The sequence below is a fragment of the Thalassovita mediterranea genome (genome assembly GCF_001458435.1).
GTDB lineage: Bacteria > Pseudomonadota > Alphaproteobacteria > Rhodobacterales > Rhodobacteraceae > Thalassobius > Thalassobius mediterraneus.
In genome coordinates, this window is record NZ_CYSF01000002.1 from 112,641 (window position 1) to 168,185 (window position 55,545).

A 55,545-nucleotide genomic window follows, 5' to 3' on the forward strand; every position below is an offset into this window, starting at 1 on the left:
GCTGACCCCCGGCACCTATCAGCCGCTGCGCTTTACCTTCCTGATCTGGCTGATGGTCATTGTTGGCGGGTCCGGCAATAACTTCGGTGCGGTTCTGGGCGGCTTCCTGATCTACTTCCTATGGATTCAGGTGGAACCAATGGGCGCGTGGCTGATCGATGTTCTGACCTCGGGTCTGGCCGATGGCAATCCGGTGAAGGAACACCTGAAAGACGGTGTCGCCTATATGCGCCTGATGACCATGGGGATTGTTCTGCTCTTGGTGCTGCGGTTCAGCCCACGGGGTCTGATCCCGGAAAAATAAACCCAAGGCCGCCCTTAACGGGGCGGCCTTTTTCGTTGCTGCATGCGCCTGCGATTTAGCCTGCGATATAAACCAGTGCCAAGGCACCCAGCGTGACAAACACCGTCGCAAAAGCGCCCAGCAGCAAGGGCCGCAACCCTTCACGCCGCAGCGCCCCAATATCGGTGCTAAGCCCCATTGCCCCCAGCGCCATGGTCAGCAGGAAGGATGACGAATGCGCCGCCCCTGTCAGCACAGCATCAGGCAAACTCACGGTGGATCCCAGCACCATCATCGCCGCAAATCCCGCCACGAACAGTGGCAAAGGTGCGGGCGCTTTGCCCCCTGCCGTTGGTACCGCCGCACCTGCTGATCGGATCAGCACCACAATCAGCGGCGCCAGCAACAGAACACGGCTGAGTTTCGCCATCATCCCCCAGTGCTGCGCCTCCACGCTGTAGCTGTTGGTTGCGCCAACCACCTGCCCAACCTCATGGATCGCGGCACCGGCCCACAGGCCATAGCCCGCACCATCCAGACCCAGCGCCATTGCTGCCACAGGCAGCGCCAGCATCGACAGGGTGCCAAAGAGAGTCACACAGGCAATCGCATAGGCCAGATCGCTGCTGCGCGCAGGTCGCGCGCCCTGCACCGCCATGATCGCCGATGCCCCACACACCGCCGTGCCCGCGCCGATCAACCGCGACAGTCCCGCAGGCACGCCCAAGGCGCGGCCGACGAATTGCGTGCTGTAGTAGGTGGCGAACAACAGAACCGCGATGCCGATAAAAACCAGTGCCCCAGCCTGACAGATCTGCCCAAGGCTCAGCTGCAACCCTAACAGAACAATTCCCATCCGCATCAATGGACGCTGCGCCAGTGCAATACCACCCTCGGCCCAATCCATGCCGCCCAGCGTATTTCGCAAAGCGACGCCCATCAGCATCGCCAGAACCATCGGCCCCAGCAAGGGCACCGCCAGAATTGATTTCAACGCAATCGCAGCACCTGCCACGCTGGCAACAAACACCAATCCCGGCAGGGCCGAGGTGATTTGTTTTGCAATATGCGCATCGCTTGGGAAATTGTTCTGAACTGCCATAAGTAAACTGTGGCGCTGTTTAAGTGATCTTTCCAACGGAATGATCTTGTCAGAACAATCGAATTTAGTGATGAATGTTTTATGACCTTAGACCAGATCCGCATTTTCCTCGCTGTTGCTGAACGTGGCCACGTCACCCGCGCGGCAGAGGCGCTGAACATGACGCAATCCGCCGTCTCTGCCGCGATTGCGACGTTAGAGGCGACGTATGACGTGCGCCTGTTTGATCGCGTGGGGCGCGGTATTGCATTGACGCAGGCCGGACATGATTTCACGCCACAAGCCCGCGCATTGCTGCAAGAGGCGGCGATGACGAAACAGGCGCTGGCCGATCTGTCACAGGAAATTCGCGGACGCCTGCGGATTCAGGCCAGTCAGACGGTGGCCAGCTACTGGTTGCCGCCACGCTTGATGCGCCTGCACAGCCTGCATCCGGGGGTGCAGATTGATCTGGCCGTCGGCAACACCGCACAGGCGGCCGAGGCGGTCAGCGCAGGCACCGCTGATCTGGGGTTCGTCGAAGGCGCCCTGCCCGACAGCGACCTGCACCGCCGTGTGGTGGCGCGTGATGAATTGGTGCTGGTCATGGCACGGGATCATCCGATGGCACGCGCCGCACGGTTTGAGGCGCAGGATTACGTACAGATGCAATGGATCTTGCGTGAGTCGGGCAGTGGCACCCGCAGTGAGACGGAACTGCATCTGGCCGAAATGGGCCTGTCCGCCGCCAATCTGGATGTGGCATTAGAACTGCCCTCGAACGAGGCGGTGCTGGCTGCGGTCGCCGCAGGGCCGCAGGTGACGATGTTGTCGGCCCGTGCGGTGGGTGCTGCCAAGGGGCGCGGTTTGGCGATGCGGCGCGTTACCTGGGCGCCGCATCCGGCGCGGGTCTTTGCGGTGTTGACGCACCCCAAACGCTATCAATCCCGCGCAGTGCGGGCGCTGCTGGATCTGCTGTGAGGGCTTAGCGTCCCTTGAACAATCCACCCAGGATGCCGCGCACCAGACGGCGGCCTGTGGTGCCGCGCAACTCCTTGACCAATGCTTTGCCAAGGGCGCTGCCGATGGTGTCACCCTGCGCGCGGCTGCGTGTCACCCGGGATGAGGATCGGCCAACCCGTGACCCGCTAAAGCGTCGTGCAGATCGGTATTCCCGTTCCGCCACCTCGGCCTGTTCTTCGCGCTCTTCGGCTTTCTCGGCCTCGGCCTGTTCGGCGCGTTTGGCCAGCAGTTCATAGGCGCTTTCACGGTCCTGTGTCGTGTCATATTTCCCCGCCAACGAAGACGTAGCCATCACCTCTGCCCGTTCCGACGCCGTAATCGGCCCCAATTGCGACGATGGTGGGCGGATCAACGTACGTTCGACCACACCGGGCACGCCCTTCTTGGCCAGAACGGATGTCACCGCCTCACCCACGCCAACCTCTCGGATCGCCTCTTCGGTATCGAAGCGCGGATTGTCGCGATAGGTTTCCGCCGCCATGCGCAGCGCCTTGCGGTCGCGCGCGGTAAAGGCGCGCAGCGCGTGTTGTACGCGGTTGCCCAACTGGCCCAGAATATCCTCTGGCACGTCGTCGGGGTTCTGGGTGACAAAATACACGCCCACGCCCTTGGACCGGATCAGCCGTGCCACCTGTTCCACCTTATCGATCAGCGCCTTTGGGGCGTCTTCAAACAGCAGATGTGCCTCATCAAAGAAGAAGACCAGTTTGGGCTTATCCGGATCGCCCACCTCTGGCAGGGTTTCAAACAGTTCAGAAAGCAGCCACAGCAGGAAGGTCGCATAGAGGCGCGGTGATCCCATCAGTTGATCGGCGGCCAGAATGTTGATCTGGCCCCGCCCATCTGCGTCACAGCGCATCAGATCGCTAAGGTCCAGCGCCGGTTCCCCGAAAAGCTGCGTCGCGCCCTGATTTTCCAGCACCAACAGCCGCCGCTGGATCGCGCCGATGGAGGCGGTGGAGATGTTGCCGTAGCGCAGCGCCACGTCGGCGCGGTTTTCTCCTAGCCAGACCAGCATCGCTTGCAGATCCTTCAGATCCAGCAGCGCCAGCCCCTGTTCATCGGCAATGCGAAAGGCGATGTTCAGCACGCCCTCCTGCGCCTCGCTCAACTCCAGCAGGCGGGACAGCAACAGCGGCCCCATATCGGCGACCGTGGTGCGCACTGGATGGCCCTGCTCGCCAAACATATCCCAGAAGGTGACAGGAAAACCGGCGTAGGTGTAATCATCAAACCCGATTTTTGCCGCGCGATCCGTGAACGCCTGATGCAGTTTGAAATCCGCACGTCCGGCCTTGGCAAGGCCCGCCAGATCGCCCTTCACATCGGCCATGAACACAGGCACGCCAGCGGCGGAAAACCCTTCGGCCATGATCTGCAAGGTGACTGTTTTGCCGGTGCCGGTCGCGCCCGCGATCAGCCCGTGACGGTTTGCGTATTTCAACGACAGGAATTGCTGTTCGCCATAGTCCGCGCCGCCGCCACCGATAAAGAGTTTCTGGTCCACCTGAGGCCCCTGTCATTTTCGCATCGCGCCTGCGCGCGCTGCATAAGGAATTCATTAAGAGTGTCGCGCTATAGTGACCTTATCCAGCCGCCATGTCCATCGCGGGTGGATGACTTCCTCCCTGTCAGACTGGCCGCCCTGTGAACCGCAGGGCGGCTTTTTTTGTAAAAATTATAACACGGACTGTTGACGCCTAAAGCCAAACGTCCTAGCGTCCCCTTAATGACTAAGTCGGCCAGTCCGACGGGGAGCAAAAAACAGAATTAGGGGCCTGTCTGGCCCCTTTTTCTATGGGCTTTTTCAATTTCTTGCGATCCATTCCTGATCTTTTGCATCAATTCGTTGAAAGGCACGCGGCGGGTTTTCGCTGTTGCGGGCGGTGGCAGTGATAATCCACCCTTACTGTGGCGCTCTGGACGTGATAAATCAGGCCAGTACGCTTTAAGAACGGGTTGATATCCAAATGACTAAGTTGTCGAAATCCCTTACACTGATTGCCGCTCTGACCTGTGGTGCAGCTGCGATCGCACAGGAAGCCACGAACGTCGCGCCGGCAGATGCCGGCGCTGGGGAAACGCAACCCACCACCTCCGCTGCAGCCGGGACTGACCTGAGCCTGGGCACCCCAACCGCGCCGCAGCCGTATATCCGCGAAGAAAGTGGCGCATGGAAGCTGGAATGCTACCGTACCGGTCAGGAACAGGAGCCCTGCCAGTTGCTGCAGCCGCTATTCGGAGCCGAGGGCAACCAGGTCGCCAATGTACGGATCTTCCGCCTGCCAGAAGGTGAGCAAGCGGTGGCTGGTGCCGTGATCGCTGTGCCGCTGGAAACTATGCTGGGCGCTGGCTTGACCATTCTGGTCGATGCAAACGTGCCGCAGCGCTATCCGTTTTCCGTTTGTGACAAAGATGGCTGCTATGCCCGCATCGGCCTGACCCAACAGGACATTGATGCCTACAAACGTGGCGCCAATGCAATCGTATCGCTGGTGCCTTTCGTGGCGCCCGACCGTCGTGTTGACCTGAAAATGTCGCTGAGCGGCTTTACCGCCGGCTTTGACAAGGTCACGGCGACCCTGCAGCGCTAAGGCCTGTATTTGCAAAAGAAAGGCCGCGTCGGGATGTCCCGCGCGGCCTTTTTGTTTGTAGCGGTGCGCTCTGATCAGGCGCGTTTCAGCGCCAGAACCGCGTTCAACCCACCAAAGGCAAAGGCGTTGGACAGCACATAGTCCACCTTTGCCTCTCGTGCTTCGTTGGGAACCACGTCCAGCGCGCATTCGGGATCGGCCTCTTCATAACCGATCGTCGGCGCAATCACCCCGTCACGCAGCGCCATAATGCAAGCCAACAGCTCAACCGCACCGGTGCCGCCGATGAGGTGGCCGTGCATTGCCTTGGTCGAGGATATCATCAACTGATCCGCATGCGCCCCGAACACATCCGCCACCGCAGCGCATTCGGTTTTGTCATTTGCCGCCGTGCCGGTGCCATGGGCGTTGATATAGCCGACCTGATCGGCGTTGATGCCCGCATCCCGCAAGGCGCCGGAAATCGCCCGCGCCGCGCCCTGTTTCGATGGCATGACAATATCGCTGGCGTCAGAGGACATGGCAAACCCCGCCACCTCTGCCAGAATGTCGGCGCCGCGCGCTTTGGCGTGCTCGTAGTCCTCAAACACAAAGATCGCCGCGCCTTCGCCCTGCACCATGCCGTTGCGGTTGGCGCTGAAGGGGCGGCAGGCGTCCTTGGACATCACGCGCAACCCTTCCCAGGCTTTGACGCCGCCGAAGCACAGCATGGATTCAGATCCGCCGGTCACCATCGCCTTGGACATGCCAGAGCGTACCATGTTGAACGCCTGCGCCATCGCATGATTGGAACTGGCGCACGCTGTCGCGACGGTGAAGCTGGGCCCCTTGAGGTTAAACTCCATCGACACATGGCTGGCGGCGGCGTTGTTCATCAATTTGGGCACCACAAACGGATGCACCCGGTTTTTGCCGTCCTCATAGACCGTGCGGTAGTTGGCATCCAGTGTGGTCATCCCGCCGCCTGAATTGCCAAGGATCACGCCAGAGGTGGCGGCCAGATCGCCGGAAAACACCAGACCCGACTGTGCCAGTGCTTCGCGCGCGGCGATCAGGGTAAACTGGGTGAACCGGTCATAAAGCGCCAGCTGTTGACGGTTGAACCGTGTTTCAGCGTCGTAGCCTTTGACCTGCCCGCCGATCTTGATCGCCAGACGATCTACATCCTGAAATTCCAATTCGCCAATGCCGCAACGACCTTCGCGCATCGCTTCCAGCGTGGCGGGCACAGAGGCGCCAAGCGCGTTGATCGTGCCGGCGCCAGTGATCACAACACGGTTCATTGCGCGGGTCATTTCTTCTGCTCGGCCACCAGCTGCTCGATCCCTTTGATGATCGAGGCGACGGAGGAGATGTCAAAATCGCTCTGCTCTGGTTCGTTCGCGTTGAACGGCACCGAGATGTCAAAGGCCTCTTCAATCGCAAAGATGCTCTCAACCAGGCCAAGGCTGTCGATGCCCAGATCTTCTAGCGTGCTGTCCTCGGATACGTCGGACGGTTCCAGAACGGCTTGTTCTGCGATGATGGTGATTACCTGTTCCTTGATGCTCATGCCCAAGTTCCCTTCCCTCTCACTGAGGATGATTTAGTCATTCCCGTCCGCATTTAAAACCGCTTTCTTCAAAGCGGCCACGTCGCGGAACAGGCGGGGCAAGCGGCGTAGGCCTTTGTAGGCCTCTACGTGGCTCTCCATTTTCATCGCTGGATAGCCCAGCATAACGCGGCCTGCGGGCACATTGGCCAGCACTTTGGTGGCACCGCCGGTGATCACATGGTCGCCGATAAAGATGTTGTCGCTGACCCCAGTTTGACCACCTAGCACCACATTATGACCGATACGTGTCGATCCGGCGATACCGACCTGCGCGCAGATCAGCGTGTCATTGCCGACCTCGACGTTGTGGCCGATCTGGGCGAGGTTGTCGATTTTCACCCCGTTGCCAATGCGCGTGTCGCGCACGGTGCCGCAGTCGATACAGGCGTTGGCGCCCATTTCCACGTCATTGCCAACGCTGACAGAACCGAGGGAGTGGATGCGCGCATAGCTTTGTGCCTTGGCCTCACCCGCTTCGCCCAAAGAGTCGCGGACCTTTTCGACATTGGATTCCTCGGGCGTCACAAAGGAAAAACCATCACCGCCCACTGTGGCGCCGGGTTGTGCAATGAAGCGATCCCCGATGGTGACGCGGGCGCCGATTTTCACGCCTTCGCGCAGGAAACAGCCTTGCCCCAGCGTGGCGTCCATACCGATGAAACACTGCGGGCCGATGACAGATCCATCGCCAATTACGGCACCGGCAGCGATCACGGCCAGCGGGCCAACGGTGACATCCGCGCCCAGTTTCGCACTGGCATCAACAATGGCAGAGGGGTGAACGCCAGCGGCATATCCCTGCCCTGCATCCATCATCGCTGACAGGCCAGCCATCGCAAAGCGCGGGCGCGGTGCAACAATCGCCGCCTTCAACCCCAGCGCTTGCCAATCGGCACCGGCCCACAACATCGCCGCCTGTGCCTGACCCTCGGGCAGACCTTTGGCAAAGGCAGGCTTCATCGCCAGCGCCAGATCAGACGCTCCGGCCATCGCAGGTTCCGCTACACCGGTGATGGAAATAGAAACATCGCCAAAGGCCTCTGCCCCCAGCGATGCTGCAATATCTTTAACTGTAAAGCTCATGTCCTGCCCTCGGTAATCCTTGGGCAAGAGACTTAGCTTTGAATGGCGCCCAGTTCCACCCCTGCTGATTGCAAAGCTTTCCAGATTTGCTGATCACGGCCATAGGTGTCACGACGATAGTTGGCGCGGCCTTTGGCGGGCATAACGGCGGTGCGATAAACGATATGCACCGGAACGTGCTGTTCAAGATCAACCTGGCTCTCGCGGCCGGTGTCCAGATAGCGGTGGAACACCTTCTTTGGCTGGCTGGTCTGCTTGGCCAGCAGCGCGTAGCCAAATTCAAACGGTTGCGCCAGACGGATGCAGCCGTGGCTATAGGCACGGGTTTCGCGGGCGAACAGCGCCTTTTGTGGCGTGTCGTGCAGGTAAATGTTGTGGCGGTTCGGGAACATGAACTTTACCAGACCCAGCGCATTGCGGCGCGACGGCGGCTGTTTGATATCAAACGGAAAGTTCTTGGCCGTAAACTGGGTGAAATCCGCCCCTTCGCGGCTGACCACACGACCAGAGCCGTCGATGAGTTTCAGGTGGCCAACGGCGTTCGGGTTCTTCTTCAGCTGCGGCAGGTATTCCTTGACCGCGATCGAGCGGGGCACGTTCCAGGTGGGGTTGATCACCATATGCTCCATCTCGTCGCTGAATTCTGGGCTACGGCGATCTGAATCGCGTGCGCCTACGACAGAACGGGTTTCGAAGGTCACCTTGCCATCATCCATGATCTTGGCGGTGTAATCCGTGAGGTTCACCCAAACATGACGTTCCCCACGTTCAAAGTTGGTCCAGCGTTCCCGTTCCATCGCAACCAATACAGATTGCAGGCGTTTTTCAGGGGCGACGTTCAGCTCTTGCAGGGTGGTGGCGCCTGCAACGCCATCCTCTGCCAAGCCATGGTCCGCCTGAAACTGCTGCACCGCCGCCTGAATGCGGCTGTCGTAGCGGCGGCTGGAAGAACGATCCAGATACCCCAGCGCAATCAGGCGGTTGCGCAGCTTGACGATCGCATCGCCTTTGTCGCCCGGCTCCAGCTTCTTGCCGGGCACGGTTTCGCCCCAGCCGCCTGCTTCGATGACGGCCTGCAGGCGCAGCATCTCTTTGCGCAGACGGGGGTATTCAGGGGTGCTTGGCGGCAGTGTTTTCATCACCTGAGCCGGTTTGCCGTCGATCAGGCGGGTGAGATATTCAACACCGTCGCGGCTTTGAGATTTACGTGCAATCTCTTTGTTAACCTTGCGCGGCTCCAGCAGGCCGTATTCAACATCGCGGGCGTACTGCAGGTATGCCTTGGACAGCGCCACATCCACCTGCCCCAAATCGCGCGGTGTTTTTGCATTCCGCATCTGAGCCATCAGCCCATCCACATCATAGCGCGCGGTCGGCAGACCATGGCTGGCGGCATTGGCCAGTGCGCTCAGCAAGGCCTGACGACGCGCCAGATGGCTGTCATCTTCGCCGGTCCAGATCGCGGAGAACCCGTTTTCACGATAAAACCGCGCCAGTTCGCGGTCGTCAGAGGCGTGTTCTGCAATCGCCTGTTTGAACGCTGTCACCTGCGCCTGCGCCTGGCCTGGGACATGCGCCAAGACCACACATGCAGCCAGAGCTGCGAGGGTCATACGGGGTTTCATCAATCCAGACAGGTTCATCATCGAAAGTTTCAAATTGGAAAAGCCAGAACGAGGTACCGACAGCATGCGCGCACGTCTCTTTCTTTAAAGTGTTAATATCTCTGTTCGTCCTTGGCGTTTTTTCGACCGACTGTCCATTCACAAATAGGGTTTAGTGCCGTTCTGTGGTGTTTCTACGGATCACTGTTGCGCCTTGGCCAGCCGGAGAATGTGCCAAAAAACCGTTTGGATTCAGCATAACCCAGTTTGCTGTCAAAAGCAGATAACAAAAAGTTGCGCAAAAAACCGCCTAAATAGCACTTGTCAAAAAAAACGCGCCAGTTCCGCCTTGGTGGAATGGAACTTGTATGTATTATAGCGCCTGCATCTGGGGATGAGATGGCAGGTCTCGCGTAACATCGCGGGCAACACAGGTAAGCGACAGGACGGGCGCTAACATGACGAAGATGACTTTGACGCGGCGGGCGATCCTCGGCGCGTTTGCGGCAACAACCGTGACCGCAGCACCAACATTCTCCAAGGCCGCAGGGTTCCTGCGTGGCTCTGGCGACATTCGCCGCATCAAAATGTATTCTGGCCGCACTGGCGAAAGCCTGGACATGATCTACTGGATCGAAGGCGAATACATCAAAGACGCGCTGAAAGAAGTGAACTACTTCATGCGCGATTGGCGGACCAACGGCGTGATCAACATCGACCGCCGCAACATCGACATCATGGCTGCAGCGCATAACCTGATGGACGTCAGTGAACCTTATATGCTGCTCTCTGGCTACCGTTCACCCAACACCAATGCCATGCTGCGGTCGAAATCGCGCGGCGTTGCCAAGAACTCTCTTCATATGAAAGGTCAAGCTGCGGACCTGCGTTTGCAATCGCGTTCCGTTTCGCAAATGGCCGAGGCCGCATCGATCTGCCGCGCAGGTGGTGTCGGGCGCTATTCGCGGTCAAACTTTGTCCATATGGATTGTGGTCCTGTGCGGACCTGGGGCCGGTAACTCGGCCCGCCGACCCTGCCATGCGCATTTAAAAACCCGCCAAATGGCGGGTTTTCTTTTGTCTGCCGATTTACCAAGTGACCTGCTGGGCGACTAGACGGGCTGATATGGCAGCGTATCAAGTTCTGCCAACGCCGCCTCGGGTACGTTCAACAGGATTGCGCAATCTTGGCGTAGGTGCGAGGTCGCGGAAATGAAATCTGGATGCAGATTCCAACGACCCGTGCAAATCCGCCCGACTTGTTGCGCCGGGGCGGTTGGAGCAAAATAGGCCATCATCAGCGGTGACGGCCCCTGCTGACGCCGTGCGCTGGCGCAGACGGTCAGGCGCCGCTGCAAGTGTCGCAGGTCATCTGGGCAGAGTGCTGACGATGTAACGCCCGACAGATCGACAAAAAACTTGGAATACGGCGCCTCGGAGAGTGTGCCCTCCAACGCATCATAGATCCGATCCGCATCCTGAGCGGTGTGGTGGCCCTCGTATCGGATAAACACCAATTCTAGTGGATGAGCGAAATGGATTAATGCGGCCATGGTGGTCTCGATCCGGCGTGCGACGATGGGTGGTGCGGCAAAGCGGTCCAGTTTTTGTCTAGGGTGAACAGCATGATGCTAGGCTGCGTTTGAATTGATAATGCTCCGATATTTTCGACGGATCAATATGGCCATCTGGCTGTATACCCTGCGCATTCTGCAACATTGGTGCCAGCCGAGAGCGACGTTTGACGAATAAAAGAGGTTTTTTGGGAAAGTGGCGCACCCATCAGGATTCGAACCTGAGGCCTCTGCCTTCGGAGGGCAGCGCTCTATCCAGCTGAGCTATGGGTGCCTGAGGTCTGATTACCGCATGGCAAAACGGGGTGCAATCGGTAACGCGGTCCGGTGACAGGTTTTTTTGTCACCGGACCACAGATGTTTAAGTGGCTTAGCCGAACAGATCGTTGGCCAGTTCCAGCGCGTCGACCAAGGTGTCGACCTCTTCGCGGGTGTTGTACATCGCAAAGGAGGCGCGGCAGGTGGCCGAAACGCCCAGATGCTCCATCAGTGGACCGGCGCAGTGGTGGCCTGCGCGCACGGCAACGCCCTTTTTGTCGAGGATGGTGGAGATGTCATGCGCATGCGCCGCCCCCGCCATGGTGAAGGAGAAGATCGCCGCCTTGCCAGCCGCCCTGCCCTGCAGGTGCAGCCAGTTCAGACCGCTGAGGCGTTCACTGGCATAAGACGCCAGATCCGCCTCATGGGCGGCAATCGCCTCCATCCCCACATCCATCATGTAGTTAAGCGCAACGCCCAGACCGATGGTTTGCACGATGCCGGGGGTTCCGGCCTCAAACTTCATCGGCGGATCGTTGTAGATCACCGCCTCTTTGCTGACCTCTTTGATCATGTCGCCACCGCCAAGGAAGGGGCGCATTTCGGCCATGCGTTCCTTCTTCACGTAGATCGCGCCGGACCCTGAGGGGCCGTAAAGCTTGTGACCGGTGATGGCGTAGAAATCACAACCGATGTCCTCGACGTTTACCGGCATATGCACCGCACCTTGCGATCCGTCGACCAGCACCGGCACGCCCTTGGCGCGCGCACCGTCGCAGATCGCTTTCACATCAACCACGGTGCCCAACACGTTGGAACACTGCGTGACGGCGATCAGTTTGGTTTTCGGCGTGATCGCATCCAGCACCTTTTGCGGGTCCAGATTACCAGAGGCATCGGTGTCCACCCATTTGATCACCACACCCTGACGTTCGCGCAGGAAATGCCACGGCACGATGTTGGCGTGGTGTTCCATGACGGACAGGATGATTTCATCGCCTGCCTGCATACGTGGCATGGCCCAGCCGTAGGCGACCATATTGATGCCTTCGGTGGTGCCGGAGTTGAGGACGATTTCGTCCTCATCGCTCACCCCCAGAAAACGGGCGATGATGCCGCGCACGCCTTCGTACTTCTCTGTTGCCAGATTAGAAAGATAGTGCAAGCCACGGTGAACATTGGCATATTCTTCGGCATAAGCCTTGGTGATTGCGTCAATCACCACCTGCGGTTTCTGCGCCGAAGCGCCGTTGTCCAGATAGGTCAGCGGTTTGCCGTTCACCTCACGCGACAGGATCGGGAAGTCGGCACGGATTTTTGTGACGTCGTACATCAGACAGGTCCTACAGGGGAAACGCCGGCTAGTACCAGCAAGAAAGACAGCGCCAAGACAGCGCCGATATGGCCGAACACCATCAACAGGAAGCTCTGACCGAGGGAGTTAAGCTGGTGTGCTTCTTTCAGGAAACACATCAACATCCAGAAGAAATAGACCGAAAAGCCAAGGCTCAGCATCGAGGCGAGCCCACCCAGAACCAGCCCCAGCAGGCTCAGCACGGTCAACACCACCAGCTGCACTGCATGCAGCCAGCTAACAATGGCAAGGGTATCACGCAGCGTGCCCTTGCCGCCCATCCAGCCACCGATCCAGTGAAACATCATCACCAATGCGACAAACATGCCGCCGGTGGCCAAGGCGTAGCCAAAGGGGTTGTTCGTCACCAACGGCAGCACTCCGATCGGAGCCTGAAACGACAGAAACACGCCGTAAATCACCGCGTTCAACGCCACAACGATGGCCAAAATCAGCCACCACACCTGTGCCGACAGCGGGATCGCCAACACCTTGGCTGCCGCACCACGCGGATCGCGCAGGGTGTCAATCAATAACTGCTTCAGTACGTCAGTCACCTTGCCGACCCCAATGAATCTTTGCCAGACCGCCCAGCCAGAACCATGCAAATAGCCCCAACCAGATCGCACCGACAATGTCCAAGATCACAGACGGGCCGATAAACCCCGCCACCATGCCGTGAAATAGCACCAACGGGCTTGACGCCAAGAGCGCCCAGAACAGCGCCAGACGCGACCCAAAGCCGCTGGCCTTACCCCGGGCAGCACGCGCCACCAGATGTACGATCCACGCCATCACGTAAAGAAACAGCGGCATCATGAACACCCACGCCAACAGCGTGGAGCCGAGGAGCATGTTCAGCTCATCCCCGTTCAGGTGCGCCTCACGGGCCAGACGCGGCCACTGGGCCACAAAAACGATGAAGCACCCCGCCATCACAATGGCTAGGGCGCGGTCTTCGCGTTCCCCCATCGCCAGACGCCGGGCCAATACACGGCCCGGCCCCCGGTAGGTGGCCACGATATCGCGGGTCACAGACATTAGGCGCGACGACGCTCCAGCCAGCCTTGCAGGCGTGCGGTGATTTCATCACGCAGCTCTTCGGCTTCGATCTCTTCCACCGCTTCCGCGAGGAAGGCCAGAACCAACAGATCCGTTGCCTGATCGGTCGGCACACCGCGCGATTTCAGATAAAACAGCGCAGTTTCATCAATCGCACCGGTGGTGGAGCCATGCGAACAGGCCACGTCGTCGGCGTAAATCTCCAGCTCGGGCTTGGCGAGGAACTGACTGTCATCGTCCAAGAGCATCGACTGGCTGATCTGATAACCGTCGGTTTTCTGCGCGCCTTCCTTCACCAGAATCTTGCCCTGGAACACGCCGGTTGCACCGTTGCGCAGCACCTTTTTGAACACCTGTCGGCTTTCGCAGCGCAGGGCGTCATGGGTGATGAACACGGTGTCGTCGTGGTGGAAATCCTTGCCGTCACCCATGCAGGCGCCTGCAACGTGTGCAATGGCGTCGTCACCGGTCAGCTCGATCACGCATTCGTTGCGGGTCATCACACCGTTTGCGGTCAGGGTGAAGGATTTGAACGCGCTTTCGGTGCCCAGACGGGTAAAGATATGCGTTGCCGCACGGCGTTCATGGTCACGGCCCTGCGCACGGACGTGGTTAAAGCTGGCGTTATCGGCCACCTCAACCTCCATCACCTTGTTGAAACGGGCCGCAGCGGGACCGTTTTCAAGCAGGGTCAGGGCGGCGCCCTCTTCCAGCTTTACAACATGGTGCAGGATCGCGTCCGAGGTTTCATTGCGATGCACGTAGCTGAGGTTTACCGGACGCGACACAGGCGCGGTCACACGGATCAGCACACCGTCAGTGGCAAAAGCACTGTTCAGCGCCGCCAGCGGGCGTTCAACAGGTTTTTGACCGTTGGTTTCCAGCTGACCGTACAGATCCTTGGCCCAGTGAATGTCAGGCGCATCGGCCAGACGGGTGATTTCCAGACCTTCGCCGGTCAGGTCATCGCTGGCGTCGGCATCAAAAACACCGTCAACAAAAACGATCTGCAGAGCGTCGATACCGTCAAACACCGGCGCCTCACCACCATCAAACAGCGCGGCAGGCACGGGGTCGGCCTGCACCAGCGTGTCGGGGCGGGTGTATTTCCAGTATTCATCGCGGCGCGACGGCAGGCCCATCGCCTGCACACGCGCCAGCGCGGTTTCACGCGCCTCAACCAGCCACGCGGGGCCAGCGGGCAGCGACAGCGCGCTCAGGCGCGCGTCAGTTGCGTCCAGTTTGGTTTGCGGCAGCGCCATTATGCCACCTCCGCCAGAATGTCGGCGTAGCCGTTTTTCTCAACTTCCAGTGCCAGCTCGGGGCCGCCGGTTTTCACGATACGACCGTTGGCCAGAATGTGGACAACATCGGGTTTGATGTGGTCCAGCAGACGCTGGTAGTGGGTGATCACCAGGAAAGAGCGGCCTTCGGCACGCAGGGCGTTCACCCCTTCGGCCACCAGTTTCATCGCGTCTACATCAAGGCCAGAGTCGGTTTCGTCCAAGATGCACATCTTGGGTTCCAGCATCGCCATTTGCAGAATTTCGTTCCGCTTCTTCTCACCGCCGGAGAAGCCGACGTTCACCGGACGTTTCAGCATGTCGGCGTCGATCTTCAGGGTTTTCGCCCGCTCGCGCACCACTTTCAGGAACTCGGTCGAGGACATTTCTTCCTCACCGCGTGCTTTGCGCTGTGCGTTCACAGCGGTGCGCAGGAAGGTCATGTTGCCCACGCCGGGGATCTCAACAGGGTACTGGAACGCCAGAAACAGGCCAGCGGCGGCGCGCTCTTCGGGTTCCATGTCCAGAATGTCTTCGCCGTCCAGCAGCGCTTCACCACCGGTGACCTCATAGCCGTCTTTGCCCGACAGCACATAGGACAGGGTGGATTTGCCCGAGCCATTGGGGCCCATGATGGCGTGGACTTTGCCGGTTTCGACGGTCAGGTCCAGACCTTTGATGATCTGCTTGTCTTCTTCTTCAAGTTTGACCTGCAGGTTTTTGATTTCCAACATTTTCTATTCCTCGTATCGCCTCGCGCAGGCGGTTATTTTCTGATGATCATTTGGGCCACAACGGACCCAAGAAAGCCGCTGACGAAACTGGTCGCCAGAATTTGTGAGTTGTTGAGCATGGGGGAAATCTGGCTGACGAAAAACGCAAAACCAGAACAGAACAGCCCGGTGGTGGTCGCAGACAAGAGGCCCCGCAGCATCAGTCCAGCACCACTGCTGTGCCAGATGCCGATACCATCATCATCGACTCCCCCACCACTTCGTAGTCGAGGTCAACGCCGATGACCGCATTCGCGCCTTTGACCGCCGCGCGCTCTTCCAGCTCGCGCAGGGCCGTGTCGCGGGCATCCTGCAGCTTGCTTTCATAGGCGCCGGAACGGCCGCCGACGATGTCGGTGATGCCGGCAAAGAAATCCCGCACGATGTTCGCGCCGACGATTGCCTCACCCACAACGATGCCGCGGTAGTCGGCAACCTTGCGTCCTTCGATCGAGTTTGTGGTTGTGACGATCATTTCATTTCCTCACCTAGTAACTTGCTCAACGATGTTGCGGTTGTCGGGGTTAGCTGTTCCAAAACATCACCACCTTTTTGATCTGGTCAAAGCTGACCCAAAGGATGAGTGCGATTGGTCCTGAAAAAACCAAAAGGCTGACCAGCCCCGCCCAAAATCCGTTAACGGTGTAAGCACTGACAATGCAAAGGCCGAAGAAGCTAAGCAGAGGCTTCGCAAACCGCCGCAGAAAGGCAATCAACAGAACGAAGCGCACACTTTCACGCACATTCTCTTCGAACCTTTTGACCTCTGCTTTGGCTTCTTCGCTTTGCATTTTTTACCCCACGGACCCTTCCAGAGAGATGGCGACCAGCTGCTGGGCTTCCATCGCGAACTCCATCGGCAGGGCTTGCAGCACTTCTTTACAGAAGCCGTTTACCACCAGCGCCACCGCCTCTTCTTCGTCCATGCCACGCTGGCGGCAGTAGAACAGCTGTTCATCGTCCACCTTCGATGTGGTGGCCTCATGCTCCACACGGGCCGAGTTGTTCTTGACCTCAATATACGGAACCGTATGGGCGCCGCATTTGTCGCCGATCAGCAGGCTGTCACACTGGGTGTAGTTGCGGCCATCCTTGGCTTTGGGGTGCATCGACACCAGACCACGGTAGGTGTTCTGCGCCTTACCGGCAGAGATGCCTTTGGACACGATCCGCGACTTGGTGTTTTTGCCCAGATGCACCATTTTCGTGCCAGTGTCGGCCTGCTGCATGTTGTTGGCAATCGCGATCGAGTAGAACTCGCCCTGGCTGTCGTCACCGCGCAGGATGCAGGAGGGGTATTTCCACGTCACGGCAGAGCCGGTTTCTACCTGCGTCCACATCACCTTGGAACGGGCACCACGGCAGTCGGCGCGTTTGGTGACGAAGTTGTAGATGCCGCCCTTGCCGTTTTCGTCACCGGGGTACCAGTTCTGAACGGTGGAGTATTTCACTTCGGCGTCTTCTTCGACGATGATTTCCACCACAGCGGCGTGCAGCTGTGCGGTGTCACGCTGGGGCGCGGTGCAGCCTTCCAGATAGGACACGTAGCTGCCCTTGTCTGCGATGATCAGGGTGCGTTCAAACTGACCGGTGTTTTCCGCGTTGATGCGGAAATAGGTGCTGAGTTCCATCGGGCAACGTACACCCGGCGGGATATACACAAACGACCCGTCCGAGAAGACGGCGGTGTTCAGCGTCGCGTAGAAGTTATCGGTCATCGGCACCACGGTGCCGAGGTATTTTTTGACCAGCTCAGGATGCTTTTTGATCGCCTCGGAGATGGAGCAGAAGATAACCCCTGCCTTTTCCAGTTCCGCCTGAAAAGTGGTGCCGACGGAGACGGAGTCAAACACCGCGTCAACTGCAACCTTGCGGCCCTCAGACGGGGCGTTTTCCGCGCCTTCAACACCGGCAAGGATCATCTGTTCCTTCAGCGGGATGCCCAGTTTGGAATAGGTTTCCAGCAGCTTGGGATCCACGTCGTCCAGCGACTTGGGCTTTTCTTCCATGGATTTGGGGCGGGCATAGTAGTACTGATCCTGAAAGTCGATTTCAGGGTAGTTCACCATCGCCCAGTCGGGTTCATCCATCTGACCCCAACGTTCAAACGCCTGCAGACGCCATTCGGTCATCCATTCGGGTTCGTCGTTCTTTTCCGAGATCAGTTTAACAATGTCGGTGTTCAGCCCTTTGGGGGCATATTCCATCTCGATCTCGGTTTCCCAACCGTACTTATAGGCACCGCCCACTTCGCGTACGGCATCTACGGTTTCCTGATCGACACCTTCTTTGACCTGATCCATGCCGTCGGCATTATCCAAAGCAGCCATGTCTATTCTCCTGTTCGCGTCCCTATCACGCCGCGCGGGCGTGGAATTTCTGTTGTTTTTGCAGCCAAGCCTTGGCAAAGCGCAAAACGTCATCTTCTGTTGTCTCCAGCCCCAGCGATACGCGGATCGCGGAACTGGCGACGTCTTCGCCATATCCCATGGCGGTCAAAACCTTGCTGGCGCGCACCTTGCCCGAGCTGCAGGCCGATCCTGCGCTGATGGCAAAGCCCGCCAGATCCATCTGCATCACCTGTGTTTCGCCCTTCCATCCGGGGGTGGCGAAACAACTGGTGTTGGGCAGGCGCTTGGCGCCCTGTCCGATAAAAATAGTGTCGGGTGCGGCGGCTGCAATGGTGGTTTCCAGCAAATCGCGCAGGCGCGCCACCTCGTCCCATTTGCCGTCCGCCAGATCACGTGCTGCCGCCTCTGCCGCAGCGCCAAAACCGGCGATACCGATCAGGTTTTCGGTGCCTGCACGACGCCCCATTTCCTGACCGCCGCCTTTTAGCTGCGCAGGCACATCGGTGCCGCGTTTGATCACCAGCGCGCCGATCCCCTTGGGACCGCCCAGTTTATGGGCCGAAATGATCGCCGCCGTTGCGCCGGACCAGTTGAACGCCAGCGCCACCTTGCCGAAGGCCTGCGTCATGTCCGACATCGCCAGCCCCTCTGGCAGGGATTGCAACACGCCGGTTTCGGAATTGGCCAGTTGCAGCACGGTATTGGCAGGATCGGTGATCGTCGCAATGCCGTTCTCATCTACCGCCAGATCGGGCGTGATCCATGCGCCCACTGCATCATGTTCCAGATCACAGCCCGCATAACCGCGCCCTGCACAAAACAGCGCTGCCGCCTCTGTCGCGGAGGAGGTAAAGATCACATCTGCACCATCCGCCCCAAGGGCCGACGCGACCTGCGCCCGCGCCTTTTCCACCAGCGATTTGGCAGCGCGGCCTTCACCATGCACCGACGACGGATTACCGAATGTGTCCATCGCGGCAATCATCGCCTCACGCGCCTCGGCACGCAGCGGGGTGGTGGCGTTATGATCCAGATAGGTGCGTTTCACGCCTTAATCCTCATCCACCACGGCAAACAAATCCGGCACTGCCGGACAGGGAGCCAAACCGTTGCTGATCACATCAGACAGGCGCGCCTGATGCAGGAACACGTAGACATGCGCCGAAAGGCTCTGCCACAGGCGGTTGGTCACTGACTGCGCCTTGGATCCAGACAGCGCACCGGACGCCCCTGCCCCTTTGTGCATCGCATCCACGGTTTCATCGACAGCCGACAGCACCTCAACCACGCGGATTTCATGGGTGGATTTCGCCAGACGATACCCGCCCCCCGGACCACGCACAGATTCGACCAAGCCCGCACGGCGCAATTTCACAAACAACTGTTCCAGATACGGCAGTGAAATATCCTGCCGTTTCGAGATTTCGCCAAGGGAAACCAGCGCATCGCTGGGCTGCAGCGCGATATCTGCAAGCGCCACCATGGCGTAACGGCCTTTTGTACTTAGCTTCACGACTTAGGTTCCTTCGCGAACAAGATTGACGATAGGGCTTGCAGGGCTTATCTCGCTTGCAGCCACCCACTGCAAGAGGTGGCAATTTAGAATTGTTCTAAAGTGATCGACGGAATTCGTCAAGAATAACCCGTCGCATTCACCGACGAAAGACGCGCAAATACGCTAGAGGAGACAGGCGACACATGCCCGAGGTCATTTTTCCCGGTCCGGAAGGCCGCCTAGAAGGCCGTTATCACCCGCAGAAAGACCGCGACGCACCCATCGCCATCGTCCTGCACCCGCATCCGCAGTTTGGCGGAACCATGAACAACAAGGTTGTCTACAACCTGCACTACGCCTTCTATAACATGGGTTTCACCGTGTTGCGGTTTAACTTCCGTGGTGTTGGGCGCAGTCAGGGTGAATATGACCAAGGCGTGGGCGAACTGTCTGATGCGGCATCCGCACTGGATTACCTGCAGTCAATGAACTCCAACTCCAAACATTGCTGGGTCGCGGGCTTTAGCTTTGGGGCGTGGATTGGCATGCAACTGCTGATGCGTCGTCCGGAAATCACCGGCTTCATCTCTGTTTCGCCGCCTGCGAATATGTACGACTTTTCGTTCCTGGCGCCCTGCCCCTCGTCCGGTCTGATCATCAACGGCACCGCCGACCGCGTTGCGCCGCCGTCTGACACCGAAACACTGGTGGGCAAACTGCACGAACAGAAGGGCATCACCATCACCCACGAACAGATCGAGGGTGCCGGTCACTTCTACGAACGTCAGGAACACATGGACACCATGGTGGGCAGCGTCAACGATTACGTGAAACGCCGCCTGACAGAGAACACCCGCTAATGGGCGTCACCGAGGATCTGGCAGACGCGCTGGCCAAGGACACCATTGAGGCGGCCGAGGCGATGGGCGATGAACGGCTGATCGAGGAGGTCTCCAAACAACTGGGGGCCTCTTCCCAAACCACGCAAGAGGCGTTTATGACCGCCGTGCGCGTGCGATTGGCCGAAAAACGCGCCCGCGGGTTCCTGCAGGACAAACTCAAAGGATTTCTGTCAGAACAGAAAGCATCCGCACAGAAAGCGCAAAAAGGATGAGGGCCGTCGAGGCCCTTTTTCTTTTCCTGCTGACAGGCTTTGGCCTGTCCTTCCTGCTGGCCCTAGGTGAACGCGACTGGTTCCATTGCTACGCGCATGTGGGCACCGATCGCCCACCACTGCCGTCTATCTGGGCAGAGGGAGAGCTGATGCTCGTGATCCTCGAAACCCTGACGCCGCCCTTTGGCCATCCGATGCTGTTTGTCCTGCATTTCGGTGCTGGGATCGCCTTTGCCACCTACTGGCTGCGTCACCCGCGACGGCCCCTGCTGATCGCCTATTCGGTGTTTGCGGGATTGTCCCTATTCACCCTGTTGCCACCCTCCTCTGAACACGGCTGCGACCCGACCGGAACTGGCGGGTTTTACACGCTGACATTCTTGACGCTTGCAGGTATTACCCTCGCTCTTGCAGGCGCTTACATCCCGAAATGGATCCAAAGATCATGACCAACACTCCCCGCCTTGATGCCCAGATGGCCTTCCTGAATGAGGCCTGCAAATTGAAACAGGTGGACCGTCAATCGGCGCTGCAGGATCTGTCCCGGCCGGAAAATTCCGCCGAACACAGCTGGCACGTTGCCCTCTATGCGCTGGTGATGGACATCCCTGAGCTGCGCGATCACACCGACCGACTCAAGGCGATCAAGATGATCCTGCTGCACGATCTGGTAGAGATTGACGCGGGCGACCACCCAATCCATCTGGACCATGATGCCGATGCCGTGGCGCAGGCAGAGGCCGCCGCCGCAACCCGCCTGTTTGGCCTGCTGCCCGAGGATCAGGCCGCAGAGATGCGCGCGCTGTGGGATGAATTTGAGGCAGGCAAAACCGCTAGCGCCCGCGGGGCAAAACGGATGGATCACGTTCAACCGATGTTGCAGGCGGCCGCCCCCGCCGCGCCCCTGCCCGATCACGTGCAGGTGGTTGAGGATAATCTGGCATCTGGCCGCGCCAAAAACCTGCACAAAGACTGGCCAGAGATGTTCGCCCATGTCCGCGCCGCGCTGGATGGCACGCACGCACCGAACGGGGATCTGGCCAAACGCATCGCCTTCCTCAACGACTGCGACCGCCTGAAACCTGTTTATCGTGCTACTTACATTGCGGGCGGATCGCGCTTTGAAAACTCGGCTGAACACAGCTGGCATCTGGCGCTTTACGCGCTGATCCTGGCCGAACATGCACCGCATGCAATCAATGTGGACCGCGTGATCACCATGCTGTTGCTGCACGATCTGGTGGAGATTGATGCAGGCGACCATCCGATTTTTGGCGACTATGACGCCAGTGCAAAAGAGGCCGAAGAGCTAGAGGCCGCGCGCCGCATCTTTGGCCTGCTGCCGGATGCGCAAGGGGCTGAGATGCTGGCGATCTGGCAGGAGTTTGAGGCAAACGAAACGCCTGATGCCGTATTCGCCAAATCGCTGGACCGCTTTCAGGCGCCGAACCAGAACCTTGCCTCTAACGGTGGTAGCTGGCCGAAATACAACGTGACCTATGACGTTTTCCGCGAAAAGGTTGGCGGCAAAATCGCCTACGGGGCGCCTTCGTTGCTGGATTGGATTGCGCCGAGAGTGAAAGCGTTTTTGGACGTGATGCCGCGCTGACGCGTAACGCGGTGGCAGCTATATGGTGTACCTTCATTGCCCCCGCGCTTTGGATCGGGGGCAATGAATAGGCAGCACGTTAGGTTTTTGCCTTGGCTTTCAGGCGCTTCTTTTCCTCGATCACCTTGGCGGCCAGATCGCGGGCGATGGCGAAGGCACCTTTGATCTTGTCGCCGTCTGATTTCCAATCCCGACGCACGACGATCTTGTTGTCTTTGACTTTGGCCAGACCGTTTTGACCCTGAATGTATTCGACGAGCCCCTGGGGCGAGGCGAATTTATCGTTGTGGAACTGGATCGTCGCGCCCTTTGGTCCGCCGTCGAGTTTGGCGATGCCGGCCTTTTTGCACATCTCTTTGATCCGCACGATCAGCATCAAGGTGTTCACCTCTTTGGGCAGTTTGCCGAAACGGTCGATCAGTTCGGCGGCGAAACCTTCCAGTTCAACTTTGCCTGACAAGCTGCTGAGGCGCCTATACAATCCCAGTCGCACGTCCAGATCGGGCACATAGGTGTCGGGGATCAGCACCGGCACGCCCAGATTGATCTGCGGCGCCCATTGATCGTCGCCATCACTCAGACCTTCCAGCTCACCTGCTTTGATCTTGGCAATCGCCTCTTCCAGCATCGACTGGTACAGCTCATAACCCACATCGCGCATCTGGCCGGACTGCTCTTCGCCCAGCAAATTCCCCGCGCCACGAATGTCGAGGTCTTGGGACGCCAGCGTGAACCCTGCCCCCAGAGTGTCGAGCGATCCCAGAACGCGCAGACGTTTTTCCGCCGTCGCGGTCAGTTTCTGGCGCGGTTTGGTGGTCAGATAGGCATAGGCGCGGGTTTTGGAGCGGCCCACACGGCCACGGATCTGGTAAAGCTGCGCCAGGCCGAACATATCGGCGCGGTGCACGACCATGGTGTTGGCGGTGGGAATGTCGAGGCCGGATTCGACAATCGTGGTGGCCAGTAGCACGTCGTACTTGCCGTCATAAAAGGCGTTCATGCGGTCATCCAACTCGCCCGCTGCCATCTGGCCATGGGCGGTGATATAGCTGACCTCTGGCACTTGGGTGCGCAGGAACTCTTCAATTTCCGGCAGGTCGGATAGGCGCGGCACCACGTAGAAACTTTGCCCGCCGCGATAATGTTCGCGCAGCAAGGCCTCGCGCACGGTGACACCGTCAAATTCGCTGACGTAGGTGCGGATCGACAGGCGGTCGACCGGCGGCGTGCCGATGATAGACAGATCGCGCACGCCCGACAGCGACAGTTGCAGCGTGCGCGGGATCGGGGTGGCGGTCAGCGTCAGCACATGGATGTCGCTGCGCAGCTGTTTCAGCCGTTCCTTGTGGGCAACGCCGAAATGCTGTTCCTCGTCAATAATCAGCAGGCCAAGGTTTTTGAATTTGATGTTCTTCGCCAAGAGCGCATGGGTGCCCACCACCACATCCACGGTGCCGCGCGACAGACCATCACGGGTCAGGGATGCCTCTTTGCCCGTCACGAACCGCGACAGCGACCGCACCTCTAGGGGGAAGCCACGGAAGCGGTCGGCGAAACTTTTGTAATGTTGCCGCGCCAGCAGCGTCGTTGGGGCCACAATCGCCACCTGCATGCCCGACATCGCCGCGATAAAGGCGGCGCGCATCGCCACCTCGGTCTTGCCAAACCCCACGTCGCCGCAGATCAGGCGATCCATTGGCCGGCCCGAGGTCAGATCGCCCAGCACATCCTCAATCGCGTTCAGCTGGTCATCGGTTTCCTGATAGGGAAAACGGGCGCTGAACGCCTCCCACGCATGGTGCTGGGGTTCCAGAATAGGCGCTTTGCGCAGTTCACGTTCTGCCGCGACGCGGATCAGACGATCCGCCATTTCGCGGATGCGTTCCTTTAGCTTGGCCTTCTTGGCCTGCCATGCGCCACCGCCCAGCCGGTCCAGCAGGCCTTCGTCGTGGCCGTATTTGGTCAGCAGTTCGATGTTTTCGACCGGTAGGTACAGCTTGGCCTCTTCGGCATACTCAAGCAGGATACATTCATGCGCCGCACCGGCTGCGCGTACCACCTCTAGGCCGCGATAGCGACCGATGCCGTGATCCACATGCACCACCAGATCGCCCGGTGTCAGCGATTGCGTTTCCGTCAGGAAGTTTTCCGCGCGCCGTTTCTTTTGCGGTTTGCGGATCAGGCGGTCGCCCAGCACGTCCTGTTCGGAAATGACCGTCATATCCGGCGTTTCAAACCCGTGTTCCAGCGGCCAGACCGCCAGATGCAGCCCGTGTTTGCCTATGCCGCGCACATCGCGCACGGACACGGCGCCGATCAGATCCTCATCCTCCAACAGCCCCTCAAGCCGTTCCCGCGCCCCTTCGGAGTAGGAGGCAACCAGCACCGGACCCTTTTCCATACGGGCGCGGATGTGATCGGCCAGCGCCTCAAACAGGTTGACGTTTTCCAGCTGCCGTTCGGGGGAGAAGTTGCGCCCAATGCGCCCGCCCGCATCCGCCACACCGGGGCCAGAGGCCTGCGCCAACGGGTGCAGTTGGATCAGGCGGCGGCCCTGAACCGCGCCCTCCCAGCCCGCGTCATCCAGATACATCAGCGCAGGCGGGATCGGTTTGTAGACACTGTCCATCCGCCCCTTCTGCGTCATCGCATGACGGCGGGTTTCGTATTGGTCTTCGATGCTCTCAAACCGGCTCAGGCGCGCGGGCGTCACCTGATCATCCAGGCTGACGCTGGCATCAGGCAGGTAGTCAAACAGCACCTCAAGGCGTTCATGAAAGAACGGCAGCCAGTGTTCGATGCCCTGATGTTTGCGCCCTGCGCTCACCGCCTCATACAGCGGATCATCGGTGCGCGCGGCGCCAAATTCGATGCGGTAGTTCTGACGGAACCGGCGGATCGCGGCCTCGTCCAGAATAACCTCTGACACAGGGGCCAGTTCGACCACCTCCAGCTTTTCAATTGTGCGCTGGCTGACGGGATCAAAACGGCGTGCGCCGTCCAGTACATCGCCAAACAGATCCAAACGCACCGGCCCGCTGTCCCCTGGGGGGAAGATATCGATGATGCCACCGCGCACCGCATAATCGCCCGGCTCCATCACCGTTGGTGATTGCGTGAACCCCATCCGCACAAGGAAGCCGCGCAGCGCAGCCTCATCCACCTGACCATCGACGCGGGCGGTAAAGGCAGCCTCGCGCAGAACCTCGCGCGCAGGCACCCGCTGCATCGCGGCGCTGATGGTGGTCAGCAGCACAAACTGTTTCGGCGCGCCATGCACCAGCGCGGCCAAGGTCGCCATGCGGGCGGCAGAAATATCCGCGTTGGGGCTGACGCGGTCATAGGGCAGGCAATCCCAGCCGGGAAACAGCAGCACCGGCATATCCGGCGCAAAAAACCGCAGCGCGGCCTGCATCGCCGCCATGCGTTTGTCATCGCGGGCCACATGGACCACGGGCTGGCCGGATTTTTCAATCTCGCGCAGGATCAGCTGGGCGTCAAAACCTTCGGGCGCGCCGCCTAAAGTCAGGGTATTGGGGTTAGCCATCGGTGGGCTCAATCTCTTCTACTTTGAACAGGTCGTTGTCGAGATGGCGCACCAGATTGACATAAATCCCCCAGACAGAGGTCACGAAAATCGACACCATGCCAATCGCCTGAATGGTCATCCGCAGGCGGGTCAGCACCTTGCGCAGATCAGCGCCGCGCAGCCCCTGCCCGTCGATCCGTGCAGCCGCGCGGTGCGACAGATAGCCGACCAGTGTCATCGGTGTCCCCAGCAGCGCAAGAGCCTGTGCAAATTCAATGTTATAGCCCCAGCCAAGGATCAACAAAGACGACAACACAAAGCTGGTGAAAACCGTTGCCCAAGTGCCCGCCACGTTGGTGACATAGAGCCGACGGCGCACAAAGCCATAGGCAATTTGCTCCAGATCAGCCTGCGCGCCTTCCGGGTCACGTGCGGCGCGGGTCACCATGTCGTAGGGCACACCCAGAACCCAATGGCTGGCCGTTGACCACATCACCGCCAGCGCAATCCAGAACCACAGGTTGGAAAAGGACCTGAGGTCCATCATTTCATTCAGGTAGGTGTACCAGGTCAAATTCTCGGCCCCAAAAAGATCTTCTGCCTTCAATACTGCGCACGCGCGGCAATTCCTACCCTTGAGGTAGAGGAAATTCCATGCCACCCATAGGTCAAACCACGCTCACCCTGACGGGTGCGCTGTCAGACTGCCGGGCCCGAAGGTGATGGGCCAGAAGAAAGGTTCCAAAGATGTCGCTTGCCCCCTTCCCCGCCGCGCGTTACCGCCGCCTGCGCCGTTCGTCCCAGATCCGCGATCTGGTGCGGGAAAACACGCTGACAGTGGATGACATGATCTGGCCGGTGTTCATCCGCGACGGCGACGGTGTGGAAGAGCCTGTGACGTCCATGCCCGGCGTTGTGCGCCGCTCTGTCGATAAAATCGTTGATGCCGCGCGCGAGGCGGCAGATCTGGGCATTCCGGTGATCTGCCTGTTTCCCTACACTGACCCCAGCCTGAAAACGAAAGGCTGCGAAGAGGCGTGGAACCCCGACAACCTGACCAACCGCGCCACCCGCGCGATCCGCGATGCGGGCATCGATATTGCGATCATGTCGGATGTGGCGCTGGATCCGTATAACATCGACGGTCACGACGGGTTTGTGCGCGATGGCAAGATTTTGAACGATGAAACGGTTGAGGCGCTGGTGAAACAGGCGCTGTCTCAGGCAGAGGCTGGCGTGGATATCATCGGCCCGTCGGACATGATGGATGGCCGCATCGGCGCGTTGCGCACCGCACTAGAGGCAGAGGGGCATCAGGACGTGACGCTGATGTCCTATTCCGCCAAATACGCCAGCGGGTTTTACGGCCCGTTTCGCGATGCGGTCGGCGCCAGCGGCAATCTGAAGGGCGACAAAAGCACCTATCAAATGAACCCCGCCAATGGCGATGAAGCGATGCGCATGATCGCCCGCGATCTGGCTGAGGGTGCGGATATGGTGATGGTCAAGCCCGGCATGCCCTACCTCGACATCTGCCGTCGGGTGAAGGACCAGTTTGCTGTGCCCACCTTTGCCTATCAGGTGTCCGGTGAATACGCGATGATCCAAGCGGGTGCGCAAAACGGCTGGGTCGACGGGCAGAAGGTGATGATGGAAAGTCTGATGTGCTTCAAGCGCGCGGGATGCGACGGCATCTTGACCTATTTCGCGCCCGAAGTGGCGCGGGTTCTGCATAGCCTTTGATATCGGGTTTAAGCGGGCGCTTGCCCATAACAACAGTGTGCGCGCAAAGGCCGTGACAGGCCCTGCGCGCCCATATATAGTGGTGCATAGAATTCCGGGCGACAGACCCGAACTACGTGGGTGTTAACGTTAGGCGATAGCACCTTGGCAAGCAGGCAACGAAATACACAGACGGGCATTCTCATGACCAATTTCACACGACGTGGCTTCTCGCTGGCGCTGGCAGGTGCAGGCCTGACCGCAGCATGCAGCAATGGCGTAGGCGCCAATGGCGCACCGAAAATCGACGCGCGTGTCGATAAAACCCTGAACTACCTCTATTCGCGCTACCCCAACACCCGCGATCTGGCGGAAAAATCCAACGGTCAGCTGGTGATGCCGCTGATCACTGAGGCTGGATTTGGCATCGGTGGTGGTTACGGCCGCGGTGCGCTGCGTGTGGATGGTGTAACGGTTGATTACTACTCGGCCACCAAGGGCAGCTTTGGCCTGCAAATCGGCGCACAACAGTTTGCGCACGTTCTGTTCTTCATGACCGAACAGTCGCTGATGCGGTTCCGCCATTCGTCCGGCTGGGCCGCTGGTGCTGACGTGGAATACGCGCTGAACGATCAGGGCGGCAACCTGCGGGCAGACACCACCACCGCGACCTCGCCGGTTGTGGCGCTGATCTTCGGTCAGGCGGGCCTGATGGCAGGTGCGACGCTGGAAGGTGTGAAATACACCCGCATCATCCCCTGATGTTTTAGCAGTTTTGAAAATAAAAACGCGCCTCATTCGGGGCGCGTTTTTTGTTTATATATTAATTTTGGGATCTAACTGCCTGTTTCAGCTTTCTTTTCCCAGCGCCCGCTTTCTTCGGACCAATACTGCGCTGCGCAGCCTGCGCCGGTCAGGGCCTTCCATTGGCTGCGGGCATGATCGACGGCCATTTCATCAAGACCGTCAAACAGGATACAGACGCGATCCAGTGCCGCGACCTCTTCGGCCGTGACAGCCGCACCACCGACGGACATCAGACAGCTGGCGCCGTTTGCCTCAGCCATTACATCATGTCCCAGCAGAACAGGCTGCTGCGCATCATGCGCGCCACCGGCCAGCCCGTGTGGGAGGAAGCTGTCCTCAGCCCCTTTCCACAAGGCCAGATCAAGGGCCTGCATCATCCCCTCATCCTGACCACGCACCACAACGCGCCAGCCTGCCTGCAGGGACTTCCCTAGCAGCATAGGTAGCGTCTGCGCCAAAGGTGCGCGGGTCAGGTGATAGAAATATGCAGCGCCCATCGTGGCTTAGCCCTCGAACTTGTCAGCGACCAGACGGTTCAGTGCCAAAACACCCCAACCGGTCGATCCTTTGGGCGCATAGGCAGTTTCCGCCTTCACGCTGGCCACACCCGCGATGTCGAGGTGGATCCAGGGTGTGCCATCTTTGATGAAACGTTGCAGGAATTGCGCCGCGGTGATCGAGCCACCGGCGCGGGTGCCGACGTTTTTCATATCGGCAATCGCCGATTTCAGCTGGTCGTCATAGGCCTGCCCCATCGGCATGCGCCATGCGCCTTCGCCCTCGGCCTCTGCCGCTTTCAGGAAGCCTTTGCACAACTCATCATCGTTGGAGAAGACACCGGCGTTTTCATGGCCCAGACCGATGATAATCGCGCCAGTCAAAGTGGCCAGATCAATCACACCTGCGGGGTTGAAGCGATCCTGTGCGTACCACAGCACGTCGGCCAGAACCAAGCGGCCCTCGGCGTCGGTGTTGATCACTTCGATCGTGTCGCCCTTCATGGATTTGACCACATCACCCGGGCGGGTGGCGTTGCCGGACGGCATGTTTTCCACCAGACCAACCAGACCCACAACGTTTGCCTTGGCTTTGCGCAGGGCCAGCGATTTCATCGCGCCAGCCACAACGCCTGCGCCGCCCATGTCCATGGTCATGTCTTCCATGCCGCCTGCGGGTTTCAGGCTGATGCCGCCAGTATCAAACACCACACCTTTGCCGACCAGTGCCAGCGGCGCTGCGTCCGCGTCGCCGCCTTTCCACTGCATGACGACGACCTTGGATGGGCTGTCGCTGCCCTGACCAACGCACAAGAGGCTGCCCATGCCCAGCTCAGTCAGCTTGTCCTCTTCCAGCACTTCGACCTCTAGGCCCAGCGATTTCAGCTCGACCAAGCGGTTGGCGAACTCGGTGGTGGTCAGCACGTTTGCCGGTTCCGATGTCAGATCACGGGTGAAAAACACACCTTCGGCCATGGCAAACAGCGGCGCGGCGGCTTCGGTCGCTTCGTCCGGTTTGGAACAGGCGATGCGTGCAGCTGCGCCCGCTTCGGCGTCTGCGGTTTTGTGATCGCTGAAGCTATAGGCGCGCAGGGTCAGGCCCAGGGCGATCTGTTCAACATGGCGGGTATTGCCTGCGGCCAAGAGCAGCGCGTCGGTGCCTTTGGCGCGGGCCAGTGCAACGCCTGCCTCGCGCGCATCCTCCACGCTGGCACGGCGCGACAGTTTCACCACATCCAATGCCTCTGCCGCCAGACCGACGGGATAGGCCAGTGTGATCATCTGACCTTGTTTCGCTTTTGCAAAACGCTCTGCCTCTGCCAGTCGCGACAGCGCGCCACGGGTCAGTTTGTTCAACCGCCGACCGGCTGGGTCCAGTTTGCCCTCTTCGTCCACGATGACAGCTACGCGGCCCTCAACAGTGGCAAATACGTCAATATCTGTAGCCTCAAAAGTGACGGAAATCGGTGTGGTCATTGCAATGCTCCCTCAGGGTGTTTGAAACAGATTTAGCGTTCCTCCGCCGACAATGCCAGATAGCAGTTTTCCCCGCGTGCGACATGCAGTAGGGTCCGGCGCAAGTATTTGACGTCCTTGGGGGGACAGGTGTCGAGATTTGACAGATATATGCTGTCACAGCTGATGGTGCTGTTTGGCTTTTTTGCGCTGGTGTTGGTGTCGATCTATTGGATCAACTCCGCAGTTCGGCTGTTTGATCGACTGATTGGCGACGGCCAGTCTGCACTGGTGTTTCTGGAATTTACCGCCCTGACCCTGCCCAATGTCATCCGCTTGGTCTTGCCCATGTCGGTGTTTGCGGGCGCGGTTTACGTCACCAACCGGCTTAGCAATGAATCAGAACTGGTTGTCATGCAGGCCACCGGTTTCAGTCCGTGGCGGTTGGCGCGCCCTGTTGTCTATTATGGTTTGATCGTCGGTGTGCTGATGTCGTTGCTGACGCATATTCTGGTGCCGATCTCTTTGGGTCAAATGCGCGAGCGTGAGGATGAAATTTCCCGCAACGTCACCGCGCGTCTGTTGACCGAGGGCACTTTTTTGCATCCATCGAAGGGCATCACATTCTATATTCGTGAAATCGATCTGGATGGCACATTGAACGATGTTTATCTGTCCGATCGCCGTGATCCGACCCGCGCGCTAAGCTATACTGCCCGTCAGGCCTATCTGATTCAGGATCAAGGCGCGGTGAAGCTGGTTATGGTCGACGGTCTGGCCCAAAGTTTCACCCCCGAAGATACCCGTCTGTTCACCACGACATTTGATGATTTTGCCTATGACATCAGTTCCGTCCTGACCCCGCGCAGAACACGTCCTGCGGACGTGCGCCACCGTCCGACCTGGGATCTGCTGCCCGGCACCGGCGGTATTGATCGTGCGGTGGCGGAAACCGGGGTCAGCCGCGCCTACGTGATTGAACAGCTGCATTTCCGCGTCAATCAGGCGTTTCTATGTCTGGCGGCGGCTATGATCGGGTTTTCGACCCTGCTGTTGGGGCAGTTTTCGCGATTTGGCGTGTGGCGCCAGATCGTAGGCGCATTGGTTTTGCTGGTCATCGTAAAGCTGGTCGAAGGTGTCGCAACCGACGCAGTGCGCGCCAACGCGGGACTGTGGCCACTGGTTTATGCGCCCTCCATTGCCGGATTGGGGATGGCTGCGGTCATTTTGCACATCGCGGCCCGTCCCCGTGGTCGCCGCCGTGCCTCCGCGCCTGCCGCAGAAGGAGCAGGGGCATGAGGCTAGATCTGTATTTTGCACGCAAGTTCCTGACGCTATTTGCGGGTATCCTCGGGGTGTTTTTCCTGTTGATGACCCTGATTGATCTGGTCGAACAGATCAGCCGATTTTCCGCACGTGGCGTGGCCTTCGGGGATATCGTTGAGCTGACACTGCTCAATGCCCCCAAGGGCCTGTATGACATCCTGCCGTTGGTGATGATCCTGACCACGATCAGCCTGTTTCTGGGCCTGGCACGGTCATCAGAACTGGTGGTGGTGCGCGCCAGTGGTCGTTCGGCGTTGCGCAGTCTGGTGTCGCCGTTGATCGTGGCGGCGTTGATTGGCGTGATGGCAGTGGCAGTGTTCAACCCAATCGTTGCCGCGACCTCCAAGCGATATGAAACGCTGTTTGAAAACTACATCAGCGGCAGCGCACAGGCGTTTTCCATTAGTAGCGAAGGCCTGTGGCTACGCCAGGGGGATCAGAACGGCCAATCTGTGATCCGCGCGTCGCGGGTGGATTCCGGTGGCACGGTGTTTTTTAATGTCACCTTCCTGAATTATCACAGCAGCGGCGGCCCCAGCAGCCGGATCGAAGCGCGCGCTGCGCGTCTGACCGATGGCGCGTGGGAGCTTACGGACGTAAAGCGCTGGCAGTTTGTGTCTGGTGCCAATCCCGAAGCCGATGCAAAGGTTTTGGCAGAGCTTCGCATTCCCTCAACCCTGACCCGAGAACGTATCCGTGACAGTTTCGGTATGCCCAGTACGATTTCGATTTGGGATTTGCCGGCTTATATTGACCAGCTGGAGCGCGCTGGATTTTCCGCACGCCGCCACACGGTTTGGATGCAGCGTGAATTGGCGCGGCCGCTGTTTTTGGTGGCGATGGTGATGATTGCTTCTGCCTTTACCATGCGCCACAGCAGGTTCGGCCGTACAGGTTTGGCTGTTCTGACCTCGATCATGATGGGGTTTGGTCTGTATTACATCCGTAACTTTGCGCAAATTCTTGGTGAAAATGGACAAATTGCCATTTCGCTGGCTGCGTGGACGCCACCTGTGGCATCGGTGATGCTTGCACTTGGGCTGCTTTTGCATATGGAGGACGGATGAAACTGCGTCTGCTCAAATCCGCCTGCGCCGCTGTTGCGCTGTCCATGCCCCTGACCCTTGCGGCGCAATCTGTTGCGGGGCAATCTGCGGCCAGTCAACAGGCCGTGCCGGCCACTCAAAACGCGGTTTTGGTCGCTGATAGTCTCAAGGTCGAAGGCCGCAATGTCCTGATTGCGCGCGGCAATGTGGAGGTGTTCCATCAGGGGCGCCGTCTACGGGCCAGCGAAATTACCTATAACCGCAAAGAAGATCGACTGAACATAACCGGCCCGATCACGCTGGAAGATGAGGATGGTGTTGTGATCCTCGCCGGGTCGGCTGAACTGGACTCGCGGTTTGAAAACGGGTTGATGCTGGGCGCTAGGATGGTTCTGGATCAGCGCGTGCAGCTGGCGGCAAACGAACTGAACCGGATCGGCGGGCGGTATACGCAGCTCTATAAGGTGGCAGCCACCTCTTGCCGTGTCTGCGAAACGGGGCGCCCGCCCCTGTGGCAGATCCGTGCCAAACGCACGACCCACGACAACGAGGCCAAACAGCTGTATTTCGATCAGGCTCAGGTGCGCATTCTAGATGTGCCCGTTTTGTGGTTGCCCCGTCTCCGCCTGCCCGATCCGACGTTAAAACGTGCGACTGGTTTTTTGATGCCCTCGCTGCGCCAAAACAGCCAGTTGGGCCTTGGGGTACGGGTGCCGTATTTCATTCGCATGGGCGATCACCGCGACTTGACGTTGACGCCGTTTGTGTCCGCCAACACCCGCACGCTGGAATGGCGGTATCGGCAGGCGTTCCATAATGGCGGCCTAACCTTTGAGGGCGCAGTGTCGGATGATGACATCAAGGCCGGAACACGCGGGTATGTGTTCGGCAATGGTCGCTTTGATCTGGCACGTGGGTTCAAATTGGATCTGCAGATCGAGGCCGTGACTGACGACGCCTATCTTCTGGATTATGGTTTTTCCTCAAAGGACCGCTTGCGGTCTGAGGTGGCCGTTTCGCGTGTGACACAGGATGAGTTTATCGCGACCCGTCTGACGGCGCACCAATCGCTGCGCGAAGGGGACATCAATTCCCAATTGCCGACGACGGTTGCCAACGGACTTTATGAACGGCGTTTCCGTCCTGCGGGGATTGGTGGTGTCGTTACGCTGAGCGCTGCCGCTGCCGCCTATCATCGTTATTCCAGCGATGACATCGTGGGACGTGATGTGGCGCGCACGAATGTCTCTGCACATTGGCAGCGCGACTGGACATTGCCGTTGGGGCTGCGCGCAACACATGTGTTTGGCGTGCGTGGGGACGCTTTCCATCTGGCACAGGATAGCACCAGCCCCAGGCAGCAAGGTCAACTGACACCCGAAGCTCAGCTGGTATTGCGCTGGCCGTTTCAAAAAACCACAGCCAACGGTGTCACGCATCTTCTGGAACCTGTTGCGATGCTGGGTTGGGCTGGCGGTAGCAACGACAATATCCCGAACGAAGACAGCACCCGCAGCGAATTTGACGAAGGCAACCTGCTAAGTCTGTCGCGGTTCACTGGCGAAAGTCGGCGTGAGCGTGGTGGTCAAAGCGCGATTGGTTTGCGCTGGGTCCGTCAGGGGGCGCAATGGGGCAGCGACCTCACCCTTGGTCGCGTGTACCGTGATGCCGCAGAGGCAGATTTTTCCGCCACCTCCGGTCTGTCGGGGAAAGTGTCAGATGTTCTGATCGCAGGTCAACTACGCAACGCACAAGGCTTCACTTTGGGCGCCCGGACATTGTTGGATGCAGGGCTGAGCGCAAACAAAGCCGAAGCGCGCGTCGCTTGGCAACGCAAGGACTTTGGCCTGATGGCCTCTTACGTCTGGCTGGGTCGTGATCCGGGCGAAGACCGTGCCGATGTCATTTCGGAATGGGTGCTGGACGGCAGCTATCGGTTTGCCCGCCATTGGACTGGTGCGACCCGTTGGCGTTATGACGTGGCTGGTGACAAACTGGCCGAGGCACGGCTGGGGGTGAATTATCGCAATGAATGCGTTGATCTTAATCTTTCCCTCTCGCGCCGCTTTACCTCTTCGACTAACGTGGACGCATCCACATCGGTCGATTTCACTGTGAACCTCACCGGGTTCTCAACGGGCAAAACAGACAGCAGTTACACGCGCAGTTGCAGGAACTAAATGATGATGAAGAAAAACAGTTTGCGCCAACTTATCCTTGCCACCGCCGCGGCTGGTGCCCTCTTGTCGGCCCCCGGTGTATCGCAGGCGCAGGGGCTTTTTGCACCTGTGGTCAAGGTTGATGATCAGGTGGTGACCAATTTCGAACTGACGCAGCGCATCGCGTTTCTGGAACTGCTGAACACCCCCGGTGATCTGGAAGAACTGGCGCTGGAACAGTTGATTGATGACCGCCTGCGGGAACAGGCGGCGCGCAGTGTTAATCTGCAACTATTGGACGGCGCACTGGAAAATGCCGTTGAAGAGTTTGCCGCCCGTGGCAACCTGAAAACTGAACAATTCCTTGAGCTTACTGCTGCAGAAGGAATTGAGAAAGAAACTGTATTCGCCTTTGTCCGCTCAAACCTGATCTGGCGCGAATTGGTACGCGCGCGCTTTGGTCGCCGGGTGTCTGTAACCGAAACCGACATCGATCGCGCGATGGAGGCATTGGGCTCTCGTGCATCTGTTCGTGTTTTGCTGTCCGAAGTGATCATCCCGCTGCAACCGGGCTATGAGGCGCAGATCACCGAAATTGCGGAACAGGTGGCAACGATCGACAGCTTTGGTGATTTCACCGAAGCGGCGAAGCGTTTTTCTGCCGCACCGACCAAGGAAACCGGCGGCAAATTGGGCTGGTTGCCCATTTCGCAACTGCCACCGGCGTTGCGCCCCGTTCTGCTAGGCCTTGAGCCGGGGGAAACTACCTCGGTGATCCCGATGCAAGGGGCGCTGGCCGTGTTCCAGATGCGTTCTATTGCAGAAAGTGCCTACCGCGCACCGGATATTGCGGCGGTGGAATATGCGTCGCTCACCATTCCTGGTGGCCGGACACCTGAAACACTGGCAACGGCGGCGGGTGTTGCGGCTGCGGTGGACACCTGTGACGATCTTTATGGCGAAAACTTCGGCAAATCTGCTGATCTGTTGACCGTGACCAGCGCCGCCCCCAAAGATCTGCCGCGCGGCATTGCGGTAGAGCTGGCGAAACTGGACTCCGGTGAGGTGTCTTATAACCTTTCGACCGCGTCAGGCGATATTCAACTGCTGATGCTGTGCGGTCGCTCTCCGGTATTGGCGCAGGATGCCAGCCGCGAAGATGTGACACGCCAGCTGCGCAATGAGCAGCTGGAAGGGTTTGCCAACGGCTATCTGGAAGAATTGCGCGCAAACGCCCGGATTATCAAACGATGACCCAACCCATTGCCCTGACCTGCGGTGAACCCGCAGGGATCGGGCCAGAGCTGGCCGTTGCAGCATGGGATGAACTGCGTGATGAGCTGCCGTTTTTCCTGATCGGCGATCCCGCGCACCTGCCTGATGGGGCTGCGGTCGTGGAAATCGCGACACCGGCTTATGCGGTGGCTGCTATGCCCCAAGGTTTGCCGGTGCTGCGCCATGATTTCGCGGCACCTGCAGTCGCCGGACGGCCTGATCCTGCAAATGCCCAAGGGGTGATTGACGTGATCGCGCGTGGTGTTGATCTTGTCCAATCTGATGCGGCTTCGGCCCTTTGTACGCTGCCGATCCATAAAAAGGCGCTGCAGGACGGCGCGGGTTTTGCCTATCCCGGTCACACTGAATACCTCGCCGCGCTGGCGGATGTGGATCAGGTGGTGATGATGCTGGCCTGTGACGCGCTGCGCGTGGTGCCGGCGACCATTCACATCGCCCTGTCAGAGGTGCCGACGGCGCTGACCGCCGACGGCCTACGCCGCACGATTGAGATCACGTATAAGGGTCTGCAACGCGATTACGGGATTGCTAAGCCCCGGATCACGGTGGCGGGTCTGAACCCCCACGCGGGCGAAGGCGGCGCTATGGGCGATGAGGAGCTGCGCTGGATCACCCCGCTGATCGACCAGATGCGCACGGAAGGCTACGATCTGCGCGGCCCTGCCTCTGCCGACACGATGTTTCATGCCCGCACGCGCGAAGGCTATGACGCGGCGGTTTGCATGTACCACGACCAGGCGCTGATCCCGATCAAGACCATCGGTTTTGACGAAGGCGTCAACGTCACCCTCGGCCTGCCTTTTATCCGCACATCGCCGGATCACGGCACCGCATTTGATATTGCAGGTCAAGGGCTTGCCAATCCATCCTCAACCATTCACGCCCTGCGTCAGGCCGCCCGTATGGCCGCGGCCCGCAGCGGTCAACCGTCATAAGGACGCTATCATATGAGCGGCATCGACTCCCTGCCTCCGCTGAAACAGGTGATTGACACCCACGGCATCGCCGCGAAGAAATCGCTGGGGCAGAACTTCCTCCTCGATCTGAACCTGACCTCCAAAATCGCCCGCCTCGCAGGTGATTTGCAGGAATGTGACGTGCTAGAGGTTGGCCCCGGTCCCGGCGGCCTGACCCGTGGCCTACTGGCTGAAGGCGCGCGCAAGGTGCTGGCGATCGAAAAGGACAGCCGCTGCATGGCCGCGCTGGCAGAGATTGGCGATGCCTATCCGGGCAAGCTGCAGGTGATCAACGGTGACGCGCTGGAGGTCAATCCGCTGGAACACCTCACCCCACCGATCCGCATCGCCGCCAACCTGCCCTACAACGTAGGCACCGAACTGCTGGTGCGCTGGCTAACGCCAAAGGAGTGGCCACCGTTTTGGACATCCCTCACCCTTATGTTCCAGCGCGAAGTGGCCGAACGCATCGTGGCGCAACCCGGATCCAAGGCCTATGGCCGTCTTGCTATCCTAGCCCAATGGCGCACAGACGCGCGCATTGTGCTGGGCCTGCCACCAGAGGCGTTTAATCCCCCGCCCAAGGTGCATTCTGCAGTGGTGAACCTCACCGCCCTGCCCGCGCCACGCTTTGAGGCGGATGCAAAAACGCTGGAAATGGTGGTCGCCAAGGCGTTCAACCAACGCCGCAAAATGCTGCGCGCCGCACTGAAAGGTCTGGCACCAGATCTGGAGGATCGCTTGATCGCATCTGGCATCAAGCCCACCGACCGCGCCGAAACCGTGGGACTGGAACAGTTCTGCGCCCTGGCCCGCAACATCCGCGCCTGAGTGGCGAAGCGCCTTAATCGTTAGCTATAAAATCCGCGCACTGTCTGTTCCAGTGTGGCAATCGCCATGTCTGACAGGCCTGCGCGATCTTCTGGCGTGGCGGTGTTGATCATCACCAAGAGCGATAGCGCCAAGCGGAATACATAGGTCACCTGTTCTGCGCTGAAGCGGTGGGACGTCATCTGCGGCAGGTGCGACAGCACTGCCTCAACCACGTTTCCTTCGTGCAAGCCTTCGATATCGCGGATTTCTTTGCTGAGGAAATGCGCTTTGGTCAGTTCAACCGCCAATGCGTGCGCTTCTTCGTCATGGGTTTCCAGATGGCGGCGAAACAGCTCTGCAACAAATGCGGCGGGATCAATCGGGTGTTGTGCCTCTGCCACTGCTTGCAGATTCACGGCCACCTCTTCCGCCAGCCACATGCGGTAAAGCTGGTGCAAAATCTCATGCTTTTCAGGGAAATAGCGGTAAAGCGTGCTGATATTACACCCTGCTTCGGACGCCACATGGTTGGTGGTAAAATTCTCCACCCCACGCGCGATCAACACACGCTGCGCAGCGGCGAGGATTTCGGCGACCTTGGCTTGTGAACGGGTTTGTTTGGGGTCTCGACGCATGTCTCTTCTATGACCGATCCTTGGGCGCGGGTCCAGAAAATCGCGAATTTTTTAAAAGTAAGTATTTACTTGCATATTGGGATGGCGCAGGTTGGCCGTACGAGATTTACAAAGGACATCCCATGTCACAGTTCCCCGTTAAACCCGTCGATCAGGCGTTCCTGCGTCAGGATCTGATGGGCACCGAGGTTGAAAACAGCTACTCCGGTGCGCGCAGTTTTATGCGTCGCAAGTTCAGCCGTGATCTGGCTGGCGTGGATGCAGTGGTGACGGGTATTCCGTTTGATTGCGCGGTCTCCAACCGCCCCGGAACACGCTTTGGGCCAGAGGCGATCCGCCGCGCGTCGTCGCAACTGGCGTGGGGGCCGATCTGGCCTTGGGGCTTTGATCCGTTTGAGACATTGGCGGCCATCGACTACGGCGACTGCGCGATTGATTTTGCCCGTCCAGCGCTGTTCGAGGAAACCGTGCGTGCCCATATGGCGCCGATTGTCGACAGCGGCGCCTTTGCCCTAGCGCTTGGTGGCGATCACTATGTCACCTATCCGCTGCTACAGGCGCAGGCCGCCAAACACGGGCCGCTGGCGCTGGTGCATTTTGATGCCCACCGTGATGTGGAGCAGTCAGAAGAGCGCCGTCAGGATCATGGCGAGATGTTCCGTTATGCCATCGAAGACGGGCTGATTGATCCCGCCCGTTCGGTGCAGATCGGCATTCGCAGCTGCTATGAGGGTGAGGAAAGCTATGGCATGACCATTCTGCAGGCCGATCAGGTGCATGAAATGACAGCGGCTGAGGTCGCGGGAGCGGTGAAGAACGCCGTAGGCGATGCCAAGGCTTACCTGAGTTTTGATATCGACTGTCTGGACCCCGCGTTTGCGCCCGGCACGGGGACGCCGGTTCCCGGTGGCCTCAGCAGCCATCAGGGCCTGTCGATCCTGCGCAAGCTGGGCGGTGTTGATCTGGTGGCAGCAGATATTGTCGAGGTGTCGCCGCCCTATGATCACGCAGAAATCACTGCATTGGTTGCGGCAACCATCGGCACCGACATCCTGTGCCTGAAGGCCGCAGCCAAGCGGGCGTGATCGTTGGATAGGAGGCCCCAGCTCAAGGCCGGGGCCTCTCCGCCACAATGCCCAGTGCAGTATGGAGGCCCAGTGCAGTATGGAGGCCCAGTGCTGTATAGAAAAAAGCCTCCCGATTTGGGAGGCTTTGTTTATTTATTCAGGGTTACCCTGCGATCACTCTGCCGCTTCGGGGGCGTCGGGGCTGGGCTTGGGCGCTTCCGGTGCTTCGCCGCCTTCAGCCGGGGCAGCCTCGGCCTTGGGCTTGCGCGGACGGCGGGGTTTGCTGGCGCGCTTGGGCTTTTCGGTCTTGTTTTCAGGTGTTTCCACCAGACCGGTTTCACCTTCGCCTTCAACGACCGCAGCGGCTTCGTCGTTATTCAGCAAATCGGGCTGATCGCCAGTACCAGCGGCCGCGGATTCACGTTCCTGACGGGCGGCGCGTTCACGGTCGCGCTCGGCCTGACGTTCACGGTTTTGCTGTTCTTGCTGTTCGCGGCGGGCTTCCTGTTCTTTCTGGGCTTGGCTCAGAAGGCGCAGGTAATGCTCTGCGTGCTGTTGGAAGTTTTCGGTCGCCACGCGATCGTTTGCCAGCTGCGCATCTCGGGCCAACTGGTTGTATTTGTCGATAATCTGTTGCGGCGTCCCGCGCACCTTGCCCTCTGGGCCGGAGCTGTCAAAGACCCGGTTTACAATATTTCCAACCGACCGATTGTTATTGCGGTTCGATTTGGACCGAGAACGGGATTTCGAAGATCTCATGTTACTGCTGTCCAGCCTTAAAATCTCAACATGTCGGGTCCGCTTCACGCCTCTTGCGCTCTTGTACCTACCGGGGTCCGACATTTGTGGCTTGGCGTCGAGGGGGAGCGTTTGGTGCATCCAGCGTCTCGACACCCCCTGCGTAGCCGTGAAGATCGCGCGTGACAAGACCCAAGCGCGAAAAATCACCAAAAGAGATGCTTTTTTGCCGAAGGTCGGGCCATAACGGCCCGAAATGTCACAATTTAGCTGGGATTGCGTCCCGTTACCACGCGGTCACGCCCGTCCATATCCGGTAGGATTGCAACATCAATCAATCCCGCATCGCGGAATATGCGCGCCACATCGGCGCCTTGCCGCCAGCCGATCTCAACTAAAATATGTCCGCCTGGCGTTAAATGATCGCGCGCACCTGCGGCCAGAACCACATAGGGCGACAGGCCATCACCACCGGGCGTCAGCGCTAAATGCGGGTCGTGGTGAAACACCTCAGGGCTGAGGTCGCGCATTTCCGCATCCGAAATGTAGGGCGGGTTCGATGTGATCAAGTCAAACTGACCTGTCACTTCGGCGAACCAATCTGATTGCAGGAACTGAATGCGCGTAGCTAGACCCAGCGCTGCGGCATTTTGGGCGGCTACTGACAGGGCTGCATCGCTGATATCACAGGCCACGCCCGTCGCGTCAGGCAGTTCCGCTAGCAGGGTTAGCGGGATACAGCCAGTGCCGGTGCCTAGGTCGATGATACGCTGTGGCGCCGACAGATTCAGCGCGGCGGCGATCAGGCTCTCGGTCTCTGGGCGTGGGTCCAGAACGTCATCGGTGACGGCGAAGGATCGGCCCCAGAACAGGCGTTCGCCTATGATCTTGGACACAGGCCGATGGCCAAGGCGCTGGGTTACATACCCCTCAAACCGCGCAGCCTGATCATCACTGACCTCATCCGGTCCCATCAACACCAGCCGGTCGCGCGCCACCCCCAACACATGCGCCAACAACGGGCGCGCATCGCCCGCGTCAATCCCCGCATCCCGCAGGCGGCGGCCAGCGGCGACCAGCAGCGCCTGAACCGTGCTCATGCGTCCATCTCTGCCAGCAGCGCTGCCTGGTGGTCGGCGGTCAGCGCATCAATCACCTCGTCCAGATCGCCCTGCATCACCTGTTCCAGCTTATAAAGCGTCAGGTTGATGCGGTGATCGGTCATCCGCCCCTGAGGGAAGTTATAAGTCCGGATCCGTTCGGAGCGATCCCCCGATCCCACCTGCGATTTCCGATCCGCAGAGCGTTCGCTGTCAATGCGCTGTCGCTCCATATCATAAAGGCGGGTTTTCAGCACCTGCATCGCGATCTCTCGGTTTCGGTGCTGGGATTTTTCCGAACTGGTCACCACGATACCACTGGGCAGGTGGGTGATCCGCACGGCGGAGTCTGTGGTGTTCACGTGCTGCCCCCCCGCGCCAGAGGATCGCATGGTGTCGATGCGAATATCATTGGCGTCGATTTGGATATCCACATCCTCTGCCTCTGGCAGAACGGCGACCGTCGCGGCGGATGTGTGAATGCGCCCGCCGCTTTCGGTTTCGGGCACACGCTGCACCCGGTGTACACCGCTTTCGTATTTCAGACGGGCAAAGACCCCCTCGCCCTTTACATGGGCGGTCACTTCTTTGATGCCGCCCAGCTCTGTCTCGGACAGTTCAATCACCTTGAACGACCAACCGCGCGCCTCTGAATAGCGTTGATACATCCGCAACAGATCGCCCGCGAACAGTGCCGCCTCATCCCCGCCGGTGCCGGGGCGGATTTCGATCATCGCGGGGCGGGCATCCGCCGCATCCTTGGGCAAGAGCGCCAGTTGCAGTGCCTCTTCGGCGGCAGGCAGCGCGGCTTTCAGCGCGGGCAGCTCTTCCTCTGCCAGCTCTTTCATGTCTGGATCGTCCAGCATCAGCTCTGCCTCCTCAACGTCGGCAAGCAGCTGTTTATAGGCGGTGATTTGTTCCACCACAGGGCGCAGTTCGGCGTATTCACGCCCCAGCGCGGCGATGTCGCCGCCGCCTTCGGCCATCTGTGCTTCGATATAGCCGAAACGGCCGGTGATCTGTTCTAGTCGGTCCAGTGAAATCATGGTGCTGGTGTTTCGCATTCTGCCAATTTGGTCAAGGGTGCCGAATGTGATACCCTGCCCTTATGCGACGTTTTCTGATCCCTGTATTGATCCCTGTGCTATCGCTGGCGACGCTGGCAGGTGCCGCGAACCAAGTGTGGGCGCAGTCGAACACGCAAAAAACGGTGGAGTGTTATTGCACCAACCGCGAAGGCGCGCGCGTTGAGCTGGGGCAGCGCATCTGTCTGGTGGTGGATGGGCGCATGTTCATGGCCGAATGCCAGATGTCACTGAATGTGCCCATGTGGCGTGAGCTGGGCGAAGGATGCCTGACCTCCGCCCTGCCCCAAATGTCATTTATGGATCAGGGGTAGGCGCGGGTTATTGCGCCGCCGCCAGCCACGCTGCCACGCGTTTGCCGTTCACGCCCAAATCCGATTTGCCAAAACGCAGACGGGCATGGATCGCCACGCCATTTTCGCGCGCCTCAACTGTGGTCAGATCGGGGAAACCCCACAGCAGGCTGCGGGTCACATAGGTGATGCGGCCCTCATCCACGGATCCTGCCAGAACGGATGTGCGGTCCCAGCCCCGCGCCACCTGATCAAGCGCAGCCAGAGAGACTTCCGCCACGCGGATCACGCCGCCGTCGAAATCTTGATCCGTGTCGCCCTCAACCGCGGTGTGCCAGACACTGGCCTGAACCGGCGCGAGACGCACGTAGACCATCAGGCCCGCGATCACTGCCAACAGAAAAATCAACCATTTCATTGCATTCCCTTTCTCATCGGATTGCTTTGGTTATCTATAAGGGCGCGCAGACACGGCAGGACAAGCTTTCCGTAACGTCCCGCCGCCACCTCATTAGGCAGACTGCGCGGTTTCCACCAGACGGGCAAAGAACGACGCGCCAATCGGGCTAATCTCGTCGTTGAAATCGTATTTGGTGTTGTGCACCGCCGCGCCCTCACCGGCGCCAAGGAACAGATAGGCGCCCGGTCGCGCCTCTAGCATGTAAGAGAAATCTTCGGCCCCCATGCCACGGCTGATATCATCCACCACATTGTTCGCACCCACCACTTCGCGGGCCACATCAGCGGCAAAGGCAGTGTTGTCGGCGGTGTTCACTGTGGCGGGATACCAGATTTCATAATCCAGCTTCGCCTCAACGCCGTAAGCGGGGCCCATGCCATCACAGATCTCTTGCATGCGCTGCATCACCATTGCCTGCACACGTTTGTCGAATGTGCGCACCGTGCCATTGATATAGGCCGTTTCAGGGATGATGTTTTCCGCCGATCCGGTGTGAATCTGCGTGACCGAGATGACCAGATCGTTCAGCGCATAATGGTTGCGGCTGCTGATGGTCTGGATCGCCTGCACGATGCCCACGGCGGCAACGACCGGATCCTTGGTTTCATCCGGATGCGCACCGTGCCCGCCAACACCGGTGATGTTGATGTGGAACGTGTCAACGGCGGCCATGATTGGGCCCGGCGTAGTCTGAAACTCCCCCAGGGGTTCGCCGGGGGCGTTGTGGATGCCGTAAACCTGCTGGATGCCGAAGCGATCCATCGCGCCCTCATCCACCATGACGCCACCGCCGCCACCGTCCTCTTCTGCGGGTTGGAAAATCAACGCAACTGTGCCGGTGAAGTTTTTGGTTTCATTCAAATATTTTGCAGCGCCCAGTAGCATGGTGGTGTGACCATCATGGCCACATGCGTGCATTTTTCCCGCCACTTTCGACGCGTACGGCAGGCCGGTTTCCTCGTCCATCGGTAGGGCGTCCATATCGGCGCGCAATCCAATGACGGGGCCGTTATCCACATGCACACCCTCGGCTGCACCCTTGCCACGGATCAGCGCAACGATGCCAGTTTTGGCGATACCGGTGTGAATCTCGGTAATCCCAAATTCGCGCAGCTTCCCCTCAACAAAGGCGGCGGTTTCAAAGCAATCGAACCCCAGTTCTGGGTTTTCGTGCAGATGACGGCGCCATGCTGTCATTTCTTCGGCGTAGGCGGCGATACGGTTAATCACGGGCATTTGGGTGCGTCCTTTGGCGACTGTTGCTGTTGGTCTAGCGCGGATCGAACCGAATGCAAATGCCGGAGGATGACGGGGTTTCTTACGCGGGGTTTTCAGTCGCCAGCCCGCGGCCTAAAGTGCGCCCAACCCGTCAGCCAAGAGAGTACCCCAATGACCAAGACCCGCGATGACGCGCTGATCCATTCCCCGAACGGCGGCATACCGCGCCTGCTAGAGATCATGCGCGCCTTGCGCGATCCTGACAGCGGGTGCCCGTGGGACATTGAGCAAACCTTCGCCACCATCGCGCCCTACACGATCGAAGAAGCCTATGAAGTCGCCGACGCGATTGAGCGCGAAGAATGGGGCGAGTTGAAGGGGGAATTGGGCGACCTGCTGTTCCAGTCTGTTTTTCATGCACAAATGGCGGAAGAGGCTGGGTTGTTCACATTCGATCAGGTGGCTGACACGATGTCTGATAAGATGGTTGCCCGCCATCCACATGTGTTTGGCGATGAAAGCCGCGATAAATCCGCCGATCAGCAAGTGAACGACTGGGAAACCATCAAAGCGGCAGAGCGCGCGGGCAAGGAACAGAAGGGCGCGCTGGACGGTGTTGCGGTTGGCCTCCCTGCCCTGTTGCGCGCGGTAAAACTGCAAAAACGGGCGGCGCGGGTTGGGTTTGATTGGCCTGATGCGGGATCGGTGATCGACAAGATCGTTGAGGAATCGCAGGAGTTGGTCGAGGCCCGCGACACTCTGACCCAAGTGGAGGTGGAGGAGGAATTTGGCGACCTGTTGTTCGTCATGGCCAATTTGGCCCGCCACCTGAATGTCGAACCTGAGGCGGCTTTGCGTGCAGCGAACAACAAGTTTATCCGGCGTTTTGAGGGGGTTGAGGCAAAGCTGCAGGAGCTTGGCAAACGTCCCGAGGACAGCACGCTAGAAGAAATGGATGCCCTTTGGGATGCGGTTAAACGCGATGAGCGGGGCATTGCTGGATAATCCTGATATTTTAATTCAGGTATTGACGGCGCGCCCGCTCTGCCTCAGGTAATGGGGCAGATTTTATCTGTTCTCAAAAGAGGCCCCCATGCTGACGAAAAAGACCCTTCTGCCGCTGCTCCCCCTCGCTGTTGCTGCGACCTCGGCCCATGCCGAAGGTGAGGTGAACGTCTATTCCTACCGCCAGCCGGAACTGATCAAGCCGCTGACCGATGCCTTCACCGAAGAAACCGGAATCAAGGTGAACGTCGCCTACCTTAAAAAGGGCATGGTGGAACGCCTGCAGGCCGAAGGCGACCGTTCGCCCGCCGATCTGGTGTTCACTGTTGATATCTCGCGTCTGGCTGCAGTGGTGAACGCTGGCGTTACGCAGCCCGTCACTTCCGACGTGCTGGAGGCCAACGTGCCTGACATCTACCACGATCCCGATGGTCACTGGTGGGGTCTGACCACCCGCGCCCGCATCGTCTACGCATCGAAGGACCGTGTGGCTGAAGGTGAGATTACCACCTACGAAGATCTGGCCGACCCCAAGTGGAAGGGCCGCATCTGCACCCGTTCCGGCACCCACCCCTACACCATCGCGCTGGCATCTGCCGTTATTCACCACCACGGTGAAGAGGCTGCCAAAACCTGGCTGGAAGGTGTAAAGGCCAACCTGGCGCGCAAACCCCAAGGCAACGACCGCGCTCAGGTCAAGGCGATTTGGTCTGGTGAATGCGATATCTCGTTGGGCAACACCTACTACATGGGCAAGATGCTGAAAGATCCCGATCAAAAGGCATGGGCCGAAAGCGTGAAAATCACCTTCCCCACCTTTGAAAACGCGGGCACCCATGTGAACATCTCCGGCGTGGCGATGACCAAGGCGGCACCGAACCGCGATAACGCGCTGAAAATGATGGAATTCCTTACCTCGCAAAAGGCGCAGGAAGTCTACGCTGACGCCAACTTTGAATACCCGATCGCCCCGGGATCCGAGGCAAACGAGCTGGTCCAAAGCTGGGGTGCGTTCACCGCAGATGACGTCAACCTGATGGATCTGGCCGCACAGCGCGCCACCGCACTCAAGCTAGTGGAACAGGTCGATTTCGACAATTGATCTGTTGAATCCGTAAAAACAAAGGCGCGTCCAATTGGGCGCGCCTTTTTCGTTTGCTGAAACGTTTACTGAAACGTCTGCTGTAACCGTTCTGGCAGGACGATCCGCAGGGGGGATTTGTTGAACAACTCAGGTTCCACCACGGTTTGTTTGCCTTTGCTCACCTTGGCGGCACGCAGCGCATTGGCACAGTCATCGAAGCCACCGCTGACATCGACGATTGTACCGCGTTCGAAATTTCGCTGATCTTTTTGCCGGATCAGGTCTGGCTCTTTCCAGTTGATCCAGAACCGCTTGGGGATTTTGTCCGCATCACCCTGACGTTCTGCATGGGCGCGTGACTGTGCGACAATATCCTGACGGTCGGACATACGTTTTTGATAGTCCGGCGTGACATAATGCAGATGTGCCAGCCCAATTTTAGCATCAATCACATAATCCCCACGCTGCAACCCATGGCCGCCAACGGTGTACACCACGCGCGAATGGGCGATGCAGGGTTTTGTGTATTTGGGGTGAACCATCGCATTTGGATGCTGCACCAACAGCGGCTGGTCAGGATCAAAGTTGTTCGAAGGCATGATGTTCAGGCCTATCGGCGCAATGGCGTTTCCTTCGGTGCCTGCGGCCTCAAGGTGGCTGAGCAAATCCCCCTCCTTCCCGAGGTAGAGTAGAAATTCATCCACATCACTGCACACCACACGGTCATAAAAAGCCAGTAGCCCATTGGTGACCGCACCCAGCAGATCCCAGCGCTGACGATCAAGGCGAGGGGTCAATTCGTCGCGCGGTGCATGGATGATGCTGCAGCCTTCGGCGATCTCATCAATCTTGGGGTCGCCACCGTGATTGATCACATAGAGTTGGCGACGCGGAACCCATTGTTCGTTGTGCGAAATCCACTTTTTCAGCAACCAATAGTCACGCCAAACCATTGTTACAAAGGCAATTTTCATTAGTGCATCCTGTATGTCGCGCCACTTTGGGGGTGCGTTTTCACAACGCTACAGCTTTGCTGCGCGCTTTCCTAGATGTGCCCGGCCTGAAGGCCTAAAAAATACAATGCAGTATGCGGCTTGATGCGGAAACAAATGTAAAAGACAGCGAAAAGCCGCGCGACCCTTGCCTATCCCCTTGTATCCGTGCCGGAAATAGGATCAGCGTAACGCAACCAGATGCGCAGGAGGCAGGCCATGAAGCCGCAAAAGATCATCATTGATACCGATCCCGGACAGGACGACGCGGTCGCCATCCTCTTGGCGCTTGCCAGCCCAGAGGAGATTGAGGTGTTGGGCATTACTGCCGTTGCAGGCAACGTGCCGCTATCGCTGACCGAAAGCAATGCGCGCCGGATTTGCGAATTGGCGGGCCGGCCCGATGTAAAGGTGTTTGCCGGCTGTGACCGCCCGATGGGTCGTGTCCTTGTGACCGCGGAACATGTTCATGGGGAAACCGGTCTGAACGGTCCGGTGCTGCCCGATCCCACCATGCCGCTACAGGATCAACATGGTGTGGACTTCATCATCGACACGCTGCGTGCGGAACCTGCGGGTACCGTCACACTGTGCCCACTTGGGCCGCTGACCAACATCGCCACCGCCTTTGAACGCGCGCCGGATATTGTCGAACGGGTGAAGCAGATCGTGCTGATGGGCGGCGCCTATTTTGAGGTGGGCAATATCACCCCAGCGGCGGAGTTCAACATCTACGTCGATCCGCAAGCCGCTGATATCGTGTTTAAATCCGGCGTGTCGATTGTGGTGATGCCGCTGGATGTGACGCACAAGGCACTGGTCACCACGCCGCGCAACGACGCCTTCCGCGCCATTGGCAATCGTGTTGGCATCGCGGTGGCCGAGATGACCGATTTCTTCGAACGTTTTGACAAGGAAAAATACGGCTCCGAAGGGGCGCCGTTGCATGATCCCTGTGTCACCGCCTATCTGATCAACACCGACCTTTTCACCGGTCGCCATATCAACGTGACGATCGAAACCGAGTCAGAGCTGACCATGGGCATGACCGTCGCCGATTGGTGGGGCGTCACCGACCGTGCGCCAAACGCTTTGTTCATGGGCGATATAGATGCGGATGGATTCTTTGCCCTGCTGCATGAACGGATGGCCCGCCTATGACCGCGCTGCGGCTGGCACGGCTGGATGATCTGCCCAAGCTGCTGCCATTGGTAGAAGCCTATCACGACCACATCGGTCGCCCAAGCAATGCCGATCATCGCGCCGCCGCGCTGACCCCGCTGCTACAGGGTAATCCGCTGGGTGTTGTCTATCTGATCGGGCCACGCATCGCGCCGATTGGTTATGTGGTGATCAGTTTCGGTTGGTCCGTGGAATACGGCGGGATGATCGGCACCGTGGATGAGGTGTTTTTGCGCCCCTCGGTGCGCGGTCGTGGCATCGGTCATGAGGTGTTGAGCGAGCTGCCCAAGGCGCTGGCTGATGCGGGGCTGAATGCGCTGCATGTCCAGATCCCCGCCGATGATGAGGTAGCGCAACGGTTTTACAGCCGCCTTCATTTCAAATTGCGCGACGGGATGGTCACACTGACGCGTGAAGGGTAAGCGTCGCTTTTGCGATTGCCTTCGCGTGGGGGCGCGTTACCTTCGGCGCATGACACTGCACATCCCCTTTCAGAACAGCTACGGCACCCTGCCAGATCGTTTTTTCACCCGCCAAAATGCGGAGCCAGTGCGCGCGCCAGATTTGCTGGTGTTTAATGACGCGTTGGCGGCGGAGCTGGGTATCTCAGCAGGAACGCCTGAGGACATGGCGCAAGTGTTCGGCGGTAACCGGATGCCCGACGGTGCTGATCCGCTGGCTCAGGTCTATGCCGGTCATCAGTTCGGCGGGTTTTCCCCGCAACTGGGGGATGGTCGCGCGCTGCTGCTGGGTGAGGTGGTGAAGGGTGACGGGCGACGTGTTGATATCCAACTTAAAGGCTCCGGTCGCACCCCCTATTCCCGCAATGGCGACGGCCGCGCCTGGCTGGGTCCGGTCCTGCGGGAATATCTGCTGAGTGAGGCGTTCCATGCCCTTGACGTCCCGACAACCCGCGCGTTGGCGGCGGTCGCGACGGGAGAACGTGTCCAGCGTGAAACCGGCCTGCCGGGGGCACTACTGACCCGTGTGGCCAGCAGTCACATTCGTGTGGGCACCTTCCAATACTTTTACGCACAGCGCGATCTCGAGGGGTTGCAGGCACTTTATGACTACACCCGTGATCGCCATTACCCTGAGGCGGAAACGCCCCACGACCTGCTGCGGGCTGTGATCCAGCGGCAGGTCAAACTGGTGGTGAAATGGATGGGCATCGGTTTCATCCACGGGGTGATGAACACCGACAATACCACGCTATCTGGCGAAACGATTGATTTTGGCCCCGCGGCCTTTATGGATAAATTTCATCCAGTTACGGTCTATAGCTCTATCGACCGACAGGGGCGCTATTCCTACGACAATCAGATCAATATCATCTGTTGGAACATGGCGCAGCTGGCGTCCTGTCTGGTGCCGCTGATGCCGGATGGAGAGGTTGCGGTCGCTGGATTTACCGCCACCGTGAATATGATGCCCAACCAGATCCGCGCGGAATGGCTGCGGGTGTTTGGGCAGAAAATCGGTATTGCCGACGCGACGCCAGAGGATGAACCGCTGATTGGCGATCTGCTGCGCCTTATGGCGCACCACGAGGCGGATTTCACCAACACCTTCCGCGCCTTGTCCGAAGGTGCTGAGATCAAGGATGCCAGTGACCCTGCTGCGTTCACCGACTGGCGCGCCCGTTGGCAGCAGCGTATCGCGGATGAAGATGCGCCGCTCGACCTGATGCGCCGCGTGAACCCCGCCGTGATCCCGCGCAATCATCGGATGGAACAGATGATTGCCGCCGCAGTTAATGGCGATATGGCCCCCTTCGATCGTCTGCTACGGGTGCTGTCGGAACCCTACACATTGTCACCTGATGATGCGGACCTTACCGCGCCGCCACAGCCCGAAGAGGTGGTTCAGGCCACCTTCTGTGGGACCTGACGAGCGGCGTCTTAGTCTTTGAAACGATTGCGTAAACCGCGTGGAAACAGGCGTGGATTGTTGCGCACAAACTCTTCGATGACGCGGGTTAGGCCGCGCCGTCTGTTGCGGTATGTCAGGTATACCCAACCCGCACCGGCCCCAATCAGCGCACCCGCGGCGTCGACAATCAGATCGCCCATTGTGTCCATCAGGCCGGATTTCTGCATGTTCAGACCAAACAGCTGATCCATGGAGAATTCGAAAATTTCCCAAAAGGCGCCGATCGCCATCGCAAAGCAAAACGCAAAAAACGCCATCGCGATGGGGGGCGCTGCATAGGCGTCGCCCTGAAACATCATAAAGATCAACACGAACCCGATTAGCCCAAAGCCCACCGCGCTGCTGCCGTGCATGGCGATGTCCCACCACCAAAAGGTTTCATAAAAATCAAACACCTCACCCAGAAACAACGTTCCCCCGACAAAGGCGACGATGGCAGCGATGAAACTGGGTGGCACCTTAATGTCGGCCCAGCGGGCAACGAACAAGGGTGCCAGAGATACCGCTAGGGTTCCAAACGCCACGAAGGCCCCGGCCCAACGCCCTGCCAGCAATGATGCCAGGCCAAACACCGCCAAGAGCGTCCAGATCATCCGTGCCAGCAATGTTTGTTCGCGAAACAGGGTTCATTCTCCATCGTTGATGACTATCTTGAATTTATGACAGTCGCTTCAGTATCGCCTTTCCGTGTCGCCAGTTACAACCTGCAAAAATGTGTCGGCCTTGACCTGCGTCGCCGTCCTGCCCGCAGCCTACAGGTGATTGAGGCGCTTGGCGCCGACTTGGTGGTTCTACAAGAGGCAGACAAGCGACTGCCGCCGCGCCCTGCTGCGTTACCGCATGGTTTGGTTGAGGCACACGGCTGGCAAATCTTACCCTTTGGACAGGTGGGTGGGTCGCTCGGCTGGCATGGGAACGCCATGCTGGCACGCCCTGATGTCGAAGTTCTGCGAACAGGCCATATTGATCTGCCGGGGTTGGAGCCACGTGGCGCAATTTGCGCCGATCTTAGAACGCGGTGTGGCCAGCTGCGCGTAGTGGGGACGCATCTGGGGCTGATACGACGCTATCGCCTGCTGCAACTGGCCGCGATCCGGCGGCATTTGGATACACTTGCGCCACTGCCCACCGTGATCGCTGGGGATTTCAACGAATGGGGCGATGAACAACCAATGTCGGCCCAATTGGGCGAGATCGAGGTGCTGGCCACCCCCGCCAGCTACCCCGCCCCGCGTCCCGTTGCTGGCCTTGACCGATTTGCCCTGTCACCAGACCTGAAGGTTTTGGACACGGGCGTGCATCGTCAACGGCCCGCGCGCATTGCATCTGACCATCTGCCGGTTTGGTTGGATCTGCCCGCTTGAGGGCGGCACATTCACCCCCTTGCACCCTGCCCCACAGCCCGCTATCAGCGCGGCCCGCATCCAACTGTGGCCAACCACAGATCAAGCGGTTAAAACAAGATCTAGCGACACGCCACCAACAGAACCGGCGACCAGAGGACAGACATGAGCGAAACGATCATCTCACGCTGCGAAGCAATGGGCCTGCGGATGACCGACCAACGAAGGACGATTGCGGCGGTGCTGGAAACCTCTGCCGATCATCCTGATGTCGAAGAGCTGTATGCCCGCGCCTCTGCCCGCGATCCGCGCATCTCTATCGCCACTGTCTATCGCACCGTTAAACTGTTCGAAGAGGCGGGGATTTTGGACAAACACGAATTTGGCGACGGTCGCGCCCGCTACGAAGACGCAGAGCGCGAACACCATGATCACCTGATCGACATGCAAACCGGCGAGGTGATCGAATTTTGCGATCCCGAGATTGAAGCGCTGCAGGAAAAAATCGCCGAAAAGCTGGGGTATCGCCTGAAGGGTCATAAGCTAGAGCTTTATGGCGTACCGCTGAACAAAGGCTAATCGTAGTTTTCCGGTGCCTTGTTGGACCCTGCCTATATACCGTGTCTTCCGGTGCTTGCCCGAGCGGCACCTTACGCGCTAACAGGGCTAATACTGCGCGATTAAAGGCCCACCCATGAACAATTTGCAAAGCATCATGCTGATGGTGTTTTCGATGCTGTGTTTTGCCATCGAAGACCTGTTTCTGAAACAGCTGACAGCGGTCATGCCCACCGGTCAGGTGATCACCCTGCTGGGTGCGGGGGGTGGTTTTCTGTTTGGGCTGATGGCCCTGCGCAAAGGCGAACAACTGTTCCCGCGCGGCAAAGGCATGTCCGTCCTTTATTGGCGCACCAGCGCCGAAGGGTTCGCCGCCGTGTTCATCGTTGCCGCACTAGCACTGGTGCCACTGACCACCTTTTCCACCGTTTTTCAGGCCAGCCCGCTGGTGATCACGCTGGGTGCTGCGCTGTTTCTGGGTGAAACCGTCGGCTGGCGGCGTTGGTCGGCAATCGGTGTTGGGTTTATCGGGGTGTTGCTGATCATTCGCCCCGGCACCACCAGTTTCGATCCTGCAACTTTGTTGGTTCTTGGCGCGGTGGTGATGATTTCCCTGCGCGATGTGATCTCTCGACGTTTGCCATCGAACACCTCTTCGACCGTTGTGTCGTTTCAGGGGTTTGGATCGCTGGTGATCTCTGGTCCCCTTTTGATGCTAGCCTTGGGCGACGCACCTGTGGCGCTGAGCGGCTATCATTGGGGCATTACGGGCCTGACGGTTCTGGTGGGCATGGCGGGGTATTATGCGATCGTCATGGCGACGCGCATTGGTGATGCTTCGGCACTGGCGCCGTTTCGCTACAGCCGGATGGTGTTTTCGATGACGCTGGGGATTTTGATCCTTGGCGAGCGACCCGAGGTGATGACCTATGTGGGCGCGGCACTGATCATCGGGTCGGGATTTTACACCTACGTCCGCGAACGTCGCCTTGCGCGGAAGTTGGCGCCTGCGGCCTGAGCCAAAGATCGGTCATGTGGTTAGATCAGGCAGCCGTTGGATGTGCCTTTTTTGATCAAATCGACCTTTGACGGGGTGTATTTTCCGCCAAAGCGCGCCTGTTTCCGATCCGGCGCGCTTTTTCATGGTCGGTGAGCGCAAACATCGCGCTTAAACCCTTTTCCCTTGGGGATCATCCCTTTAAAAGCGCGTCTAACGATAGTTGAACCGTCTACCGAGACAGAGGAACCTGCCCCATGAGCATCATCATCGACATTCACGCCCGCGAAATTCTTGACAGCCGGGGCAACCCCACTGTCGAAGTGGACGTGATCCTGGAAGACGGCACCATGGGCCGCGCTGCTGTCCCCTCGGGCGCATCGACCGGCGCGCATGAAGCGGTGGAAAAGCGTGATGGCGACAAAGCTCGTTACCTTGGCAAAGGTGTACTGGAAGCCGTCGCCGCCGTGAACGGTGAGATTGCCGAAGAACTGGTCGGCATGGACGTCACCGAACAGGTTGCCATCGACCAAGCGATGATCGAACTGGACGGCACCCCGAACAAGGCCCGTCTGGGCGCAAACGCCATCCTGGGCGTGTCGCTCGCCTGTGCCAAAGCGGCCGCTGATTTCACCGCACAGCCGCTTTACCGCTACATCGGCGGCACCTCGGCCCGCGTTCTGCCGGTTCCGATGATGAACATCATCAACGGTGGTGAGCACGCCGATAACCCGATCGACATTCAGGAATTCATGATCATGCCGGTATCGGCAACGAACGTGAAAGAGGCGATCCGCATGGGCGCCGAGGTGTTCCACTGCCTGAAGAAAGAACTGTCCGCCGCAGGCTACAACACCGGCATCGGTGACGAAGGTGGCTTTGCCCCCGCATTGGAAAGCACCCGCAAGGCGCTGGATTTTGTTGGCATCGCTGTTGAAAAAGCCGGCTACAAACTGGGCGAAGACATCTTCCTCGCGCTGGATTGCGCATCGACCGAATACTACGTCGATGGCAAATATGAGATGAAGGGCGAAGGCGCCTCGCTGACCTCGGAAGAGAACGCGCAATATCTGGCGGATCTGTGCAACGACTACCCGATCATCTCGATCGAAGATGGCATGGCCGAAGATGACTGGGCGGGCTGGAAACTGCTGACCGAAAAAATCGGTGACAAGGTGCAGTTGGTCGGCGACGATTTGTTCGTGACCAACCCTGCCCGCCTGTCCGACGGTATTGCGCAGGGCGTTGCCAACTCCATGCTGGTGAAGGTGAACCAGATCGGTTCGCTGACTGAAACGCTGAAGGCTGTCGATATGGCCCACCGCGCGCGCTACACCAATGTGATGTCGCACCGTTCCGGTGAGACCGAGGATGCGACCATCGCCGACCTTGCCGTAGCGACCAACTGCGGTCAGATCAAAACCGGTTCGCTGTCGCGTTCTGACCGTCTGGCGAAATACAACCAGCTGATCCGTATCGAAGAGCTGCTGGGCGAGACCGCCGAATACGCAGGCCGTTCGATCCTGAAGTAAACGGTTGATGCTAAGAGAATTGGAAAGGGCGGGCTTATAGCTCGCCCTTTTTTATTAAGACCAAAAAGCCGCACTGATCCGAGGAATTAAGCCTAGCGCCGTTCCGAGGGGGGGCGCGAATGCGCCGCCCCGTGGGGGCGGAACTGCGCAGCCAAATCTTTGATTTGGCATTGTATTGATAGATCGTATCGTTAGATTTCAGCCGGACTATAAGGTTATAGAAGATGCTCCCCCCCAGCCCCGAAAACAGCTTCCAATCCACCCATGCGGACCTGCTGATCACCAGCTTTCAACGCCTTCTTGGCCGCCCGCTGGCCGCAAACCCTGAGGCGCTTTATCGCGCAGATGCTGTGGTCCTTAGCCATGATGGCGCGGCTGATCCGGTGCTCACCTACGGCAACCTGACCGCGCAGCGGCTTTGGGGGATGGGCTGGGATCAGCTAACGAAACTCCCCTCGCGCCTCACAGCAGAACCCGCGCACCGTGCGCAGCGCGATGCGATGTTTGCCGAAATGCGCAGTAAGGGGTTTATCGAAAACTACAGCGGCGTGCGGATCAGCGCCACAGGCCAGCGTTTTGAAAT

At 59.0% G+C, this 55,545-nt stretch carries 57 protein-coding genes and 1 tRNA gene (2 of these 58 running past the window's edge); 28 read left to right on the forward strand and 30 right to left on the reverse strand.

Features of this window, described 5'->3' with window-relative positions:
• A protein-coding gene (locus tag TM5383_RS01885; protein WP_058317353.1) for a branched-chain amino acid ABC transporter permease crosses the window boundary here: on the forward strand, positions 1-304 show its 3' end. The gene continues 1,043 nt to the left of window position 1, outside the view; only the last 304 of its 1,347 coding nucleotides appear in the window; its start codon lies beyond the left edge, outside the window; the stop codon is at positions 302-304.
• Between the two features lie 55 nt (positions 305-359).
• On the opposite strand, the gene TM5383_RS01890 is transcribed toward TM5383_RS01885, so the two are convergent.
• Positions 360-1,385, reverse strand: a complete 1,026-nt coding sequence (locus tag TM5383_RS01890; RefSeq protein WP_058317354.1) for a YeiH family protein — start codon at positions 1,383-1,385, stop codon at positions 360-362.
• Positions 1,386-1,466: 81 nt separating this feature from the next.
• On the opposite strand from TM5383_RS01890, the gene TM5383_RS01895 reads away from it, so the two are divergent.
• Positions 1,467-2,345: a LysR family transcriptional regulator gene (locus TM5383_RS01895; protein WP_058317355.1), complete on the forward strand. Its 879-nt coding sequence runs from the start codon at positions 1,467-1,469 to the stop codon at positions 2,343-2,345.
• A 4-nt stretch (positions 2,346-2,349) separates the two neighbouring features.
• Here TM5383_RS01895 and TM5383_RS01900 read toward each other — a convergent pair whose 3' ends face one another.
• The gene (locus tag TM5383_RS01900; RefSeq protein WP_058317356.1) at positions 2,350-3,894 is read right to left on the reverse strand and encodes a helicase HerA-like domain-containing protein; all 1,545 of its coding nucleotides are present in this window, start codon (positions 3,892-3,894) and stop codon (positions 2,350-2,352) included.
• 463 nt (positions 3,895-4,357) lie between these two features.
• Here TM5383_RS01900 and TM5383_RS01905 point away from each other — a divergent pair, with 463 nt between their 5' ends.
• Entirely contained in the window at positions 4,358-4,981 is a 624-nt protein-coding gene (locus TM5383_RS01905) for an invasion associated locus B family protein (RefSeq protein ID WP_058317357.1), read from the forward strand.
• A 74-nt stretch (positions 4,982-5,055) separates the two neighbouring features.
• Here the strand turns inward: TM5383_RS01905 and TM5383_RS01910 are convergent, their stop codons facing one another.
• The 4 genes from TM5383_RS01910 to TM5383_RS01925 are packed head-to-tail and all read right to left on the reverse strand — an operon-like array spanning position 5,056 to position 9,304.
• Positions 5,056-6,264 carry a beta-ketoacyl-[acyl-carrier-protein] synthase family protein gene (locus tag TM5383_RS01910; RefSeq protein WP_058317423.1) on the reverse strand — a complete coding sequence of 403 codons (1,209 nt, stop codon included), beginning with the start codon at positions 6,262-6,264 and terminating at the stop codon, positions 5,056-5,058.
• Positions 6,265-6,272: 8 nt separating this feature from the next.
• Positions 6,273-6,533, reverse strand: coding sequence for an acyl carrier protein (locus TM5383_RS01915; RefSeq protein WP_058317358.1), 261 nt, complete (start codon positions 6,531-6,533; stop codon positions 6,273-6,275).
• A 33-nt stretch (positions 6,534-6,566) separates the two neighbouring features.
• On the reverse strand, positions 6,567-7,658 hold the full coding sequence (gene lpxD / locus TM5383_RS01920; protein WP_058317359.1) for a UDP-3-O-(3-hydroxymyristoyl)glucosamine N-acyltransferase: 1,092 nt from the start codon (positions 7,656-7,658) through the stop codon (positions 6,567-6,569).
• Between the two features lie 32 nt (positions 7,659-7,690).
• A complete protein-coding gene (locus TM5383_RS01925; protein WP_058317424.1) occupies positions 7,691-9,304 on the reverse strand; it encodes a L,D-transpeptidase family protein in 1,614 nt (537 codons plus the stop codon).
• Between the two features lie 416 nt (positions 9,305-9,720).
• Here TM5383_RS01925 and mepK point away from each other — a divergent pair, with 416 nt between their 5' ends.
• Positions 9,721-10,281 carry a peptidoglycan L,D-endopeptidase MepK gene (gene mepK / locus TM5383_RS01930; protein WP_143570285.1) on the forward strand — a complete coding sequence of 187 codons (561 nt, stop codon included), beginning with the start codon at positions 9,721-9,723 and terminating at the stop codon, positions 10,279-10,281.
• A 93-nt stretch (positions 10,282-10,374) separates the two neighbouring features.
• On the opposite strand, the gene TM5383_RS01935 is transcribed toward mepK, so the two are convergent.
• The 12 genes from TM5383_RS01935 to iscR all read right to left on the reverse strand — a co-directional run bounded on the left by TM5383_RS01935 (position 10,375) and on the right by iscR (position 19,430).
• Entirely contained in the window at positions 10,375-10,815 is a 441-nt protein-coding gene (locus TM5383_RS01935; protein WP_058317360.1) for a hypothetical protein, read from the reverse strand.
• A 218-nt stretch (positions 10,816-11,033) separates the two neighbouring features.
• A tRNA-Arg gene (locus TM5383_RS01940) sits at positions 11,034-11,110 on the reverse strand.
• 96 nt (positions 11,111-11,206) lie between these two features.
• Positions 11,207-12,427 (reverse strand): cysteine desulfurase, encoded by a 1,221-nt coding sequence (locus TM5383_RS01945; RefSeq protein ID WP_058317361.1) that lies wholly within the window; start codon positions 12,425-12,427, stop codon positions 11,207-11,209.
• A complete protein-coding gene (locus tag TM5383_RS01950; RefSeq protein WP_058317362.1) occupies positions 12,427-13,005 on the reverse strand; it encodes a YIP1 family protein in 579 nt (192 codons plus the stop codon). Before TM5383_RS01950 ends, TM5383_RS01945 begins: the two co-directional genes overlap by 1 nt.
• Positions 12,998-13,489: a hypothetical protein gene (locus TM5383_RS01955; RefSeq protein ID WP_058317363.1), complete on the reverse strand. Its 492-nt coding sequence runs from the start codon at positions 13,487-13,489 to the stop codon at positions 12,998-13,000. The genes TM5383_RS01950 and TM5383_RS01955 overlap by 8 nt, the downstream gene beginning before the upstream one ends.
• On the reverse strand, positions 13,489-14,772 hold the full coding sequence (locus TM5383_RS01960; RefSeq protein WP_058317364.1) for a SufB/SufD family protein: 1,284 nt from the start codon (positions 14,770-14,772) through the stop codon (positions 13,489-13,491). Before TM5383_RS01960 ends, TM5383_RS01955 begins: the two co-directional genes overlap by 1 nt.
• Entirely contained in the window at positions 14,772-15,527 is a 756-nt protein-coding gene (sufC, locus tag TM5383_RS01965; protein WP_058317365.1) for a Fe-S cluster assembly ATPase SufC, read from the reverse strand. Before sufC ends, TM5383_RS01960 begins: the two co-directional genes overlap by 1 nt.
• Before the next feature lie 199 nt (positions 15,528-15,726).
• Entirely contained in the window at positions 15,727-16,041 is a 315-nt protein-coding gene (locus tag TM5383_RS01970) for a heavy metal-binding domain-containing protein (protein WP_058317366.1), read from the reverse strand.
• Between the two features lie 49 nt (positions 16,042-16,090).
• The gene (locus tag TM5383_RS01975; protein WP_058317367.1) at positions 16,091-16,357 is read right to left on the reverse strand and encodes a hypothetical protein; all 267 of its coding nucleotides are present in this window, start codon (positions 16,355-16,357) and stop codon (positions 16,091-16,093) included.
• A 3-nt stretch (positions 16,358-16,360) separates the two neighbouring features.
• Entirely contained in the window at positions 16,361-17,896 is a 1,536-nt protein-coding gene (gene sufB, locus TM5383_RS01980) for a Fe-S cluster assembly protein SufB (protein WP_058317368.1), read from the reverse strand.
• 25 nt (positions 17,897-17,921) lie between these two features.
• Positions 17,922-18,965, reverse strand: coding sequence for a cysteine desulfurase family protein (locus tag TM5383_RS01985; RefSeq protein WP_058317369.1), 1,044 nt, complete (start codon positions 18,963-18,965; stop codon positions 17,922-17,924).
• 3 nt (positions 18,966-18,968) lie between these two features.
• Entirely contained in the window at positions 18,969-19,430 is a 462-nt protein-coding gene (gene iscR / locus TM5383_RS01990; RefSeq protein WP_058317370.1) for a Fe-S cluster assembly transcriptional regulator IscR, read from the reverse strand.
• A 185-nt stretch (positions 19,431-19,615) separates the two neighbouring features.
• On the opposite strand from iscR, the gene TM5383_RS01995 reads away from it, so the two are divergent.
• From TM5383_RS01995 to TM5383_RS02010, 4 genes are read left to right on the forward strand one after another with little or no spacing between them, the layout of a single operon-like run.
• Complete coding sequence (locus TM5383_RS01995) at positions 19,616-20,272, forward strand: alpha/beta hydrolase (protein ID WP_058317371.1); 657 nt, start codon at positions 19,616-19,618, stop codon at positions 20,270-20,272.
• Complete coding sequence (locus TM5383_RS02000; RefSeq protein ID WP_058317372.1) at positions 20,272-20,526, forward strand: hypothetical protein; 255 nt, start codon at positions 20,272-20,274, stop codon at positions 20,524-20,526. The genes TM5383_RS01995 and TM5383_RS02000 overlap by 1 nt, the downstream gene beginning before the upstream one ends.
• Entirely contained in the window at positions 20,523-20,975 is a 453-nt protein-coding gene (locus TM5383_RS02005; RefSeq protein WP_058317373.1) for a cupin domain-containing protein, read from the forward strand. Before TM5383_RS02000 ends, TM5383_RS02005 begins: the two co-directional genes overlap by 4 nt.
• Positions 20,972-22,135 (forward strand): HD domain-containing protein, encoded by a 1,164-nt coding sequence (locus TM5383_RS02010; protein ID WP_058317374.1) that lies wholly within the window; start codon positions 20,972-20,974, stop codon positions 22,133-22,135. The genes TM5383_RS02005 and TM5383_RS02010 overlap by 4 nt, the downstream gene beginning before the upstream one ends.
• A gap of 79 nt (positions 22,136-22,214) precedes the next feature.
• On the opposite strand, the gene mfd is transcribed toward TM5383_RS02010, so the two are convergent.
• Both mfd and TM5383_RS02020 read right to left on the reverse strand, forming a co-directional pair.
• Positions 22,215-25,682, reverse strand: a complete 3,468-nt coding sequence (mfd, locus tag TM5383_RS02015) for a transcription-repair coupling factor (RefSeq protein WP_058317375.1) — start codon at positions 25,680-25,682, stop codon at positions 22,215-22,217.
• On the reverse strand, positions 25,675-26,238 hold the full coding sequence (locus TM5383_RS02020; RefSeq protein WP_197407350.1) for a component of SufBCD complex: 564 nt from the start codon (positions 26,236-26,238) through the stop codon (positions 25,675-25,677). Before TM5383_RS02020 ends, mfd begins: the two co-directional genes overlap by 8 nt.
• Before the next feature lie 173 nt (positions 26,239-26,411).
• On the opposite strand from TM5383_RS02020, the gene hemB reads away from it, so the two are divergent.
• Together hemB and TM5383_RS02030 are read left to right on the forward strand one after the other, a co-directional pair.
• Positions 26,412-27,407, forward strand: a complete 996-nt coding sequence (gene hemB, locus TM5383_RS02025) for a porphobilinogen synthase (protein WP_058317376.1) — start codon at positions 26,412-26,414, stop codon at positions 27,405-27,407.
• A gap of 183 nt (positions 27,408-27,590) precedes the next feature.
• Positions 27,591-28,148 carry a lipid-binding SYLF domain-containing protein gene (locus TM5383_RS02030; protein ID WP_058317377.1) on the forward strand — a complete coding sequence of 186 codons (558 nt, stop codon included), beginning with the start codon at positions 27,591-27,593 and terminating at the stop codon, positions 28,146-28,148.
• A gap of 74 nt (positions 28,149-28,222) precedes the next feature.
• Here the strand turns inward: TM5383_RS02030 and TM5383_RS02035 are convergent, their stop codons facing one another.
• Both TM5383_RS02035 and TM5383_RS02040 read right to left on the reverse strand, forming a co-directional pair.
• Positions 28,223-28,690 (reverse strand): DNA polymerase III subunit chi, encoded by a 468-nt coding sequence (locus TM5383_RS02035; RefSeq protein WP_058317378.1) that lies wholly within the window; start codon positions 28,688-28,690, stop codon positions 28,223-28,225.
• 6 nt (positions 28,691-28,696) lie between these two features.
• Entirely contained in the window at positions 28,697-30,166 is a 1,470-nt protein-coding gene (locus TM5383_RS02040) for a leucyl aminopeptidase (protein ID WP_058317379.1), read from the reverse strand.
• 150 nt (positions 30,167-30,316) lie between these two features.
• On the opposite strand from TM5383_RS02040, the gene lptF reads away from it, so the two are divergent.
• Genes lptF through rsmA form a run of 6 tightly spaced genes read left to right on the forward strand, consistent with a single transcriptional unit; the run spans position 30,317 to position 37,759 of the window.
• Positions 30,317-31,444, forward strand: a complete 1,128-nt coding sequence (gene lptF, locus TM5383_RS02045) for an LPS export ABC transporter permease LptF (RefSeq protein WP_058317380.1) — start codon at positions 30,317-30,319, stop codon at positions 31,442-31,444.
• Positions 31,441-32,538: an LPS export ABC transporter permease LptG gene (lptG, locus tag TM5383_RS02050; protein ID WP_058317381.1), complete on the forward strand. Its 1,098-nt coding sequence runs from the start codon at positions 31,441-31,443 to the stop codon at positions 32,536-32,538. The genes lptF and lptG overlap by 4 nt, the downstream gene beginning before the upstream one ends.
• A complete protein-coding gene (locus TM5383_RS02055) occupies positions 32,535-34,697 on the forward strand; it encodes an LPS-assembly protein LptD (RefSeq protein WP_058317382.1) in 2,163 nt (720 codons plus the stop codon). The genes lptG and TM5383_RS02055 overlap by 4 nt, the downstream gene beginning before the upstream one ends.
• The gene (locus tag TM5383_RS02060) at positions 34,698-35,930 is read left to right on the forward strand and encodes a peptidylprolyl isomerase (RefSeq protein ID WP_058317383.1); all 1,233 of its coding nucleotides are present in this window, start codon (positions 34,698-34,700) and stop codon (positions 35,928-35,930) included. It abuts the gene before it with no gap.
• Positions 35,927-36,907: a 4-hydroxythreonine-4-phosphate dehydrogenase PdxA gene (gene pdxA / locus TM5383_RS02065; RefSeq protein ID WP_058317384.1), complete on the forward strand. Its 981-nt coding sequence runs from the start codon at positions 35,927-35,929 to the stop codon at positions 36,905-36,907. Before TM5383_RS02060 ends, pdxA begins: the two co-directional genes overlap by 4 nt.
• 12 nt (positions 36,908-36,919) lie before the next feature.
• The gene (gene rsmA, locus TM5383_RS02070; protein ID WP_058317385.1) at positions 36,920-37,759 is read left to right on the forward strand and encodes a 16S rRNA (adenine(1518)-N(6)/adenine(1519)-N(6))-dimethyltransferase RsmA; all 840 of its coding nucleotides are present in this window, start codon (positions 36,920-36,922) and stop codon (positions 37,757-37,759) included.
• Positions 37,760-37,779: 20 nt separating this feature from the next.
• On the opposite strand, the gene TM5383_RS02075 is transcribed toward rsmA, so the two are convergent.
• Positions 37,780-38,376, reverse strand: a complete 597-nt coding sequence (locus TM5383_RS02075; protein WP_058317386.1) for a TetR/AcrR family transcriptional regulator — start codon at positions 38,374-38,376, stop codon at positions 37,780-37,782.
• Positions 38,377-38,498: 122 nt separating this feature from the next.
• Between TM5383_RS02075 and speB the strand changes: the two genes are divergently transcribed.
• Positions 38,499-39,461 (forward strand): agmatinase, encoded by a 963-nt coding sequence (gene speB / locus TM5383_RS02080; RefSeq protein WP_058317387.1) that lies wholly within the window; start codon positions 38,499-38,501, stop codon positions 39,459-39,461.
• A gap of 156 nt (positions 39,462-39,617) precedes the next feature.
• On the opposite strand, the gene TM5383_RS02085 is transcribed toward speB, so the two are convergent.
• From TM5383_RS02085 to prfA, 3 genes are all read right to left on the reverse strand, one after another.
• The gene (locus TM5383_RS02085) at positions 39,618-40,202 is read right to left on the reverse strand and encodes a DUF4167 domain-containing protein (RefSeq protein ID WP_058317388.1); all 585 of its coding nucleotides are present in this window, start codon (positions 40,200-40,202) and stop codon (positions 39,618-39,620) included.
• Positions 40,203-40,447: 245 nt separating this feature from the next.
• Positions 40,448-41,281, reverse strand: a complete 834-nt coding sequence (prmC, locus tag TM5383_RS02090; protein WP_058317389.1) for a peptide chain release factor N(5)-glutamine methyltransferase — start codon at positions 41,279-41,281, stop codon at positions 40,448-40,450.
• Positions 41,278-42,327 carry a peptide chain release factor 1 gene (gene prfA, locus TM5383_RS02095; protein ID WP_058317427.1) on the reverse strand — a complete coding sequence of 350 codons (1,050 nt, stop codon included), beginning with the start codon at positions 42,325-42,327 and terminating at the stop codon, positions 41,278-41,280. The genes prmC and prfA overlap by 4 nt, the downstream gene beginning before the upstream one ends.
• A 62-nt stretch (positions 42,328-42,389) precedes the next feature.
• Here prfA and TM5383_RS02100 point away from each other — a divergent pair, with 62 nt between their 5' ends.
• Complete coding sequence (locus tag TM5383_RS02100; RefSeq protein ID WP_231724991.1) at positions 42,390-42,680, forward strand: hypothetical protein; 291 nt, start codon at positions 42,390-42,392, stop codon at positions 42,678-42,680.
• A gap of 7 nt (positions 42,681-42,687) precedes the next feature.
• Here the strand turns inward: TM5383_RS02100 and TM5383_RS02105 are convergent, their stop codons facing one another.
• A complete protein-coding gene (locus tag TM5383_RS02105; protein ID WP_058317390.1) occupies positions 42,688-43,077 on the reverse strand; it encodes a DUF1499 domain-containing protein in 390 nt (129 codons plus the stop codon).
• 93 nt (positions 43,078-43,170) lie between these two features.
• On the reverse strand, positions 43,171-44,355 hold the full coding sequence (locus TM5383_RS02110) for a M20 aminoacylase family protein (RefSeq protein WP_058317391.1): 1,185 nt from the start codon (positions 44,353-44,355) through the stop codon (positions 43,171-43,173).
• A 153-nt stretch (positions 44,356-44,508) separates the two neighbouring features.
• On the opposite strand from TM5383_RS02110, the gene mazG reads away from it, so the two are divergent.
• Both mazG and TM5383_RS02120 read left to right on the forward strand, forming a co-directional pair.
• Positions 44,509-45,342, forward strand: coding sequence for a nucleoside triphosphate pyrophosphohydrolase (mazG, locus tag TM5383_RS02115; RefSeq protein ID WP_058317392.1), 834 nt, complete (start codon positions 44,509-44,511; stop codon positions 45,340-45,342).
• An 88-nt stretch (positions 45,343-45,430) separates the two neighbouring features.
• Complete coding sequence (locus tag TM5383_RS02120) at positions 45,431-46,444, forward strand: Fe(3+) ABC transporter substrate-binding protein (RefSeq protein ID WP_058317393.1); 1,014 nt, start codon at positions 45,431-45,433, stop codon at positions 46,442-46,444.
• A gap of 65 nt (positions 46,445-46,509) precedes the next feature.
• Here TM5383_RS02120 and TM5383_RS02125 read toward each other — a convergent pair whose 3' ends face one another.
• The gene (locus tag TM5383_RS02125; protein WP_058317394.1) at positions 46,510-47,400 is read right to left on the reverse strand and encodes a hypothetical protein; all 891 of its coding nucleotides are present in this window, start codon (positions 47,398-47,400) and stop codon (positions 46,510-46,512) included.
• A 237-nt stretch (positions 47,401-47,637) separates the two neighbouring features.
• Here TM5383_RS02125 and TM5383_RS02130 point away from each other — a divergent pair, with 237 nt between their 5' ends.
• Genes TM5383_RS02130 through TM5383_RS02140 form a run of 3 tightly spaced genes read left to right on the forward strand, consistent with a single transcriptional unit; the run spans position 47,638 to position 50,490 of the window.
• Positions 47,638-48,579, forward strand: a complete 942-nt coding sequence (locus TM5383_RS02130; RefSeq protein ID WP_058317395.1) for a nucleoside hydrolase — start codon at positions 47,638-47,640, stop codon at positions 48,577-48,579.
• A complete protein-coding gene (locus TM5383_RS02135; protein WP_058317396.1) occupies positions 48,576-49,022 on the forward strand; it encodes a GNAT family N-acetyltransferase in 447 nt (148 codons plus the stop codon). Before TM5383_RS02130 ends, TM5383_RS02135 begins: the two co-directional genes overlap by 4 nt.
• 49 nt (positions 49,023-49,071) lie before the next feature.
• Complete coding sequence (locus TM5383_RS02140; RefSeq protein ID WP_058317397.1) at positions 49,072-50,490, forward strand: protein adenylyltransferase SelO; 1,419 nt, start codon at positions 49,072-49,074, stop codon at positions 50,488-50,490.
• Between the two features lie 11 nt (positions 50,491-50,501).
• Here the strand turns inward: TM5383_RS02140 and TM5383_RS02145 are convergent, their stop codons facing one another.
• A complete protein-coding gene (locus TM5383_RS02145) occupies positions 50,502-51,125 on the reverse strand; it encodes a DUF2238 domain-containing protein (RefSeq protein ID WP_058317398.1) in 624 nt (207 codons plus the stop codon).
• Between the two features lie 66 nt (positions 51,126-51,191).
• Here TM5383_RS02145 and TM5383_RS02150 point away from each other — a divergent pair, with 66 nt between their 5' ends.
• From TM5383_RS02150 to TM5383_RS02170, 5 genes are all read left to right on the forward strand, one after another.
• Positions 51,192-51,896 (forward strand): endonuclease/exonuclease/phosphatase family protein, encoded by a 705-nt coding sequence (locus tag TM5383_RS02150; RefSeq protein WP_058317399.1) that lies wholly within the window; start codon positions 51,192-51,194, stop codon positions 51,894-51,896.
• 144 nt (positions 51,897-52,040) lie between these two features.
• Positions 52,041-52,454 carry a Fur family transcriptional regulator gene (locus tag TM5383_RS02155; protein WP_058317400.1) on the forward strand — a complete coding sequence of 138 codons (414 nt, stop codon included), beginning with the start codon at positions 52,041-52,043 and terminating at the stop codon, positions 52,452-52,454.
• Between the two features lie 115 nt (positions 52,455-52,569).
• Positions 52,570-53,451, forward strand: a complete 882-nt coding sequence (locus tag TM5383_RS02160) for a DMT family transporter (protein WP_058317401.1) — start codon at positions 52,570-52,572, stop codon at positions 53,449-53,451.
• 236 nt (positions 53,452-53,687) lie between these two features.
• Positions 53,688-54,962 carry a phosphopyruvate hydratase gene (gene eno, locus TM5383_RS02165; protein WP_058317402.1) on the forward strand — a complete coding sequence of 425 codons (1,275 nt, stop codon included), beginning with the start codon at positions 53,688-53,690 and terminating at the stop codon, positions 54,960-54,962.
• 224 nt (positions 54,963-55,186) lie between these two features.
• A protein-coding gene (locus tag TM5383_RS02170; protein WP_058317403.1) for an MEKHLA domain-containing protein crosses the window boundary here: on the forward strand, positions 55,187-55,545 show its 5' portion. It continues 88 nt past the right edge of the window; 359 of the gene's 447 nt are visible here — the first part of the coding sequence; it begins with the start codon at positions 55,187-55,189; its stop codon lies beyond the right edge, outside the window.

Excerpts from the sequence above, each read along its gene's own strand:
- pdxA (WP_058317384.1), top strand. The coding sequence starts at position 35,927 with ATGACCCAACCCATTGCCCTGACCTGCGGTGAACCCGCAGGGATCGGG.
- speB (WP_058317387.1), top strand. The coding sequence starts at position 38,499 with ATGTCACAGTTCCCCGTTAAACCCGTCGATCAGGCGTTCCTGCGTCAG.
- TM5383_RS02075 (WP_058317386.1), bottom strand. The coding sequence starts at position 38,376 with ATGCGTCGAGACCCCAAACAAACCCGTTCACAAGCCAAGGTCGCCGAA.
- mazG (WP_058317392.1), top strand. The coding sequence starts at position 44,509 with ATGACCAAGACCCGCGATGACGCGCTGATCCATTCCCCGAACGGCGGC.
- TM5383_RS01935 (WP_058317360.1), bottom strand. The coding sequence starts at position 10,815 with ATGGCCGCATTAATCCATTTCGCTCATCCACTAGAATTGGTGTTTATC.
- TM5383_RS02160 (WP_058317401.1), top strand. The coding sequence starts at position 52,570 with ATGAACAATTTGCAAAGCATCATGCTGATGGTGTTTTCGATGCTGTGT.
- TM5383_RS01975 (WP_058317367.1), bottom strand. The coding sequence starts at position 16,357 with ATGCAAAGCGAAGAAGCCAAAGCAGAGGTCAAAAGGTTCGAAGAGAAT.
- lptG (WP_058317381.1), top strand. The coding sequence starts at position 31,441 with ATGAGGCTAGATCTGTATTTTGCACGCAAGTTCCTGACGCTATTTGCG.
- prmC (WP_058317389.1), bottom strand. The coding sequence starts at position 41,281 with ATGAGCACGGTTCAGGCGCTGCTGGTCGCCGCTGGCCGCCGCCTGCGG.
- mfd (WP_058317375.1), bottom strand. The coding sequence starts at position 25,682 with ATGGCTAACCCCAATACCCTGACTTTAGGCGGCGCGCCCGAAGGTTTT.
- TM5383_RS02100 (WP_231724991.1), top strand. The coding sequence starts at position 42,390 with ATGCGACGTTTTCTGATCCCTGTATTGATCCCTGTGCTATCGCTGGCG.
- TM5383_RS01910 (WP_058317423.1), bottom strand. The coding sequence starts at position 6,264 with ATGAACCGTGTTGTGATCACTGGCGCCGGCACGATCAACGCGCTTGGC.
- TM5383_RS02030 (WP_058317377.1), top strand. The coding sequence starts at position 27,591 with ATGACCAATTTCACACGACGTGGCTTCTCGCTGGCGCTGGCAGGTGCA.
- TM5383_RS02060 (WP_058317383.1), top strand. The coding sequence starts at position 34,698 with ATGATGATGAAGAAAAACAGTTTGCGCCAACTTATCCTTGCCACCGCC.
- hemB (WP_058317376.1), top strand. The coding sequence starts at position 26,412 with ATGTCGCTTGCCCCCTTCCCCGCCGCGCGTTACCGCCGCCTGCGCCGT.
- lpxD (WP_058317359.1), bottom strand. The coding sequence starts at position 7,658 with ATGAGCTTTACAGTTAAAGATATTGCAGCATCGCTGGGGGCAGAGGCC.
- TM5383_RS02130 (WP_058317395.1), top strand. The coding sequence starts at position 47,638 with ATGAAGCCGCAAAAGATCATCATTGATACCGATCCCGGACAGGACGAC.
- TM5383_RS01915 (WP_058317358.1), bottom strand. The coding sequence starts at position 6,533 with ATGAGCATCAAGGAACAGGTAATCACCATCATCGCAGAACAAGCCGTT.
- TM5383_RS02140 (WP_058317397.1), top strand. The coding sequence starts at position 49,072 with ATGACACTGCACATCCCCTTTCAGAACAGCTACGGCACCCTGCCAGAT.
- sufB (WP_058317368.1), bottom strand. The coding sequence starts at position 17,896 with ATGGCTGCTTTGGATAATGCCGACGGCATGGATCAGGTCAAAGAAGGT.
- TM5383_RS02145 (WP_058317398.1), bottom strand. The coding sequence starts at position 51,125 with ATGATCTGGACGCTCTTGGCGGTGTTTGGCCTGGCATCATTGCTGGCA.
- TM5383_RS01960 (WP_058317364.1), bottom strand. The coding sequence starts at position 14,772 with ATGGCGCTGCCGCAAACCAAACTGGACGCAACTGACGCGCGCCTGAGC.
- TM5383_RS02055 (WP_058317382.1), top strand. The coding sequence starts at position 32,535 with ATGAAACTGCGTCTGCTCAAATCCGCCTGCGCCGCTGTTGCGCTGTCC.
- TM5383_RS01890 (WP_058317354.1), bottom strand. The coding sequence starts at position 1,385 with ATGGCAGTTCAGAACAATTTCCCAAGCGATGCGCATATTGCAAAACAA.
- eno (WP_058317402.1), top strand. The coding sequence starts at position 53,688 with ATGAGCATCATCATCGACATTCACGCCCGCGAAATTCTTGACAGCCGG.
- TM5383_RS02085 (WP_058317388.1), bottom strand. The coding sequence starts at position 40,202 with ATGAGATCTTCGAAATCCCGTTCTCGGTCCAAATCGAACCGCAATAAC.
- mepK (WP_143570285.1), top strand. The coding sequence starts at position 9,721 with ATGACGAAGATGACTTTGACGCGGCGGGCGATCCTCGGCGCGTTTGCG.
- TM5383_RS02125 (WP_058317394.1), bottom strand. The coding sequence starts at position 47,400 with ATGAAAATTGCCTTTGTAACAATGGTTTGGCGTGACTATTGGTTGCTG.
- TM5383_RS01905 (WP_058317357.1), top strand. The coding sequence starts at position 4,358 with ATGACTAAGTTGTCGAAATCCCTTACACTGATTGCCGCTCTGACCTGT.
- TM5383_RS01895 (WP_058317355.1), top strand. The coding sequence starts at position 1,467 with ATGACCTTAGACCAGATCCGCATTTTCCTCGCTGTTGCTGAACGTGGC.
- sufC (WP_058317365.1), bottom strand. The coding sequence starts at position 15,527 with ATGTTGGAAATCAAAAACCTGCAGGTCAAACTTGAAGAAGAAGACAAG.
- TM5383_RS01955 (WP_058317363.1), bottom strand. The coding sequence starts at position 13,489 with ATGTCTGTGACCCGCGATATCGTGGCCACCTACCGGGGGCCGGGCCGT.
- TM5383_RS02150 (WP_058317399.1), top strand. The coding sequence starts at position 51,192 with ATGACAGTCGCTTCAGTATCGCCTTTCCGTGTCGCCAGTTACAACCTG.
- prfA (WP_058317427.1), bottom strand. The coding sequence starts at position 42,327 with ATGATTTCACTGGACCGACTAGAACAGATCACCGGCCGTTTCGGCTAT.
- TM5383_RS02000 (WP_058317372.1), top strand. The coding sequence starts at position 20,272 with ATGGGCGTCACCGAGGATCTGGCAGACGCGCTGGCCAAGGACACCATT.
- TM5383_RS02105 (WP_058317390.1), bottom strand. The coding sequence starts at position 43,077 with ATGAAATGGTTGATTTTTCTGTTGGCAGTGATCGCGGGCCTGATGGTC.
- TM5383_RS02035 (WP_058317378.1), bottom strand. The coding sequence starts at position 28,690 with ATGGGCGCTGCATATTTCTATCACCTGACCCGCGCACCTTTGGCGCAG.
- TM5383_RS01945 (WP_058317361.1), bottom strand. The coding sequence starts at position 12,427 with ATGTACGACGTCACAAAAATCCGTGCCGACTTCCCGATCCTGTCGCGT.
- TM5383_RS02155 (WP_058317400.1), top strand. The coding sequence starts at position 52,041 with ATGAGCGAAACGATCATCTCACGCTGCGAAGCAATGGGCCTGCGGATG.
- lptF (WP_058317380.1), top strand. The coding sequence starts at position 30,317 with ATGCTGTCACAGCTGATGGTGCTGTTTGGCTTTTTTGCGCTGGTGTTG.
- TM5383_RS02010 (WP_058317374.1), top strand. The coding sequence starts at position 20,972 with ATGACCAACACTCCCCGCCTTGATGCCCAGATGGCCTTCCTGAATGAG.
- TM5383_RS02040 (WP_058317379.1), bottom strand. The coding sequence starts at position 30,166 with ATGACCACACCGATTTCCGTCACTTTTGAGGCTACAGATATTGACGTA.
- TM5383_RS01970 (WP_058317366.1), bottom strand. The coding sequence starts at position 16,041 with ATGATCGTCACAACCACAAACTCGATCGAAGGACGCAAGGTTGCCGAC.
- TM5383_RS02120 (WP_058317393.1), top strand. The coding sequence starts at position 45,431 with ATGCTGACGAAAAAGACCCTTCTGCCGCTGCTCCCCCTCGCTGTTGCT.
- TM5383_RS02135 (WP_058317396.1), top strand. The coding sequence starts at position 48,576 with ATGACCGCGCTGCGGCTGGCACGGCTGGATGATCTGCCCAAGCTGCTG.
- TM5383_RS02005 (WP_058317373.1), top strand. The coding sequence starts at position 20,523 with ATGAGGGCCGTCGAGGCCCTTTTTCTTTTCCTGCTGACAGGCTTTGGC.
- TM5383_RS02110 (WP_058317391.1), bottom strand. The coding sequence starts at position 44,355 with ATGCCCGTGATTAACCGTATCGCCGCCTACGCCGAAGAAATGACAGCA.
- rsmA (WP_058317385.1), top strand. The coding sequence starts at position 36,920 with ATGAGCGGCATCGACTCCCTGCCTCCGCTGAAACAGGTGATTGACACC.
- TM5383_RS01925 (WP_058317424.1), bottom strand. The coding sequence starts at position 9,304 with ATGATGAACCTGTCTGGATTGATGAAACCCCGTATGACCCTCGCAGCT.
- TM5383_RS01995 (WP_058317371.1), top strand. The coding sequence starts at position 19,616 with ATGCCCGAGGTCATTTTTCCCGGTCCGGAAGGCCGCCTAGAAGGCCGT.